Origin of the sequence: Janthinobacterium longum (assembly GCF_051380735.1) — a bacterium.
Classification (GTDB): domain Bacteria; phylum Pseudomonadota; class Gammaproteobacteria; order Burkholderiales; family Burkholderiaceae_D; genus Janthinobacterium.
On record NZ_JBNYXQ010000004.1, the window covers coordinates 111833 to 168207 of the forward strand.

The following is a 56375-nucleotide window of genomic DNA, read 5'->3' on the forward strand; positions in this document are numbered from 1 at the left end:
GACGGATCAAACCTCGGCGCATGACCTGGTCAACGGCTATCTGCCGCGCGGCTGGAGCGTGTCGGACTGGAAGGCGGCGCAGCAGGACCCGCAGCGCCATGCGCGCCTGGCGCTGGCGGCCGCCGATTCGTGCGCCGCACACGTGCAGGCGATGCTGGACTTTCACGCCATGGGCGTGCACACGGTCGACTATGGCAACAATATCCGCCAGGTGGCGTTCGACCAGGGCGTGCGGAATGCTTTCGATTTCCCCGGCTTCGTGCCGGCGTATATCCGCCCGCAGTTTTGCGAAGGGCGCGGGCCGTTTCGCTGGGTGGCGCTGTCGGGCGACCCGGAAGACATCTATAAAACCGACGCCAAGATCAAGGAGCTGTTCCCGCAGCACGCGCAGGTGCACCACTGGCTGGACATGGCGCGCGAGCGCATCGCCTTCCAGGGCCTGCCGGCGCGCATCTGCTGGCTGGGCCTGGGCGAGCGCCATCTCGCCGGCCTGGCTTTCAACGAGATGGTGCGCACGGGCGAACTGAAGGCGCCCATCGTGATCGGCCGCGACCATCTCGATACGGGCTCGGTGGCCAGCCCGAACCGCGAAACCGAAAGCATGAAGGACGGTACCGATGCGGTGTCCGACTGGCCATTGCTGAACGCCCTGCTCAATACGGCCGGTGGCGCCACCTGGGTCTCGCTGCACCATGGCGGCGGGGTCGGCATGGGGTATTCTCAGCATGCCGGCATGGTGATCGTGGCCGATGGCACACAGGCCGCTGCAAAACGCCTGGCGCGCGTGCTGGTCAACGACAGCGGTTCCGGCGTGATGCGCCATGCCGATGCCGGCTATGAAACGGCGGCCGCCTGCGCCAGGCGCAATGGCCTGAACCTGCCCATGATGGACTGAAAACATGACACAACTTCTGAAAAGCTGGACCTTGACCCCGGGCGCGATGACGCTGGCCGATTTGCGCTCCGTGTGGGCGGGACCGGCCACCTTGAAGCTTGCTCTTGATGCGTATCCAGTGATCGAAGCGTCGGCTGCGGCCGTGCGGGCGATAGTCGCCAGGGGCGATGCGGCGTATGGCATCAATACCGGCTTCGGCCTGCTGGCCAAGACCCGCATCCCCGATGAAAAACTCGAGCAATTGCAGCGCAACCTGATTCTGTCGCATTCGGTCGGCACCGGCGAATTATTGTCCGATGCAGTGGTGCGCTTGACCATGCTGATGAAGATCGGCAGCCTGGCGCGCGGCTATTCCGGCGTGCGCCCTTTGATTGTCGACACCCTGATCGCGCTGTACAACGCGGGCATCATGCCGGCGATTCCCGCCAAGGGTTCGGTGGGCGCTTCGGGCGACCTGGCGCCGCTGTCGCACATGACGCTGGCCATGCTCGGCGTGGGCGATGTGCGCATGCATGGCGTGTTGATGCCTGCGCCAGACGCGCTGGCGCAGGCCGGCATCGCGCCGGTGGTGCTGGCGGCGAAAGAGGGCCTGGCGCTGATCAACGGTACGCAAGTATCGACCGCGCTGGCGCTGCATGGCCTGTTCATGGCCGAGCGCCTGCTGGAAGCGGCGATGGTCACCGGCGCGCTGTCGCTCGATGCGGCCAAGGGCAGCGACGCGCCGTTCGACGCGCGCGTGCATGCCGTGCGCGGCCAGCCGGGGCAAATACTGGCGGCGCAGATGTACCGCCAACTGGTGGCATACAGCACCATCCGCGCCTCGCACCTGGAAGGCGACGAGCGCGTACAGGACCCGTACAGCCTGCGCTGCCAGCCACAGGTGATGGGCGCCTGCCTGGACCTGATCGTCAACGCGCGCCGCACCCTGCTGATCGAGGCCAATGCCGTCACCGACAATCCGCTGATCTTCCAGGATGGCCCGGGCACCCTGGCCGAAATCGTCTCGGGCGGCAATTTCCATGCCGAGCCGGTGGCCTTTGCGGCCGATACGCTGGCGCTGGCGATCGCCGAAATCGGCGCACTGGCCGAGCGCCGCATCGCGCTGCTGATTGACGCGACTTTGTCTGGCCTGCCGCCATTCCTGGTGCGCGAGCCGGGCATCAATTCGGGCTTCATGATCGCGCATGTGACCGCCGCCGCGCTGGCGTCGGAAAACAAGTCGCTGGCGCACCCGGCCAGCGTCGACAGCCTGCCTACCTCCGCCAACCAGGAGGACCATGTCAGCATGGCCACCTATGCCGGGCGGCGCCTGGACGACATGGCGCACAACACGACCGTCATCGTCGGCATTGAACTGCTGGCGGCTGCGCAAGGCATCGATTTCCACCGGCCCCTGAAAACTTCGCCGCAGCTGGAACACGTGCACCATCAGCTGCGCCAGAAGGTGCCGTTCTTCGACGCCGACCGTTATTTCGCACCCGATATCGAAGCGGCCCGGCAGATGGTGCTGGCCGGTGATTTGAGCCTGACCTGCAAGCAGCTGTTCGCGCCGCTGTACGAGTGAAAGGCGCCAGGAGACATCATGGATTATCAATTCCACGCCGGCAGCATCCCGCTGCTGGTCTCGATGCCGCACGTGGGCGTCGATATCCCCGACGATATCGCCATCCGCATGACGCCGCAGGCGCTGGTGAAGATGGACACCGACTGGCATCTGCACGAACTGCACGGCTACTTGCGGCAGATGGACGCGTCGGTGCTGTCGGCGCGCTGGTCGCGCTACGTGATCGATCTGAACCGGCCGCAGGAAGACACGAATCTGTATCCGGGCCAGGATACGACCGGCCTGCTGCCGATGGACACCTTTCACCGCGAGCCGCTGTATCTGGCCGGCCAGGCGCCTGACTTGCAGGCCCGGCAGCGGCGCGTTGAGCGCTACTGGGCGCCGTATCACCGCCAGTTGCAACAGGAACTCGATCGCCTGCTGCGGGTGCATGGTGCGGTGGTGCTCTGGGAGGCCCATTCGATCGCCTCGCGCGTGCCGCGCTTTTTCGACGGCAAGCTGCCCGACCTGAACTTCGGCACGGCCGACGGCGCCAGTTGCGATCCCGGCCTGACGTCCGCGGTGGTCGGCCTGGCACGCGCCGGGCAGCAATTTACGGTGGCCTTGAACGGCCGCTTCAAGGGCGGCCATATCACGCGCCACTACGGCCAGCCGGTGCGCCGCGTGCACGCGATCCAGCTCGAGATGTGCCAGTGCCTGTATATGGACGAAGCGGCGCCGTTTGCCTATCGCCCCGACCTGGCCGGACAGGTGCAGCCGCTGTTACGGAACATGATGGAAGCGGCCGTGGCGTGGGTGGCGCGGTGAGCCTGTTCGCCCGCCACGCGCTGCTGCCGCAAGGCTGGCGCCGCGATGTGCTGCTGGCCTGGGATGCCGTCGGCGAGCTGACGACCGTGCAGGATAACGCGGCGCCTCCCGATGGCGTGGAGCTGGCCGAGTATGTGGTGCCGGGCATGGTCAACCTGCATTCGCATGCGTTCCAGCGGGCCCTGGGCGGCATGACGGAAAAGGCCGGCGACGGTCCTGACAGCTTCTGGACCTGGCGCGAACTGATGTACCGCTTTGCGGGGCGCATCACGCCGGAACAGATCGAAGCCATCGCCGCCCAGCTGTTTGCCGAATGCCTGCGCCATGGTTATACGGCTGTGTGCGAATTTCATTATCTGCAGCGCGATGTGGCTGGCTGCCTGTATGCGCGGCCTGCCGAAACGGCCGAGCGCGTGATTGCGGCGGCCCGTGCCAGCGGTATCGGCATCACCATGCTGCCGGTGCTGTACAGCCATGCCGGTTTCGGTGCGCAGGCCTTGCAGCCGCAACAGGCGCGCTTTCGCACCGATGCCGATGATGTGCTGCGCATCGTCGAGGCGCTGGAAGTGCAGCGCGATGGGCAGGTGGAAGTGGGCTGTGCGCCGCACTCGCTGCGCGCCGCGTCCATCGTGCAGATCCGGGAAGTGCTCTCTGCCTTGCCGCCCGAGCGTCCGGTGCATATCCATATCGCCGAACAGCAGGCCGAAGTGGCGCAGTGTCTGGCCGCCACAAGCCTGCGCCCGGTGCAATATCTGTATGAGCACATTGCCGTCGACACGCGCTGGTGCCTGGTGCATGCGACCCATGTGGATGCAAACGAAATCGGGCAAATTGCGGCCAGCGGCGCCGTGGCCGGCCTGTGCCCGACGACGGAAGCGAACCTCGGCGATGGACTGTTTGCGCTGCCCGAATTGATTGCCGCCGGCGGGCGCTTCGGCATCGGCAGCGACAGCCATGTGTCGCAGTCGCCGGTGGAAGAATTGCGCTGGCTCGAATATGGCCAGCGCCTGCAGCGCCAGCAGCGCAATGTCGCGGCCACGCCTGCGCAGCGCCAAGTGGGCGACTTTCTGTGGCAGGCAGCCTTGCAGGGCGGGGCGCAGGCGGCCGGACGCAAGCCGGGCGCACTGGCGCCAGGCTGCCGCGCCGACCTGCTGGTGCTCGACGATGACCATCCCAACCTGTGTGGCGTGGCTGTGCACGATGTGCTGGGCAGCTTGCTGTTTTGCGGCAACGACAACCTGGTGCGCGACGTGATGTGTGGCGGCCTGTGGCAGGTGCGTGGCGGCCGCCATGTGGCGCAGGACGCAATCGCTGCCGCCTACAAGCGCACCCTGGCGCGCTTGCGGGCGCTCTGATGGCGACCTTGATCCCTTACGCCAGCCTGCTGGCCGCGCCGTGGAAAAATGGCGGTGGCAGCACGGCGCAAATCGCCATCTTCCCGCCTGGCGCAAACCTGGAGACCTTTGACTGGCGCATCAGCCTGGCGACCATCATCGCAGATGGGCCGTTTTCCAGTTTTCCCGGCATGGACCGCAGCCTGGTGCTGGTCGAGGGCGACAGCGTGCGGCTGACCCTGGACGGCATGCGCCAGGTGGTGCTCGATGCCGCCTCGCCGATGCTGTGGTTTCCCGGCGAAGCGCAGGTTCATGCGGCAGTGGAAGGCCCCACGCTGGACTTCAATGTGATGACGCGCCGCAGCTGCTGCCGCCACCAGCTGGTCACCATCGCGGCGCCATGCCGGCTGGCGCGCCGCAGCGCCACCACGCTGCTGTTTGTCGCCGGCGACGGCCCCGTGCTGGCGCGCGCTGGCCAGCAGGCATGGACCCTGAAACGCCATGACGCCTTGCTGCTCGATGCCGTCGACGCCTTGCAATGGCAGCTCGATGCGCCGCATGCGACGGCGGTGTTCCACCTCGATCTGTTTACCTGAAAGTCGCCACCATGCACGACTGGGATCTGCTTATCCACAATGTCCACCTGGCCACCATGGAGCACGGTTACGGCGAACTGCGCGACGCCGCCATCGCCGTCCGGCATGGCCGTATCGCCTGGTTCGGCCCCGGCGCAGATGTGCCCGCCAGCGCGATGACCATCGGTGCGGCGCTGATCGATGGAGATGGCTGCTGGCTGACGCCAGGCCTGATCGACTGCCATACGCATATCGTCCATGCCGGCAACCGCAGCGATGAATTCGAAGCGCGCCTCAATGGCGCCAGCTACGAAGACATCAGCCGCGCCGGTGGCGGCATCGCGTCCACCGTGCGCGCCACGCGCGCCGCCAGCGAGGCCGAATTGCTGCGGCAAAGCCTGCCACGCGTGCTGGCCCTGCTGGCCGAAGGCGTGACCACCGTGGAGATCAAGTCCGGCTATGGGCTGGAACTGGAAACCGAGGCGAAAATGTTGCGCGTGGCGCGCGCCATCGGTGAGCAACTGCCAGTCAGCGTATGCACCAGTTTTCTCGGCGCGCACGCGCTGCCGCCAGAGTACGCGGGCCGTCCTGACGACTATACCGACCTGGTGTGCAGCCAGATGCTGCCGGCGATTGCCGGCGCTGGCCTGGCCGATGCGGTCGACGCTTTTTGCGAACGCATCGGTTTTACACCTGCGCAAACGCAGCGGGTATTTGCCGCAGCGCAGGCGCTGGGCCTGCCTGTGAAACTGCACGCCGAGCAGTTGTCGGACCAGGGCGGGGCGGCGCTGGTGGCGAGCCTCGGCGGGTTGTCGGCCGACCACCTCGAGTTTTTGAGCGACGACGGCGTCGCCGCCATGGCGCGCCACGGCACGGTGGCCGTGCTGCTGCCCGGTGCCTACTATTTTTTGCGCGAAACACAGCCGCCGCCAGTTGCCGCCCTGCGCGCGGCGGGTGTGCCGATGGCGGTAGCTACCGACTGCAACCCCGGTACCTCGCCGATGACGTCCTTGCTGCTGGCGATGAACATGGCCTGCACCTTGTGGCGTTTGACGCCGCAGGAGGCGCTGGCCGGCGCCACCATCCATGCGGCGCGCGCGCTGGGCCTGCAGCATGACAGGGGCAGCCTGGCGGTGGGCAAGCGGGCCGATTTCGCGCTGTGGCGCATCGCCCGTCCGGCCGACCTGTTGTATGCAATCGGATTGAACCCCTGCGCGGGTGTAGTGCACGGCGGCGTGTGGCGCATGCCGGTGGTAAGCTTGCCCGATTGATCATTCGTCGGGGAGCGCCGCGTGCGCGTCATTCATTTATTGGCCTTTCTGGTTTTCTGCTGCATGTCGCCGGCCCATGCCATGGACAGCGGCACCCTGAAGGTGGGCTCGAAGCGGTTTACGGAATCCTATATTCTGGGCGAGATTGTGCGGCAAAGCGCCGCGCCGCAGGTCAAGGCCGAACACCGACAGGGCCTGGGCAACACGGCCATCGTGCTGGCCGCGCTGCAGGCCGGCAGCATCGACCTGTATGCCGAATACACGGGCACGATTGCCAGCGAAGTGCTGAAACATGCGCAGCCGATCACCCTGGAGCAGATGCGGCGCGAACTGGCGGCGCTGGGCTTGGGCGTGGCCGTGCCGCTGGGCTTCAATAACACCTATGCGCTGGCCATGCGCGGTGACGACAAGACCATTGCCAGCCTGCTGGACCTGGCCGCGCATCCGGCATTGAAATTCGGCCTGTCGCATGAATTCATCGGCCGGGTCGACGGCTGGCCCGGCCTGGCCGCACGTTATCGCTTGCCGCAGCGCCCACGCGGACTCGATCACGGCATCGCCTATGAAGCGCTGGCGCAAAAACAGGTCGACGTGATCGATATCTATTCGACCGACGCGAAAATTCGCCAGTACGGCCTGCGCGTGCTGGCCGACACCGAGCAATATTTTCCCCGCTACGACGCCATGCTGCTGTATCGCCTGGACCTGCCCAAGCGCTTTCCCGCCGCCTGGCAGGCTTTGCAAGGCCTGGAAGGGCGTATCAGCGAACAGGCCATGATCGCCATGAATGCAGCCGTGGAAATCGACGGCAGGAGCTTTGCCGTGGTGGCCCGCGAATGGCTGGTGTCCAGCGGCGGCAAGCCGTTGGCCGCCGGTGCGCGCGCCGGCTTGCTCGATAAAATCATCGGCGACGATTTGTGGCCCCTGACGCGCCAGCACCTGACGCTGGTGCTGCTGTCGGTGGCACTGGCCTGCCTGATCGGCGTGCCGCTGGGCGTGCTGGCGGCGTTTTATGCGCCGCTGCGGCAAACCGTGCTGGCGCTGGTGGGGGTATTGCAAACCGTGCCCTCGCTGGCGTTGCTGGCGATATTGATCCCCATACTGGGCATGATTGGCATGGTGCCAGCGCTGGTGGCGCTGTTCGTCTACGCGCTGCTGCCCATCGTGCGCAATACCTGCACCGGTATCCTGCAGATTGCGCCAGGGCTGCGCATGGCGGCGCTGGCGCTGGGGCTGAACCGCCGCGACCGCCTGCTGTATGTGGACTTGCCGCTGGCCTTGCCGGTGATACTGGCCGGCGTGAAAACGGCTGCCGTGATGAGCGTGGGCACGGCCACCATCGCGGCCTTTATCGGCGCCGGCGGCTATGGCGAGCGCATTACCATCGGCCTGGCTTTGAACGACAACGACATGCTGCTGGCCGGCGCGATTCCGGCCGCCGTGCTGGCGCTATTGATGCAGGGCATCTTTGAACTGGTGGAGCGCTGGGCGGTCCACCGCGAAGGCAAGCTGGGCGCTTGATATGGCGCCAACCCAGTGCGCCATGCTTGCGCGACACATTGATTGAGTCACGGAAATAGTAACGAAGTAGCCGAGAAATGTAAGAGCTGGTAATAAAATGTAAGCGTGGAACTGAACCTGCAGTGCGGCGTTTATATTCATCTCCGTTGATTGCATTCTCCCCCTCCCACTTGACAATGGGTTCTGCCCTGCGGTGCCGCTAGCCCGCAGGGTATTTTTTTCTTCTGAGTGGCGCCTGACCTAAGCTGCTGCGCGTCGGTATAGGCAGCTTGCGATGCTCACCGTACCAATGTACGGTTGCGCTTCTCGGCTACCTCTACCTTCCGTTCGCGACGGTTTGGTCAGGCGCTGTGACGTCGCAGGAAGATGCTATTGGTTTGCTTTGGGTGTTCCTGCCGATAATTGCGTCAGTGCATCCCCTGTCACGCGGCAGATGCGCCATTCGGGCATCACGTCGGCGCCCATGCCTTTGTAGAAGTTGATGGCGCTTTCGTTCCAGTCCAGCACCGACCATTCGAAGCGGCCGCAGTTGCGCTCGAGCGCCAGTTGCGCCAGCGCCACCAGCATCTGCCTGCCGTAGCCTTTGCCGCGCGCGGCCTGTTTGACGTACAGGTCTTCCAGGTACAGGCCCTTGCGGCACAGGAAGGTGGAAAAATTGTGGAAGAACAGGGCGAAGGTGACGACCTCGCCGTCTTGCGTGCCGACCAGCGCTTCGCAGGCAGGGTGCGCGCCGAACAGGCTGTCGTGCAGCATGTCGGGCGTGGCAATCATCAGGTGTTCGAGTTTTTCAAATACGGCCAGTTCGTGGATCATGCCGAAGATGGCGGCCACGTCGTGTTGGTGCGCGGGACGGATGGCCAGGGTGGACGAGTTGTTCATGGTGCCTTTGCTGTAGGTGCGATAGCTGCGGTGGAAAGCGTGGAGGCGATGCGGGTCTTGCGCGCGCCAGAGGTGAGGGCCCAGGCCACGCTGGCCAGGCACAGAACCATGCCCAGCCACTCGACGGCGGCCGGGCGGTAATGTTCGAACTGGATCGACAGCAGCACGGAAATGACCGGCGTGACGACGCCGATATACACAGTCTTTTGCGTGCCGATGCGGGCGATCAGGGTGAAATAGGCGCTGAACGCGATCACCGAGCCGAACAAGGCCAGGTAGACCAGGCCCAGCCAGTAGCTGGTGCGCGCGGGCAGGGTCCACGCCTGGCCCGTGGCCAGTGCCCACACTGCCACCATCAGGGTGCCCCACAACATGGTCCAGGCCATGGTCAGCATCACATTGCTGGAATGTTCGCGCACTTTCATCACCAGCGCATTGCCGGCCGTGCTGGCCACGGTGGCCACCAGCGCCAGCAGGAAACCGAGCAAAAAGTGGCCATTGCCGCCACCGAGGATCTCTTTCAATGCCGCATCGATCGACTGGTAGAACAGCAGCACGATGCCGCAGATGGCGACGGCCCCCGCAAAACAGGTGGAAACGGTAATCGGCGTGCCGAAGGCCAGGCGGTTGAGCAGCGGGGTCCAGAACACCATCAGCGCGAACAGCACGCTGACCAGTGCCGAGACCAGGTATTGCTCCGAGCTGTAGGTGCAGACATAGCTGAGCGCAAACGAGGCCAGGCCTTGCAGCATCATCCATTTTTGCGCGCGCCAGGGCAGGCGCAGGGTTTCGCCACGGATGGCGCACCAGGCAAACAGGGTGGCTGAGGCCAGGCCGAAGCGGTAGACCACGGAAACGGCGGGGGCGACGTCGCCCAGCTGTAAAGTGATGGCCCAGAAGGTGGAGCCCCAGATCAGGCAGGCGGTAATAAACAGGAGGGGAGATGGCATCGCGACAGTATACGGTGTCGCCTGTGGCTTGACCAGCGCAGCATCGGCGCCACAGCGTCCCTTGAGCCAGCGCAGGGGTGACAAGAAATGTTGAAATTATGAAAATATTTATATTATTATTAATTTAACATTCTCCGAATTCAACTCTTCAGGGAGCCCTCATGCCAGCCTCGCTGCACCTCAAAGTATGGACCGTAATTGTCTACGTGTTGGTGACGACCTTGATCGCCATCTGGCTGCATGAAGGCATGGCCCCGAGCGCCATGTTGATGGCGCCCGGCTCGTTCAATTAATGCGTCACCCGCGTGGTGCGGCCGTCCGACAGCAAACGCACGCGTTCACCGGGACGGAACTGCTCGTCCGCATCCTGGACGATGGCGCGCATATCGCCATTGTCCAGGCGCACGGTGATTTCAAAACCGGGCTTGTTCGATGCATTCGCTTCGATATTCTTGCCCGCAATACCGCCCGCTACCGCGCCAAGGATGCTTGCCGCGATGGCGCCCTTGCCGCCGCCCACGGCCGAGCCGGCCACGCCACCGAGTGCCGCGCCGGCCAGCACGCCGGTGCCGCTTTCGCCCTTGTCGATGGTGACCTGGCGCACGGATTCCACGGTGCCCATGCGCACCGACTGTTCATTCTGCGCCTGGCGCGCCTTGTACACATTGGCTGAATTCGGTTGTACGGCGCAACCTGCCAGGGTGGCCAGCAAAGCGACGGCAATAATCGATGTTTTCATGTTCAACTCCAGATAAAAAAATGGTGGTGCGCCGATCGCGTCGATGGCATCGGCTGCACATTAATGATAAGACAAGTTGCTGTTGATAAACAGCCTGCAATGGTAATAATCTGTTACCTCGATGCTAGTAAGCCAGCCGCAAGCGCCGGTACGCAAAGCCCAGCACGAACAGCGGACCGATCAGCAAAAAGCGCAAGTCGTCCAGGAATGAAGGCTTCTTGCCCTCGATATGGTGCCCGATGAACTGGCCGATCCAGGCCAGCACGAACAGCACCAGCGACAGCGGCAAGATCACGATAGCCTGCATCGCCGCCAGCGCAGTGAGCATCACGGCCAGCATCGCCAGCATGCCGAGCGCAAACGGCCGCGACAATGTTACATAGTACGCCAACGCAGCCGCGCTGGCCGCCAGCGCCACCACCGCATGCATGCTCCACAGCAAGCCCAGCAAGCTGAACACGATCAGTGGCACGCACACGATGTGCACCCATTCATTGACAGGATTGCGGTGGCTGTCGCCGTACTGCGCCAGCAGGGTATCGATGGTGCGCATGGAAGTGTCCGGGCAGTTTCTGTTATTAATGGTCCGGAAATTCTACACCCGTTTGCCGACGCCTTGAACGCGTAGAATAATGGCTTCCTTACTCCATCCAGGAATGCCGTTGACCGTGCCTATCGCAACTCCTGACACCCGCAAGCGCTGCTTCGACCCCGTCGTCAATGTCAACACGCGGCTGCTGATACTGGGCAGCCTGCCCGGCGAAAAGTCGCTGGCGCACAGCCAGTATTACGCGCATCCGCAGAACAAATTCTGGCTGCTGCTGGGGGACGTGCTGGGTATTGAGCTGAAAAGCCTGCCCTACGACGAGCGACTGGCCACTCTGCTGGCGCACGGGGTAGGGCTGTGGGACGTAGTGGCACAAGCGCATCGTTCCGGCAGCCTGGACAGCAATATCCGCGAGCGCGACGATAACGACCTTCCAGCAATGCTCAAGCACTTCCCGAACATCAGGGCGATTGCGTTCAATGGCGGAACTGCTGGGAAGCTTGGCATGAAAGTTTTAGGTGAATATGCTTCAAGTTATCAGATAGCTTATCTTCCATCAAGCAGTCCGGCCTATACAAAACCATATTCGGAAAAGCTGGAGCTTTGGCGAGTTGTACGCCAAATGCTTACCTGAGATAGAGGTAAAATTGTGTTGATTACAGAAGGAGCCACGATGGACACACCATTGGAAAAACTGGCATCCGCCGCCCTCAAGTTGACTGCCAGCGAGCGTGCCGCGTTTGCGCAGTTACTGTTGGAAAGCCTGGATGCCGACGAGAGTCTGGACGCCGCATGGCTGGACGAGGTCGAACGGCGCGAGGCCCAGACGGATAGCGGAGAGCGTCCTTTGTTGCCTCTTGCCGATGCGCTGATACAGGCGCGTGCGGCCCTGAAATGAAACTGCTGATCACGCCTGCAGCGGCAGAAGAGTTGCAGGACATCGCGGCCTGATATGCGGAGCAGGTAAATAGTGCACTGGGCAGTGCCTTTATTGACGAATTTGAACGTACGACCACCTTGTTGCTGGCAAATCGCGCCATCGGCGGCACATTTTCTCGCCGTTTCCAGCAGTTTTCTCTGCGCCGATTTCCCTACCGCATCATCTATCGCCTGGTGAGCGACGAGCTGCGAATCCTCGCGATTACCCACCACCGCCGTCACCCCGCTGCCTGGCGCACACACTCATCGCGCTGACCGCGCCGTTTACCCGGCACACTCCCACGGATCGTTGCACCGCATCGTTTTCCTCACGCCTGTTGTTTCCGCCCCCACTTTTTTTCTTCCACTTCACTTTTGCGCTTGCTTCTGCTGATATATTACATTTAATATTCTGATATATCAGAGTGCGCCAAGTTGGTGCCACCACAAAACACGCAAGCAAGGAGATGGTTACGATGACCGAGTTCATGAATCAGGATTTTCTACTCACCACCGAGACGGCCCGCAAGCTGTATCACGAGGTGGCGGCCGACCTGCCGATCATCGATTACCACTCGCACCTGCAACAAGGCGAAATCGCCGCGCGCAAGACCTTCCGCAATATCGCCGAGCTGTGGTTGTCGGGTGACCATTACAAATGGCGTTTGATGCGCACGGCGGGCGTGGCAGAGGAATTCATTACCGGCGAGCGCTCGGACCAGGAAAAATTCCGCGCGTTTTGCAAGGTGCTGCCGCTGGCGATCGGCAACCCGATCCACCACTGGAGCCATCTGGAACTGCGCCGCATCTTCAATATCGACCTCTTGATCAATGAAGCGAATGCCGACGCCATCTGGGAGCAGGCCAACGCCAAGCTGGCCGCCATGGACACCTGGTCGCTGCTGGAACAGGCCGGCGTGGAAATCGCCTGCACCACCGACGACCCGGCCGACGACCTGCTGCAGCACGCGGAAATCGCCAGCTCGGCACTGAAAACACGCGTGCTGCCGGCCTACCGTCCCGACAAGGCGATGCGCATCAACCAGCCGCGCTTTATCGACTACCTGAAACGCCTGGGCGACGTGGCGCAAGTGCCGGTGACCTCGTTTGCGTCGCTGATCGCCGCGCTGGCCGTGCGCGTGGAGTTCTTCCACTCGCGTGGTGCGCGCATCTCGGATCACGCCGTCGACGTCACCTTGCCGGTGGTCGGCGCAACCATCGAAGAACTCGAAGCGCTGTTCGCGAAGCGCCTGCAAGGCAGCCTGTTGACGGATGAAGAAAATGGCCTCTACCTGCGCGGTTTGCTGGAGGCAATCGGCCGCGTGTACGCCAACTATGGCTGGACCATGTGCCTGCATATCGGCGCCCAGCGCAACAACAACGACCGTATGCGCTCCAGGCTGGGGCCGGACACCGGCTACGACTCGATCTCGGACATGAGCACCAGCGCCGGCCTGGCATCCCTGCTGAACGCGCTGGACCTGGACGACCGCCTGCCGAAAACCATGCTGTTCTGCCTGAACCCGAACATGAATGAAGTGCTGTCGACCATGGTTGGCAACTTCCAGGACGGCAGCGTCGCCGGCAAGCTGCAGTTCGGTCCGGCCTGGTGGTTCAACGACCACAAGGAAGGCAATCTGCAGCAACTGGTCGGCTTCGGCAACCACAGCGTACTGGGTGTGTTTGTCGGCATGGTGACCGACTCGCGCAGCTTTGCGTCCTATCCGCGCCACGACTATTTCCGCCGCCTGGTATGCCGCCAGATTGGTGAATGGGTGCACGGTGGCGAATACCCGAACGACTTCGAGGCGTTGGCCACCATCGTGCGCGGCATCTGTTACGACAACGCACGCAAATACTTCCAGTTGTAATCCCTCAGCCGCCGCCAGGAATAGTCATGCAAAAAGTACTGTGTATTCACCCCGACGACGACATGCTGGTCGCCCTGTCCGACCTGGCCGCCGGCGAAGTCGTCAACTGGGAGGGTGAATCCATCCTGATCAGCAGCGCCGTCAAGACCAAGCACAAGCTGGCCCGCCGCGCGTTTGCGGCCGGCGAGATAATGCGCCTGTACGGCGTACCGGTCGGCAAGGCCACGGTCGATATCCGCCGCGGCGAAGCCGTCACAACTGAAAATCTGCACCATTACGCAGCCGAAGTGGAACTGGAACCGCAAGCGCCCTACAGCTGGACGCCGCCCGATGTGGCTCGCCTGGACGGCGCCACTTTCCCTGGCGTTGTGCGCGCCGATGGCCGCGTGGGCACGGCCAATTACTGGCTGGTGTTCCCGCTGGTGTTTTGCGAAAACCGCAATGTCGAGCACCTGCGCAATGCGCTCGAAGCACCGCTCGGCTACACCCGCAACGACCTGGCGTCGTTCACCTTGTCACTGCTGGGCGAAGACATGGAAGCGCCGAAACCGGTGGTGCGCCCGTTCCCGAACCTCGATGGCGTGCGCATCATTACGCACAACGGCGGCTGCGGCGGCACACGCGCCGATGCCCGCTCGCTGTGCCGGATTTTATCGGCCTACGCCGATCATCCGAATGTGGCCGGCATTACCGTTTTCAGCCTCGGTTGCCAGAACGCGCAGATCGCCATGTTCAAGGACGCGCTGGCCAAACAGAATCCCAACTTCGACAAGCCCTGCCTGATCTACGAACAGCAGCAGTGGGACAGCGAGGACGCGATGATGAAGGCCGTGCTGACCGACACCCTGGCGCAGCTGAAAGAAGCGAACAAGGTCGTGCGCCAGCCGGTGCCGCTGTCGCACCTGAAAATCGGCGTCAAGTGCGGCGGTTCGGACGGTTTTTCCGGCATTTCCGCCAACCCGGCCATGGGTCTGGTGTCGGACATGGTGGTGGCCGTCGGCGGCTCGTCCATCCTGGCCGAATTCCCCGAGCTGTGCGGGGTGGAAGCAAACCTGATCGAGCGCTGTGAAAACGACGACGACAAGCGCCGCTTCCTGGGCCTGATGCGCGACTTCGAAGCGCGCGCCGAAGCGGTGGGTACGCACTTCGCCGACAACCCCAGCCCCGGCAATATCCGCGACGGCCTGATTACCGACGCCATGAAATCGGCCGGTGCTGCCAAGAAGGGCGGCACCTCGCCCATCGTCTCGGTGCTCGACTACGGCGAACAAAGCCCGAAAGCCGGCTTGTCGCTGCTGTGCACACCGGGCGGCGACGTCGAATCGGTGACCGGCATCGTTGCCTCCGGCGCCAACGTGGTGCTGTTTTCCACCGGTCTCGGCACGCCGACCGGCAACCCGATCGTGCCAGTGCTGAAAATATCCAGCAATACCCGCGTCGCCAGAAAACTGTCGGACCTGATCGACTATGACTGCGGCCCCGTAATCGACGGCACGCCGCTGCTTGACGTGGCCAATGGCCTGTTCGACATGGTAGTGGCCACCGCCGGCGGCCAGTACACGGCCAAGGCCGATCGCCTGCAGCAGTACGACTTCATTTTCTGGAAACGCGACATTTCACTGTGAGCCACACTCTCATGCAAGCACCAGTACCAGCGTTGAAACGCAGCGCGCCCTATGCGCTGCCGATCAAATTCCTCCAGTTCGGCCAGGGCAACTTCATGCGCGGCTTTTTCGACTGGCAGATCGACCTGTTGAATGAACGCAGTGGCCTCAATGCCGGCGTGGTGGTGGTGCGCCCGCGCGGCGGCAGCGGCTCGCCCCTGCTTGACGTGCAGGACGGCCTGTTTACCACCGTGGTGCGCGGCCTCGATGAAAACGGCACGCCCGTCAGCGAGTACCGCACCATCGAATGCGTAGAGCGCGAGATCAATCCGGCCACCATGTATGGCGACTATCTGGCGCTGGCGCAATTGCCCGAGCTGCGCTTTATCGTCTCGAACACCACCGAGGCCGGCATTGCCACCAACGACACCGACGCCTTCGACGATGCACCGCCCTCGACGTTTCCTGCCAAGCTGGCGTGCCTGCTGTTTGACCGCTACACGTATTTCAACGCCAGTCTTGAGAAGGGCGTGGTGCTGCTGCCGTGCGAACTGATTGAACAGAACGGCCCGGCTCTGAAAGCGGCCGTGCTGCACTTCGCGCGCCTGTGGCAGCTGGACGCCGGCTTTGCCGCCTGGATCGATTCGGCCTGCGTATTCTGCTCGACCCTGGTCGACCGCATCGTCACCGGCTTTCCCGAAGGCGAAGCCGACGCGATCGCGGCGGACCTGGGTTACACCGACCAGTTTCTGGTAGCTGCCGAGTACTTCTACCTGTTCGTGATCGAAGGCCCGGCCTGGCTGGCCGACGAATTGAAACTGGCCGGTGCCAACCTGAATATCGAGCTGGTCGACGACATCACGCCGTACAAGCAGCGCAAGGTCGGCATCCTGAACGGCGGCCATACGGCGCTGGTGCCGGTGGCGCTGCTGGCAGGCCTGGAAACCGTGGGCGAGGCTGTCAACGACGCGCAGGTCGGCGGCTATCTGGCCGACACCCTGAACGAAGAAATCATTCCCGCCTTGCCGCTGCCGCAGGACGAGTTGCAGCAATTCGCGCGCGATGTGCTGCTGCGTTTTCGCAACCCGTATATCCAGCATCGCCTGGCCTCGATTGCCCTGAACAGCTGGAGCAAATTTGCTGCCCGCATCGCACCGCAACTGCTGCGCTTTGTTGCCCTGCACGAGCGCCTGCCGCAACGGCTGGTGCTGGCTCTGGCCGCCACCATGCGCCTGTATCGCGGCGACGTGATCGCGTTGGCTGACGATGCGGCCACCCTGGGCTGGTTCAAGTCTTCCTGGGCTGACGTCGACGGCGGCAAGCAAAGCCTGGCGCAACTGGTGCAGGGCTGGCTGTCCAACGAAAAAGTATGGGGCCGCGACATGAATGCGGTGCCGGGCCTGGCGCAGGCGGTCACAAACGCGCTGGCGCGCATCGGCGCCGATGGCATGCGCGGCGCCCTGCAGGCCTGTAAGGATTCAGCAGTACCGCAGTAAAAATAAAAATCGAGGCCGAAAGCACTTCCCCAGGAAGGCTGAACGGCCCGCAAAGTGGCGGCGCAGCTGCGCCGTCGTGGATGGCTAGAGGGAGACAAAATGAACAAAGTACGCGGCATGCGCTGGTGGATGGTGGGCCTGGTCACGGCTGGCCTGATCGTCAATTACCTGGCGCGCAATACCTTGTCGGTGGCGGCGCCAACGATGATGAGCGAACTCAATATCACCACCCAGCAGTATTCCTATATCGTGGTGGCGTGGCAGGTTTGCTACGCGCTGATGCAGCCGATCGCCGGCTATGTGATCGACGCGGTCGGCACCAAGCTCGGTTTTGCGATGTTTGCGCTGGCCTGGTCGGTGGCCTGCGCCTGCGCCGCCATGGCGACCGGCTGGCAAAGCATGGCGCTGTTTCGCGGCATGCTGGGCCTGACCGAAGCGGCTGGCATCCCCGCCGGTGTGAAGGCGACCACCGAATGGTTCCCCGCCAAGGAGCGTTCGATCGCCATCGGCTGGTTCAATATCGGTTCTTCGATCGGCGCCCTGTGCGCGCCGCCGCTGGTGGTGTGGACCATTTTGCATGGCAGCTGGCAGATGTCGTTTGTTATCGTCGGTGCCATCGGCATCGTCTGGACTGGCCTCTGGCTGGCGTTCTACAAGCACCCGCGCGACCAGAAGATGCTGTCCGACAAGGAGCGTGACTTTATCCTCGAAGGCCAGGAGCAGAGCGATGCCAACGGCGTCGAAGGGAATAGAAATTCGGCTCACAAGGTGCGCTGGCACCAGATCGTGCGCAGCCGTAATTTCTGGGCCATCGCGATTCCGCGCTTTTTGTCCGAACCAGCCTGGCAGACCTTCAACGCCTGGATTCCCCTCTACATGGCTACCGAGCGCCATATGAACATCAAGGAAATCGCCATGTTCGCCTGGCTGCCGTTCCTCGCTGCCGATATCGGCTGCGTACTGGGTGGGTATTTGAGCCCGTGGTTCCACAAATACTGGAAAGTGTCGCTGTTCACCTCGCGCAAGCTGGTGGTGATCGTCGGCGCTGTCTGCATGATCGGTCCGGCCTGCATCGGCCTGGTGGCCAGCCCGTATGCGGCGATTGCCCTGCTGTGCGTGGGCGGCTTTGCCCACCAGACGCTGTCCGGCGCGCTCTATTCGATCACCTCGGACGTCTTCGGCAAGAACGAAGTGGCCACCGCCACGGGTCTTGCCGGCATGTCCGGCTACCTGGGCGCCACCATCTTTACCCTGTTGTTTGGCGTGCTGGTGACCCTGGTTGGCTACAGCCCGCTGTTCATGCTGCTGGCCGTGTTCGACCTGGTGGCTGCCGCCGTGGTGTGCATACTGATACGCGAAAAAATCGCGCCATCGGTCCCGCTGGGCAAACCGGCATTCGGCTGACACCAGCCTTTCACTCCCTTCGACTTGCTCGCATCCGCCCCAAGGCGGAGGGATCACTGTTTTCAATGAAGTTAATAAAGCGCTACCCCAAGGCGCGACCAGAGGAGAAAGACATGCAACAACTGAACAATAAACTGACCCGCCGCGTCCTGGCGGCAGCCGTGCTGGCGGCCCTGTCCGGCAGTGCGCTGGCCGACGGCTTCCTGGAAGGCCGCAAGGTGGAAACACGCATCTACGGCTTCCTGAACGGCGAGATCGAATCGGTGAAAGCCGAAGGCGGCCCGACCCCGTACGGCAGCCGTGGCCGCGTTTCGGACGGCAATTCGCGCATCGGCTTTGCCGGTTCGATCGGCATCAAGGGCGACGTGCGCGGTCTGTGGCAGATCGAGGGCAGCCTGAACAACTTCGATGAAGGCGGCATCAACGGCCAGGGCAAATCGTCGACCATCGAGTCGCGCAACACCTTTGTCGGTATCGAGAGCAAGCGCTTCGGCCGCTTCATTATCGGTAACAACGACTCGGTTTACCGCAGCCTGGTGGGCTCGGGCGGCGCCCTGGGCGGCAACCTGGGCCTGTCGGTGCAGGGCCTGGACGTGTGGAACAACACCTCGGCCCAGCTGAGCGGCAATGCCGACAGCCTGTTCGGTCGCGGCGAAGCGCGCTACAAGAACTCGGCCCACTACCTGTCGCCGGAATGGAACGGCTTCCAGGCTGGCGCTTCCTACGGTTTCGACGAAGTGCGCGACACCGGCGACGACCGCGCGCGCTACTCGCTGGCCGCCAAGTACACCGTCGGCGCGTTCTCGATCGGCGCCGGCTACGACCGCCAGCAGAACACCGGCGTGGACGTGGAAAACCTGTCGAAAGGCTTCGGCTTCCGCAATACCTCGGTCAGCGGCGTCAACACCTCGTTCTACAAGGTGCTGGCAACCTACAAATTCCCGACCAAAACCTCGGTTGGCCTGGGTTTCGAGTCGGGCAGCTATGGCTACGCGCTGCAGTCGCTGCCGACCCCCGGCAATATCTACACGGCCCTGCAAACGGGCAGCATGAAGCAGCGCTCGGTGATGGCGTCCGTGAGCCAGGACGTGGGCTATGACGTGAACGTCATGCTGGCCGCCGGCAAGCTGGGCAAGCTCGACAACACCACCTTCGGCCGTGCCGACGACTTCGGCGCCACCCAGGTGTCGCTGGGCGCGACCTACAAGATCGACGAACAGTTCATGCCGTATGTGTACTTCACTCGCATCAACAACAAGTCGCAGCAGAACGTCAACCTGGGCCAGTCGCCGCTGCACAGCAACAAGGCCGGTACCGACGACGCTTTCCTGGCGCCAGGCAATTCGCCCCGCGCCTTCGGCATCGGCTTGATCGCACGTTTCTAAATTATAAAAATCCGGCGCGAGCCGGAATATCAGGAGATGCACACCATGAAATCAAGTATCAAACAAGGTAATCCAGGCTGGACGCAGGCATGCGTTGCCCTGCCGCTGGCCATCCTGCTGGCCGCTTGCGGCGGCGGTGGCGACACCAAGGGCGAGACCGCCACCAGCTACACCCCGGGCAGCGTATTCCAGGTCGGCACCACGTCCTTCGATCCGGACCTGCCGGCCGAACCGACCCTGCCAAAAGACACGCAGGTATGCGCCACCCTGGAAGCGTCGAGCAACCTGGTGCGCCGTCCGGATGGCTCGCTGCCGCCGGAAGCCGACCCGTCGAAACCCGGTGTCGGCGTGGCCGTCACTACCGCCACCGCCAACCCTGACCAGGCCCGCATCCAGGCCGCGCTCGACGCCTGCGGCGCAGCCGTCGACGCCGAAGTGGGCGCCAAGATCGCTGCCGCCGATGCTGCCGCCACTGCCGCGCAAAAAGCCGCCAACGTCAAGAACGTCAATATCGCCGGTGTTTCGGGCGAAGAACTGGCCAAGCCCGAATACCGCGGCACCAAGTTCGCAGTGCGCCTGGTAGTGAACAAATCCGGCGTGGGCGATGGCTTTATCAGCGGCCCGTTGACCCTGCCGTCCGGCGTGACCCTGTGGATCGACAAGGGCGTGACCCTGTACGCCTCGCGCGACGTGACCACCTATTCGCCGAACCCGGCCGGTCCATACTGCGGCAATACGGCCGTCAGTTCGACCAAGGCCGGCAGCTCGGGCAATTGCAGCGCACTGATCAACGGCACCAATATGGTCAACTCGGCCGTCATGGGCGATGGTTCCATCGACAGCCGCGCCTATGCCGAAATCGTCACCACCAACAAGCTTTATCCGTTGATGAAGGTCGACATGACCTGCTCGAACACCTACACGGCGTATGCCGCTGGCAAGCAGGCCGCTGATGGCGTGTCGTGCGATAACGGCGGCACCACGGTCGACTCGAAATCGTCGGCCCGCAACATGAGCTGGTGGGACCTTGCCTTCCTGGGCAATATGGTACAGAACGGCGTAACCGGCACGGGCTCGCAGTCGAACTTCCGCATGATGGTGTTCAACTACGCGAAAAACCTGACGCTGTACCGCATCTCGCTCAATAACAGCGCCAACTTCCACGTCGTGCCTAGCGGTGTCGATGGCCTGACCGTATGGGGCGTGAAAGTGCAGACCCCGACCCTGGCGGCGTTTGCCAATCCGGCCGGTAACGGCAACCCGCTGTACAACGGCGAAACCTACAACGCGGACAACGTCAAGAATACCGACGCATTCGATCCGGGTGCGGCCGGCAAGGCGATTTCTGGCAAGCTGAGCACCGGTTCTGTCACCACCTCCAGCGGCGCGATGTCGTTCGACGGCTACCTGAAGAACTTCGTGTTTGCCTACAATTTTGTCAGCACCGGCGACGATGACGTGGCCCTGAAAGGCAGCGCCAATCCTTCGCCAGCCGGTTCCGGCCTGTTTGCCATCGACGGCAAGCGCGACGTGCGTTCGGACCGCAAGCACGGCATGATCATCGCCCACAATCACATCTACTGGGGCCATGGCATTTCGGTGGGCAGCGAAACGAATGCGGGCGTGACCAACGTCGAAGTGTATGACAACTCGTTCACCCACTCGGAAGAAGCGCTGCGCATCAAGTCGGACTATGCGCGCGGCGGCGAAGTGAGCAATATTAACTATCGCAATATCTGCATCCGTGACGCCCTGAACGCGCTGTTGTTTACCACCTACTACAGCACCAAGGCGCTGCCCACGGCCGGCCCGCTGTACCCCAACTTCCACGATATCTCGCTGGACAATGTGCGCATCCTGGGTAACACTGCCATCAAGCTGCAAGGCTTCCAGGCAAATACGGGTGGCTTCAATAACCCGCAATTCCCGCTGGTGATGAACCTGAACAACGTGGTCACGGACTCGCCGAATGGCACGACCATGACCTCGTCCGATGCTAACCTGACGATCAAGGGCACCAACCTGCCGATTTTCGCCAACGCTGCCGAGCGCGTGACGGTCAATGGTACGGCCACGCAAGCGGTCGATGTCGACAAGGTGGTCGATTGCAGCCGCGCCTTCGTCGACTTCCCGGCGATCGGCCAGTCCAACCTGTTCGGTTCGACCTGGGACAAGAAGTAAGCGTTATTGGTAAGCCTTGAGCACCATGCCGCGCCGGCCATCTTCACGGATGCCGGCGCGGTGTCACGCTGGCATTCATGATGGATAGGAGTGAGATGGAGACGAACAAACCGGCCGAAACTGTCTTTGTGATCGGCGAATGCATGATCGAATTGCAGCGCGCGCAAACTGAGGCCACGGTGCAGGCGATGGATTACCGCTTCGGCGGCGATACCCTCAACGCGGCCGTGTACCTGGCGCGCCTGGTTGACGCCAGCTGCCACCGCATCGCCTATGTGACGGCGCTCGGTAGCGACGGCTTGTCCGACGACATGGCGGCAAGCTGGCAAGCCGAAGGCATCGATACCAGTAGCGTGCAGCGCCTGGCCGACAAGCTGCCCGGCATGTATCTGATCGAGACCGATGCGGACGGCGAGCGGCGCTTTCACTACTGGCGCAGCGATTCGGCGGCGCGCCACTGGCTGCGCGGCCCGCAAGCGCCAGCCATCCTGGCACAGCTGGCAAAAGCGCCGTATGTGTACTTGTCCGGCATCAGCCTGGCTATTTTGTCGCCAGCCGACCGCGAGTTGCTGCTGGCGACCCTGGCGCAGTGCAAAGCCAACGGCGGCCAGATCGTGTTCGACAATAACTACCGACCCCGCCTTTGGGGGGAGGCGCAAGTGGCCGTGGCGGTTTATCATCGCGTGCTGCAGCTGTGCTCGATGGCCCTGCTGACGCTCGATGACGAAGAGGCGCTGCATGGCCCAGCTTCCATCGACCAGGTGATCGCGCGCACCAGCGCGCTGGGCGTGGCCGAGATCGTGCTCAAGCGCGGCGGCCAGCCCTGCGTCGTCTGGCGCGATGGCGAAGTCCAGGAGGTGGCGGCGCCACCGGTAGCCAGGGTGATCGACACCACGGCCGCCGGCGACTCGTTCGGCGCGGCCTATTTCGCGGCGCGCCTGGCGGGCAAGTCTCCGGTGGACGCCGCACGGGCAGGCCATCGCCTGGCCGGCTGCGTGATCGGCCATCGGGGCGCAATTATCGCGCGCGCGCTGATGCCGTCGTAACAAGAGTGGACAGGGTATGATCGCTTGCCCTGTCGTTGATTCGTTTAACCTGGCCCAGCCTATGAATTTTTCGTCCTCCCTTCCTCCCGCCGATGGCGAAACGGGCATCAGCGCCGCGCGCCGCGTGTATGGCTTGCTGCGCCAGCGCATCGTCGAGATGACCATGCTGCCCGGCACCCGCATCGTCGAAAAGGAACTGGCCGAAGAGCTGGGCACCAGCCGCACGCCGGTGCATGAAGCGGTGCAGAGGCTGGCCGAGGAAGGCCTGATCGAGGTGCTGCCCAGGGTCGGCACCTTTGTCGCGCGCATTCCGCTCGACTCGCTCGAAGAAGCCATGCTGGTGCGCTGTGCGCTGGAAACTGCGATCATCGAAAAAGCCACCGAACGGGCCACGCCGGAAGGCATCGCCCGCCTGCGCGCCATCCTCGCCACGCAAGCCGAATGCATCGCCAATAACGATATCCGCGGCTTTCACCGCACCGACGAAGGCTTCCATGCGGCGCTGGCCGAACTGTCCGGCTATCCGGGCGTGTGGCCGATGATACTGCAGGCGAAAACGCAGATGGACCGCTACCGCCAGCTAACCCTGCCTCTGGCCGGGCGCATGGTGGACGTCATGTCGGAGCATAGCGACGTGATCGAAGCGCTGGCCTCGGGCGACCCGAAACACGCCGTCGCCGCCATGCGCAGCCACCTCGATCACGTACTGCCGGTGCTGGAAATAACCCGCAAACTGCGGCCTGAATACTTCATGCCGCACCTCGCTGCCAAACCCGTGCGCTAGCCACTTTTCTGCCAGCCAGTCCTGATCGGCCGCCTCACGCGCGCGGCCAGGGACAGTCACGTCCATGGCAGATGCGCTGCGCCTTTTTGAAGGAACATCATGAAAGTCTCACACCGATTGACCCTGCTGGTCGGCGCCGCCTTGCTGGCCATGGCCATGCTGGGTGCCTACAGCCTGCGCACCCTGCACCAGACGATGATGCATGACCGCGAAGCGCAGATCGTCAATATGCTCAAGATGGGCGAACACCTGCTTGCCTGGTACCACGCCCAGGAAACCGACGGACGCCTGACGCGCGAGCAGGCACAGGCCGCCGCCAAGGCTGCGCTGACCCAGCTCAACAATGAAGGGAAGAGTTATTACTGGGCGCGCCTGCCCGACGGCCTGAATCTGGTGCACCCGAATCCGAAGAATATCGGCGTGATTGCCCAGGGCGAGACCATGGATGGCCGGCCCGACGCGCAAGCTTATGTCGAGGCACTGGCAAAAAATGAGGTGGGGCTGGTGTCGGTCAAAAGCCGACGCGACGGCCAGCTGGTGGCCAAGCTCAATGGCGTCATCGCTTTCAAGCCCTGGGGCTGGTGGCTGGGTACCGGCTTTTTTGGCGACGATATCGAGCGCGCCTTCTGGCAGGCGGCGCTGCAGTTCCTGTGGTTTTTTCTTGCCACCCTCGCCTTGATGTCGGCGCTGGGTTGGCAGGTGATTCGTCGCGTGCTCGGTGCGCTCGGCGGCGAGCCCGCCTACGCCGTCGACGTCACGCGCCGCATCGCCGGGCGCGACCTGTCGGCATCCATCACCTTGCGCGCTGGCGACCATGGCAGCCTGCTGCACAGTATCGCGCGCATGCAGCAGGACCTTGCCGCTACCGTGCGCCAGGTGCAGGGCAATGCGGCGGCGATTGCCGCCGCTTCGCAGGAAATCGCCCAGGGTAATCTCGATCTGTCGGCGCGCACCGAAGCGCAGGCCAGCGCCCTGGAACAGACAGCCGCTTCGATGGAGGAGCTGACCGGCACCGTCGGCCAGAACGCCGGCAACGCGCGCCAGGCCAGCAGCCTGGCGGCCGATGCATCGCACCTGGCGCAGCAGGGTGGCGCGGTGGTGGCACGCATGGTCGAGACCATGGGCGCCATCGGCCAGTCTTCCAACAGGATCGCCGACATCACGGGCGTGATCGACGCGATCGCCTTCCAGACCAATATATTGGCCCTGAACGCGGCGGTAGAAGCGGCACGTGCCGGCGAACAGGGACGCGGCTTTGCCGTGGTGGCCGGCGAAGTGCGCAACCTGGCGCAAAGGTCCGGTGCGGCCGCAAAGGAAATCAAGGACCTGATCGGCGTCTCCAGCGCGCAGGTAGCGCAAGGCGGGGCGCTGGCCGGCGAGGCCGGCGACGCCATGCGCCATGTAGTCGAGGGTATCGCGAAAGTGAGCGCTTATATGCACGACATCAGCAGTGCCACGCAGGAGCAGAACACGGGGATCGCGCAAGTGAATCAGGCGATCATCAGCATGGACGACGTGACCCAGCAAAATGCGGCGCTGGTCGAGCAGGCGGCTGCTGCCGCGCAGGCGATGCAGGAGCAGGCGCGGCAGTTGTCGGAGCTGGTGAGGCTGTTCAGGCTGGAGGAGCAGAGCGGCATGCCTGAGGGCGCCTTCTCTGTGCCATCATGAAAATCAATAGCTCAGTTCCATGCCGAGCCTGCTGACTATGAAGAAGGTGACGAGCCCCAGGCCAACAAGCAATAATACGAAGATGGCAACCGCCTTGCCGCTGGCACGCAGCACGGCGCGATTCTGCTTCGCCTTGTCCTGGTCCTTCTTGCCTTGGTCGTAATGCCACTTGATGGCGTAGAACATGCCCGTGCCGAGCACGAGAGCCTTGAAGGTAACAAGGACGATAGGGATCCATTCCATGATTTTGAGTATTTCCAGGTGATTACTTGACAATCCATGCCGAGAGTGGGGAAACGTCAGCGGCTGCCACGCAAGCGTGGCGCTGCTGCACGCTCTGAAGCATACTACTTTAAAACAATTTCCATACATTGAGACAGAATGTCCCAGTTGAAAACCATACAAGATGCGCTTTTGACACGCTGGTTGCCGCGACTGGAGCGCAACAAAGGGCCACGGTTTTTGCAGATTGCCGATGCCCTGCAGGCAGCGGTGGCAGACGGAACATTGACCCCGGGTGAGCGCCTGCCACCGCAGCGCCAGCTGGCGGCACAGCTGGACGTCGACCTGACGACGATCACGCGCGCCTACGACGAAGCCAGGCGCCGCAATTTGCTGGAAGGCCGCGGCGCGCGGGGCACGTATGTGGCGGCGCCGAAAGTCGAATTGAACGCCATCCTCGACCTGTCGATGAATACCCCGCCACCGCCCGATGGCGTGGACTTCGACGACCTGTTGAAGCAAGGTCTGGCTCAAGTGCTGATGAGGGCAGATAGCGAGTTGCTGATGACTTACCACCTGGGCGGGGGCAGCGACTACGACCGCAAGGCTGGCACCAGGTGGCTGGCGCCGATGTTTGGCCCCATGGATGCCGGGCACATCGTCGTCTGTCCCGGCGCGCAGGCGGCGATCGCCGCCCTGATCCTGACGTTCACCAAGCCCGGCGATGTGATCCTGGCAGAGCCCAGCAGTTATCCCGGCTTGCTGGCCGCAGCGAGCCAGTTCGGCCGGCGTGTGGTGGCGGTGGAAGCGGACCAGCACGGCATGGTGCCCGAGAGCCTGGAAGAGGCCTGCCGCCAGCACAGGCCCGCTCTGGTCTACCTCAATCCCACCTTGCAGAACCCGACCACCATCACTATGCCGGAACGCCGCCGCAAGGAGCTCGCCAGCATCGCGCAGCGCTGCAAGGTACGCATCCTCGAGGACGATCCCTACTGGCTGCTTGCCGATGCCGCGCCCCCGCCGATTGCCACGTTTGCCCCGCAACAGGTGGTCTACATCTCGACCCTGTCGAAATGCCTGACACCCGGCTTGCGTGTCGCCTTCGTGCTGCTGCGCGACCCGCTTGAGCGCGAACGTTTCCTCGTTGCGCTCAGATCCTTTGCGCTGATGGCAGCGCCGCTGACAGCCGCACTGGCCACGCAGTGGATACTCGACGGTTCGGCTGACAGCTTGATGGCAGGCATACGCAGCGAGGCGCGCCTGCGCCACCGGATGGCGCGCGATATCCTGGCGGGGCGCTACAGCGGCGCGGGAGACGGCCTGCATGTATGGCTGGCGTTGCCGGCATATTGGAACTCCACACAGCTGGCGCATGCGGCCGGCACCGAGGGCATCGCCGTCACGCCGGCCGAGGCATTCGCCACCGGCAGCGTAGCCGAGCATGCCATCCGTATCTCCTTGGGCAGCATCAAGGACCGTGCACGCCTGCGAGCGGGGCTGCAGCGGCTGTCTCAGCTGCTGGCGCGGCGGCCAGAGTCGTTCAGAAGCTGACGCACGCCATCGCCGCCGATAAAGGCGTCTTATGCTGGGGAGTAAGCCTGCACTTCCACCGGTTGCCCCTGGCCATCGAACCTCAACGCCACCGACAAATTGCTGACGCCGACAATCGCCAGCGCATCGCACACATCGTTGACTTCGTCCTGCAGGTCGGCCGCCAGGTCCAGGGGTTTGTCAGCGCTGTGCAAGACTTCGCCGCTGGCGGCGTAAATGTTCACGCGCAACAGCAGTTCGCCATGTTCGTCGGCCGGGCCGACCACTGCCGACACATCGCTGGCGTCGAGATTGTTTGTCGCCAGCGCATGGTTGATGCCCGACATCATCTGCAGCATCGCGTATTCCGCCATGCCTTGTTCCTTGCCGCCGTGAAACAGATCCTGGTACAGGAAACTGACTTCCAGCGCGCTGCCGGCCGGCGCCAGGCAGCGTTGTACCAGCGGGGCAACCTTGGCCGTCCATTGCTGGTAGCGCTCCATGCGCGCGTCGAACCAGGCGTCCAGCGCCGCTTCGTCCTTCGGTTCCACATAGAAAGGGTCGTCGGCGCGCTTGAGTGCAAAGCCTAGCAGGAAGCGCAGTTCGACGGCCGTCTCGTCGCTGCCGAACTCGGTGGCGCTCCAGCCGGCGATGCTGCGCTCGAGGCCGGCGGCGATAACGATTTTCTTGTCCGTCATCGAGGTATAGGCGTCGCGTACCATTTCATGCAGGTGGCTGTAGGTGATGTTGTCGATTTCGTCGAGGTCGTAGGCGTGGCTCATCAGCACCACCTTGGCTTTGGCGCTTTCCAGTTCCGACTCCTGGAAGCTTTTTACCAGTGCTTCGAACGCTTGCTGGTCCTGGAAACCGTCCGCTTCCTTCAGGCCGCCCTTGCTTTGCACCAGCAGCGGCACCACGAAGGCGTTGATTTCCATCGCCGGTGCGTTCTCGCGGCGTATCACCACCACCGACGAGGCTTCTTCGATCTGGCTGCGCAGATACTGCCAGGCGCCGATGTCCTCGTACCTGGCGCGCTCGATGGCGTCGTACAGCACTTCGTCTTTCTTCTGGTTCAGGCTCTTGCGTATCATGCGGCCGAACTCGACGGCCTGCTCGGCCAGCACCGTGCCTTGCGACTCGCTGTCTTCCTGTTCCGCCAGGTTCAGCGCCATCGTGCTCAGCATGCGCGCGACGGCTTCATCCTTGTCTTCGGGCGAGTTGGACGATTTGCGGGGGGCAGGACGCTTGTTTTTAGGCATGGTGTTGGTATGAATAGTCAAAAGAAAATGGAAAAGGGCGCCTGAGGCATCAGCCTGGCGCCCATCGCGATGATACAGGTCGCAGTCGCTTAGTGATCAGTGTCGAACATTTCGTGCAATTCGTCGAGCAGGTCGGCCGTTTCCTCGGGCGACAGGCCCAGGTGCTGGCAGGCCAGTTCGCCGCCCTTGTCCCACTCCAGCGAGTTGCTGTTGCCATGGTAGCGCTGTATGCCTTTTTCGGCCAGCAGCGACAGCGCGATCAGCGAGCGGATGGCGTCATCGGTGGACGGATCACCCAGTACGCTGTAGTCGTGGTGGTGCAGGATGGCCCAGGACACGTCCGACGACAGGCCCCAGTTGCGTGCCAGCAGGCAGCCGATGGCCGCGTGGTTGGTCTGGTGGCGCGCATCTTCGATTGCCGTAAATTTGTTGTGTGCATCGTTGGCGGCGGCCGCGTAGGTATCCACATAATCGGGAAAGCGGTTCATCAGCAGCGGCACGCCGATATCGCAGAACAGGCCGAAGGTGTGGGCGATATCGGGCGGGGCGACGCGCAGCTTGCGCGAAGTAAATACTACGGCGCGCGCGCGCTTGGCCGAGACGTCCCAGAAATGATTCAGTTCCACGCCTTCGGCTTCCAGCGCCTGGCGCGCCAGCAAACCCGTCATCAGGGCGCTGCACTGGTTGATGCCAAGAAAGTTGATGCCTTGCTCGACCGACTTGGCCTTGCGCGCCGCGCCATAGAATGGCGAGTTGGCCAGCTTTAACAGGGCGCCCGACATGCCGACATCGTCGCCGATAATGCGCGCGATCCTGCGTGGCGAAGGATCGGGCTCGGCCAGTTCGCGCTGCAGGTCGACCAGCAGGCTGGGGCGTGGTGGAATGCGGATGGATTTCATCAGCGCCTCGACCGGGTCACTGTCTGCCACCGCTGCAGCCTTGATCGGCGCTGCCACTTTCAATGCTGCTCTTGTCATGTCATCACTATCGCTGGTTGCTCCGTCGTCGACGATTATCGCTGTTTATCAGAATCAATAGTTCAGAACTGTTCTTATTTAGGGCAAAAATCGGCAATTCTTTCAGCAGGCAGTCTTTTGTTGCGCATTTCAAGGCCTTGCAAAGCCGTATTTTGATGGTGTTATCTGCAAGTTTTATATGTGGTTAAGAAACGTGCGCCGTGTGCTGCAGGCTACAATTGCGGCATGAAGAGTATTCTCGCAGAGATCGATTTCAGCCAGGATTCCAGCGTGGTGGCGCGCCAGTTGATCGGCGTGACGGTGCTGGTCGATGGCGTCGGCGGGCGCATCGTGGAGACCGAAGCATATGACCGCCTGGACCCGGCCTCGCATACGTTTGGTGGCCAGACGCCGCGCAATGCGTCGATGTTCGGCCCGCCCGCGCACGCTTATGTCTACCGTTCCTACGGCATCCACTGGTGCCTTAATTTCGTGTGCCGGGAAGTGGAGCATGGCGCGGGCGTATTGATACGCGCCATTGAACCGCTGTTCGGGTTGGACGTGATGCGCGTGCGGCGCGGGGTCGAGGATGAACGGCTGCTGTGCTCCGGGCCGGGCAAGGTGTGCCAGGCGCTTGCTGTCACGCATGCGCACAACGGCTTGCCGCTCGACGCGCCACCGTTCGTGCTGCTGGCCAGGGAAGAGGAAGTGGCGGTGCTGGCCGGCCCCCGCATCGGCATTTCAAAGGCCATGGACGTGCCCTGGCGCTTTGTGGAAGCGGGCTCAAGATTCCTGAGCAAGCCGATGCGAATCGGCTGACGAGGCACACGCATCAGCATCAGGTCGGTTGCGTATCGGCTGCAGTGCTTTGTCTCCGGCCGCGATGCGGACGGTTTGCTGGCGCTGTTGCAGCTGTCGGGCCATCCGGTAAAATGATGGCTTGCACAGCGGCAATGATCAACTCCAAGGAAGAATATGAAACTCGTTCGTTATGGTCGTCCCGGCAAGGAAAAACCGGGCCTGATCGATGAAGAAGGCAAACTGCGCGACCTGTCCGGCGTGGTTGCCGATATCGATGGCGCGCAACTGTCCGACAAGGCGCTGCGCAAGCTGGCCAGGCTGGACCAAAAAACGCTGCCCCTGGTGCGCGGCAATCCGCGCTTCGGCGTGCCGGTGGCCAAGGTCGGCAAGTTGATCGGCATCGGCCTGAACTACGCCGACCACGCGGCCGAGTCGGGCATGCCGATTCCGGCCGAACCGATCGTCTTCATGAAAGCAATTACCTGCCTGAACGGCCCCGACGACAATGTGGTGTTGCCCAAGGGGTCGAAAAAAACCGACTGGGAAGTGGAACTGGGCGTGATCATCGGCACGCGCGCGCAATACGTCAGCGAAGAAGACGCGCTCAAGCACGTGGCCGGCTATTGTGTCGTCAACGATATCTCCGAGCGCTCCTACCAGCTGGAACGGGGCGGCACCTGGGACAAGGGCAAGGGTTGCGACACGTTTGGCCCGGTCGGCCCATGGCTGGTCACGCGCGACGAAGTGATCGACGAGCAGGACCTGGACCTGTATCTGGAAGTGAACGGCAAGCGCATGCAAACCGGCAACACGAAAACCATGATTTTTTCAGTCGCGAAAATCGTCAGCTACCTCTCGCAATTCATGACTCTGGAACCGGGCGACGTGATCGCCACCGGCACGCCGCCTGGCGTGGGCCAGGGCCGCAAGCCGCAGCGTTTCCTGAAAAAAGGCGATACCATGCGCCTGGGCATCGCCGGCCTGGGCGAGCAGCAGCAGGATGTGCTCGCCTGGACTGCCTGATGCCAGGTGTTGATGCAGACCGTCTGCCGCCGCTGCCTGTCGATCAGCTCGACGCGCGGCAGCGCGCCGCCGCGCAAGCGATTATCGACGGTCCGCGCGGGGCGCTGTACGGCCCCTTCGTGCCGCTGATCCGTAGCCCGGAACTGATGGAAACGGCGCAGCGCATGGGTGAATACCTGCGCTACCGCAGCGCCATCGGCACGCGCCTGTCCGAACTGGCCATCCTGGTCACAGCGCGCCAGTGGGACCAGCAGGTCGAGTGGGCGATCCACGTACCGCTGGCGGCGCAAAACGGCATTGCGCTGGCGGCCATCGATGCGATAGCCGCGCGGCGCACGCCGGAAAACCTGCTTGACGACGAGCGGGCCGTGCATGATTTCTGCATTGAGTTGCAACAACACAAGCGCGTCAGCGATGCCACCTATGCGCGCGCGCTGGCGCTGTTCGGCGAGCACGGCGTGGTCGATTTGATGGGCATCAATGGCTACTATACCTTTCTGGCCATGGTGATGAACGGCGCGCAGACGGCCGTGCCGACCTTGGGCGTGGCGCCGCTGCCATAACAGGTTTCAGGCGCCCGGCCTGGATGATGGACAAACTGTAATTTTTGCGCATGTTGCGCAATATATACTTTATTTCCCACCATCTCTTGTTTGAGTGACCATGAAAACTCGACTTTTCCAGTCCCTGATGGGCCACGCCTTGCTGGCGCTGGCCCTTTCTTTTTCACCATTGATGACGGCGCGCTCGATGGCCGCCGAGACCGCTTCTGTGGCGAATGCCACGGCGCTGGAAAACGCCGTCGTCAAGGTCTTTGCCACCCTGCGCCGGCCTGATCCTTACAAGCCATGGAGCAAGGCGGCGCCGCAGGAGGTGTCGGGTTCCGGCGTGGTAATCGAGGGCCACCGCATCCTCACCAACGCGCATATGGTCGGTTACGCCAGCCAGGTTCAGATCCAGGCCAATGGTTCCGGCGACAAATTGTCCGCCACCGTGCTGGCCATTTCCGAAGGCATGGACCTGGCCTTGCTGAAGGTTGACGACGACAGTTTCTTCGATACCCACAAACCCATGCCACGCGCCAATGTCCTGCCCGATGTGCGCGACGCTGTGCTGGCCTATGGTTATCCGCTCGGCGGCACTTCCCTGTCGATCACCAAGGGCATCGTCTCGCGCATCGAATTCGTGCATTACCATTACCCCGTGTCGGGCCTGCGCATCCAGATCGATGCGGCCATCAACCCGGGCAACAGCGGCGGCGCCGTGATTGCCGGCGACAAGATGATCGGCCTGGCCTTTGCCACTGTCACCAATGCGCAGAACATGGGGTACATTATTCCCAACGAAGAGATCGAGCTGTTCCTGCGCGACCAGGCCAGTGGTGCACCCAAGGGCAAGCCGGCCCTGTTCGACGTGACGCAGACGATGGAAAATCCGGCCCTGCGCAGCATGCTGAAACTGGGCAAAGGTGTGGAAGGCGCCATCGTGATGACGCCGGCCAGCAAGGACGCGCAATATCCGCTCAAGGAATTTGATGTCATTACCAAAATTGGTGATTACCCGATCGACAACCAGGGCATGGTCAAGCTGACTGCCAACAGCCGCGTACGCTTCCAGTACCGGGTTCAGCAGTTGGCGAAAAACGGCATGTTGCCCCTGACTATCGTACGCAATGGTGCGTCGATGAATCTCAGCGTGCCCGTGTCGTCCTCGCACCCGATGCTGGTGCACAGCCTGGAAGGCGCCTACCCATCGTATTTCATCTTCGGCCCGATGGTGTTTTCAACAGTGACGACCGAATTCATGGCCGGCCCCAACACCAATGCAGCGATGCTTGTGGGCATGAGCTTTGCCGGCAATCCGCTCGTCACGCGGCGCGGCGATACGCCGGACGCCAAGCGCGAGGAACTGGTGGTGGTCGCCGCGCCATTCTTCCCACACAAGCTGATGAATGGCTACGGCAACCGTTTCTTTTCGGTCGTGTACTCGGTCAATGGCATTCCCGTACGCAGCCTGGCGCATATGGTAACTCTGCTGCGCGACTTGCCCGATGAGATGGTCACCTTCCGCTTCGAGCAGCGCGATGCGGAACTGGTGGTGGTGCCGCGCAAGGAGATGCTCGCTGCCACAGAATCGGTGCTGAGCGACAACGGCATCCGTTCCGAAGCCTCGCCCGACATGCTCAAGGTCTGGAATGACAAAACGACGGCCAACAATTAAGTCGCCGTCGTTCTGAGGTGAAGCAGCAGACGCGGTGCACACCGCGCCTTTTTTTTAGGCCAGCACTTTTTTCAGCCAGGCGCCGATCGCGTCGATTTCTTCCTGGCACAGCGAATGCTGCATGCGGTAGGCATGCCATTCCACCTGGTAGCCCATGCCGGTCAGCAAGTCGCGCGACTGTTCGGCGCGCGCGACCGGCACCACCGGGTCGGCCGTGCCGTGCGCCATGAAAATCGGCGTGGCCAGGCTGGCCGGCGTGCGCTCGGCGGCCGTCATGTCGGCCAGCGGCAGGTAGCCTGACAAGCACATCAGGCCGGCCAGGGTTTCCGGGTGGCGCAAGCCCGTTTGCAGGGTCATCGCGCAGCCTTGCGAGAAGCCGGCCAGGATAATGCGGCTGGCAGGAATGCCGCGCGCTTTTTCGCGCGCGATCAGCGCTTCGATCTGTGCCTGCGAGGCGCGCAGGCCAGTTTCGTCTTCGCGGCGCACCAAGTCGCTGCTGCGGATGTCGTACCAGGAGCGCATCACATAGCCGTTGTTGATGGTGACGGGCATGGTGCCGGCGTTCGGGAAGATAAAGCGGATGGCGGGGCAGCCGCGCAGGTCCAGTTCCTTGACCAGTGGCACGAAGTCATTATTGTCGGCGCCCAGGCCATGCATCCAGATAATCGAGACGGTGGTGTCGGGGGCGCTGTCGAGTTCGATGGTTTCCAGCAAAGTGCTCATGGGTTTTCCTCTTGTATGGTGTGCGCCGGACGCAGCGCCGATTTGGGACGGAATGCTTTGCAAACGAGCGGATCGGTTTCCATGTAGGGGCCACCGATCAGGTCGATGCAATACGGCACGGCGGCAAAAATGCCATTCACCAGCTGCCTGCCATCGGCGTCTTTCAGCCCTTCCAGGGTTTCCTTGATGGCTTTCGGCTGGCCCGGCAGATTCATGATCAGGCAGGCGTGCTCGGGCGTTTCGCGTATCACCGCCACCTGGCGCGACAGGATGGCCGTCGGCACGAATTGCAGGCTGATCTGGCGCATTTGCTCGCCAAAGCCCGGCATCTCTTTCGTGCCCACGGAAAGCGTCGCGTCCGGCGTCACATCGCGCCGCGCCGGCCCGGTGCCGCCGGTGGTCAGGATCAGGTGGCAATGGTTCAGGTCAACCATGTCGATCAGGGTGTTTTCAATCTGCGAGCGCTCGTCGGGGATCAGGCGCTTTTCCAGCCGGAACGGCGTGCGTATGGCTTGCGCCAGCCAGCTTTCCAGCGCGGGCAGCCCTTGGTCTTCATACACGCCGCCGCTGGCGCGGTCCGAGATCGACACGAGGCCGATAATCAATTCGTCTTCAAGAGTGGTCATGGCTTATTCCTGTCGTAAAAAAACCGGGCGTACCCGGTTTTTGCCAACCCCAGTTTTCGACTGGGGTTTATTCTTCGTCTGCCTCAGCGCCGTCTTCATCCGCATCATCATCCTTGCCGCCATTGTGTTTCTTGGCAACCTGTTTCAGGATCTGGAAGATTTCGCGATAGGCTTTTGGCGGCTTGTTCTCGGCCTGTTCCTTGCGGGCATTGCGGATCAGGGTGCGCAGGTGCTGCACGTCGAGTTCCGGGTTTTCCGACAACAGCACGGTCAGCGCCTTGTCGTCCGTCAGCAGCTTGTCGCGGCGGCGTTCCATTGCGTGCATGGCGGCGGTGTCGGCTTTCGACAAACCTTTCCAGCTGTCGATGGTGCGCTGGATGGCGGCCACTTCTTCTTCGTCGAGCGTGCGCATTTTCTTGCCGACGTATTGCAGCTGGCGGCGGCGGCCTTCGTGATCCTTGATCAGTTGGCATTCGAGAATGGCGTCGCGCACGTCTTCCGGCATCGGAACGCGCTTGACGCGGTCGCGTGCTTCATTGACTAATTCTTCGCCCAGCTTTTGCAGGACGGTCATCTGGCGCTTGAGTTCCGACTTCGAAGGACGTTCATATTCCTGTTCGAATTCGGACGATTGGAAGCCGCAAGCTCCCCGGTTTGGATTTGGCATGATAAGGCGGGATTGGCCGCGTAGGCCGCACCTGTAAACTGTAAACGACTGCTATCATAACCTTTTTAGGGCCTTTCCGAAGAAAACAGCACATGAACGAGTCCGTATTTACCCATACTCAAGAGCAACTGCAGCAACTTGCCCGTGATGTGTTGTCTTTTGCGCGCGCAGCGGGCGGCAGCGACGCAGCGGTCGAAGTGAGTGAAGGCGGCGGCCTGTCTGTTTCTGTGCGAAAAGGCAAGATCGAAACCATCGAACAGAACCGTGACAAGGGCATGGGCGTGACGGTATTTGTCGGCAAAAAACGCGGCAATGCCAGTACCTCCGATTTTTCACCGGAAGCCCTGCGCGCCACTGTTGACGCGGCCTGCAATATCGCCCGCTTTACGGCCGAGGACGACTGCGCCGGCCTGGCCGACGCCGACATGCTGGAAATGTCGCCGCGTGATTTGCAACTGTTTTACCCGTGGTTGATTTCCACCGAGGAAGCGATGGTGCTGGCACAACGCGCCGAAGCGGCCGCGTTTGCCGTCGACCCGCGCATCAGCAATAGCGAAGGCGCCAGCGTGCACGTGCAGCAATCGCACTTTGTGTCGGCCAACTCGCGCGGCTTTATCGGCGGCTATCCGTTTTCGCGCCACACCTTGTCTGTGGCGCCGATCGCCGGCAAGGGCGCGAAAATGCAGCGCGACGACTGGTATTGCTCGGTGCGCGATGCCGCCACGATGCCTACACCCGAAGCCATCGGCCGCTACGCCGCCGAACGCGCACTGTCGCGCTTGAACGCCCGCAAGCTCGGCACGCGCACCTGCCCGGTGCTGTTCGAGGCGCCGCTGGCGGCCGGCCTCCTGGGTACCTATGTGCAAGCGACCTCGGGCGGCGCGCTGTACCGCCAGTCGACTTTCCTCAACGATTCCCTCGGCACCCAGGTATTGCCCGATCACGTGCAGATTTTTGAAGACCCGCATGTGATCGGCGGCGTTGGTTCGGCGCCGTTCGACGAAGAGGGCGTGCGAACCACCAGCCGCGATGTTGTACGCGATGGCGTGGTGCAAGGTTATTTCCTGTCCACCTATACCGCGCGCAAGCTGGGCATGCAGACCACCGGCAATGCGGGCGGCTCGCATAATCTGTACATGCGTTCCAGCCTGACCGCGCCCGGCGACGATTTTGTCGCCATGTTGAAAAAACTCGGCACCGGCCTGCTGGTGACAGAACTGATGGGGCAGGGCACCAATTACGTCACGGGCGACTATTCGCGCGGCGCCTCCGGCTTCTGGGTCGAAAACGGCGTGATCCAGTACCCGGTGGAAGAGATCACGATTGCCGGCAACATGAAAGATATGCTGCGCCATATCGTCGCCATCGGCGCCGACGTGTTGCGTCGCGGTACCAAGGAAACCGGCTCGATCCTGATCGAGAGCATGGTGGTGGCCGGCGCCTGAGCGCTGTCCTGATCATGCCAGGGGCGCCGTTGGCGCCTTTTTTTACGTGCTGGCAGGTCATACGGCGGACATATTCGCTTCGTATGATATGGCTGCTTTATTAATGGCGAGTTAGATGCTTTTAATGTAAGTAAGCCGAACTTCGTGATATTTAATGCAAGATAAAAGTCTGCATGGTCGCGTCGTTGTCTCATCCAACCTGCATAGTGAACCTTCCCGATGACCTCTTCCCGTACCCGCATCGCCCGTGCCGTGGCCCTGATGTGCGCCATGAGCGCCGTGTTTGCCAGCCAGGCGCACGCCCATGGCGATGCGTCGGCCGACGCCGCTGCCAATGAGGCCGCCGATGCGCCCCAGGCCGTGATCGTCACCGGCACGCGCGGCAGCAACCGCACCCAGTTCGATACCATGGCGCCAGTCGATGTGTTCAACCGCGAAGATATCGGCGCCGTCGAATCGTCGGACCTGAACGACGTGCTGGCGCAACTGGTGCCATCGTATGTGGTGCAGCGCTTGCCGATGGCTGATGGACAAGTGTTCGTGCGGCCGGCTACCTTGCGCGGCCTGTCGCCGGACCAGACCCTGGTGCTGGTCAATGGCAAGCGTTTCCACCGCAGCGCGCTGCTCGGCGCGCGCGGCGCGCAGGCGCCCGACCTGGCGCAGATTCCCGTGTCGGCCATCAAGCGCATCGAAGTGCTGCGCGACGGCGCCTCGGCCCAGTACGGTTCTGACGCGATCGCCGGCGTGATCAACATCATTCTCGATGACACGGTCGGTACCGAACTGTCGGTGCACCATTCGCAATATTCCGAAGGCGACGGCAAAGCCAATGAGGTCAACCTGAAGACGGGTTTTGCGTTTGGCGAGACAGGCAAGGCCAGCATTTTTGGCGCGCTTGCCGAGTCTGATCCCACCTCGCGCACGCGCCAGCGAGCCGACGCCATCGCTTTCCAGCAAGCGCATCCGGAACTGAAGGTGCCGAACCCGGTGCAGCGCTGGGGCCAGCCTGAACTCAAGAGCCAGCGCCTGGGTTTCAATGCCAGCATGGCCTTGTCCGACAATATTGAACTGTACGGTTTTGGCCTGTACAGCCACAGCGACGGCACGTCGGACTTCAACTGGCGCAATCCCGATACCAGCACCGGCGCCTATAAAACCAGTACATTGTTCCCCGGCTGGGACTTGCGCAGCGTGTACCCGCTCGGTTTCAGCCCCAGCTACTCGAATGAGCAGGACGACATGCAGTTTGTTGCCGGGATGCGCGGGCGTATCAGCGAGCAACTCGGCTGGGATGTTAGCGCCTCGTATGGCCGCAACCGCATCGACTACGAGCTGGCCAACTCCATCAATGCCTCGATGGGGCCAATCAGTCCGACGACGTTCTATCTGGGCCGCTTGTCGCAGACGGAAAAAATCCTCAACGCCAACTTCAACCATGAATTGCCCGTGGCAGGGTTACCGCAGCCGGTCAATATCGCCTTTGGTGCGGAAGCGCGCAACGAGACCTATGGTGTCAAGGCCGGCGACACGGCATCGTGGACGGTGGGGCCGGGCGCGGCGGTGGGCCTGGATGCCAACGCCAACGGCGCACCGGGCTTCAGCGACCGCCAGGCGGGCAGCTGGGGCCAGGACAGCTACGCAGCCTACCTCGACGTCGAGGTGCCGGTGAGCCGTGCGCTGAGCCTGGGCGGCGCGGCCCGCTACGAACATTTTTCCGAGTTCGGCAGCACCGTCAACGGCAAGCTGTCGGCGCGCTACGCCTTGAGCGACAGCCTGGCCCTGCGCGGCTCGTATTCGACCGGTTTCCGCGCGCCGACGCCGGGCCAGTCGAATACCAACAGCACCAACCAGGGCCTCGATACCAAGACCCTGCTGCTGTTTACCAGTGGCCGCCTGGCCAACAACGACCCGCTGGCGGTGCTCTTGGGCGCCCAGCCCCTGAAGCCGGAAAAGTCGAAAAACCTGTCGCTGGGCTTTACCTGGAAGACACCGGCGGGCTTTTCCGGTTCCGTCGACGTGTACGACATCAAGGTCAGCGACCGCTTCAGCACGTCCGCATCGTTTGCCGTGCCAAATGGCGTGGCCAATCCGCTGCGCTATACCTCGGTCAGCTATTTCACCAACGACTTCGACACCACCACGCGCGGCATCGATATCGTCGGCAGCCACCTGAGCCGTATCGCCGACGGCAAGCTGAACCTGACCCTGGCCTACAACTACAACACCACCAAAGTCGATGGCGGCAACTCCAGCCTGGCAACCAATCCGGCGCAGCGGCAAGTCTTCGAAGAACGCCTGCCGCGCCAGAAAGCCACTATCAGCGGCAACTATGAACGGGGCAACTGGAGCGCTCTGGCGCGCGTACGCTACTACGGCGCATGGACTGACAGCACTGGCAATGCCACGGGCGATATCTTCCAGCGCTTTGGCGCCATGCAATTTCTTGACCTGGCAACCAGCTACAAGATCACGGCCACGCAATCGATACGCGCCGGCATCGATAATGTGCTCGACAAATATCCCGACGAAGCGACCTTCCAGGCCAGCCGTGGCCTGATCTATTCGCGCAATGCGCCGTATGATACGGATGGCCGCAATCTGTATGTCGAATACAACGTCAAATTTTAAGGGGCAGCAGCTTGAAAATGAATCCACAACGCCGTACCCTGCTGTGCGCCAGTTCGCTGGCCGCCGCGTTGCCGCTGCTGTCGGGCGGTGCCGCCAGGGCCGCATCCGCCATGCCGCTCCTGCCGGCCATTCCAGCCGGCACCTCGCCCGAGGCGCTGGCCGGCAACCAGGCCTACTGGCAGGCGGTGGCCGCGCAGTATGACGTTACCGATGAGGTCGTGCAGCTCGACAACGGCTTCTGGGGTTCGATGAACCGGCCCGTGCTGGCGCATTACCAGCAGCAAGTGGCGATGGTCAACCGCGACAACGCCTGGTATGCGCGCATGCGCTTTCCGGCCGACTTCGAGGCGGCCCGCGCGGCCGCGGCCATCGCGCTGGGCGTGGCTGTCGATGAGATCGTGCTGACGCGCGGCGCCACCGAAGCGCTGCAAATCCTGATCGCCGGCTACAACCGCCTGCGCCCGGGCGACACGGTGCTGTACGCCGATATCGATTACGACAATATGATCACCGTCACGCGCTGGCTGGAACAGCGGCGCGGCGTCAAGGTCGTGTCGATTGCCATGCCTGAGCCATTTACGCACGATGGCGTGATCGCCGCCTACGCGCACGCAATGGAGCGCCATCCCAAGCTGAAAATGATGCTGCTCACGCATGTGAATCACCGCAACGGCATGGTCTTGCCGGTGGCCGAAATCAGCCGCATGGCGCGCGCGCGCGGCATCGATGTGATCGTCGATACGGCGCACGGTTTCGGCCAGCTGGACATGACGATACCCGACCTGCAGGCAGACTTTGTCGGTATCAATCTGCATAAATGGATAGGCGCACCGGTCGGCGTGGGCGCGCTGTATATCAAGCGGGGCAGGGTGGCCGATATCGATCCGTACCTGGGAGAACAGCTGGGCGACGATATCCGTACGCGCGTGCATACGGGCACGGTGAATTTTGCCGCCTACCTGAGCTTGCCGATGGCGCTGGACCTGCATGCGCAGATCGGCGTGGCCAACAAGCAGGCACGGCTGCGGCTGCTGCGCAACCGCTGGGTGGAAGCGGCGCGCGGCATCGAAGGGGTGGAAGTATTGGCCTCGGAAGATCCGCGCCTGAGCAGCGCCATTGCTTCGTTCCGCCTCAAGGGGAAAACCAGCGTGGCCGACAATTTTGCCTTGTCGAAAAAGCTGGTGCAGCAGCACGGCGTGTTTGCCGTGCCGCGCGATGGCCTGGCGTCCGGTGCATGCTTGCGCGTCACGCCAGCCATCTTTACGCCCGAGTCGCACCTGGACAAGCTGGTGGCAGCCTTGCGCCAGGTGGTCAAAGGCTAGCGCTTGCCTAGGCGCGCAGGCTCGACAGTATCGGTTGCAATACTGCCGCACCGAGGGCCGCGCTGCGCGCGCCGCTCCAGCCGGTTTGCTGGTCGGGGTCGTTGGCATTGTCCTTGAACGGCAATTCCAGCGTCAGCGACAGGCAGCCAAACGCGTGCGTGATATGGGGTGAACCCATGGTCAGCACTTCGGGCGTGAACGGGCCGTCTTCGTAGCCGTGCTCGTCCTGGAAGTCGGGGCTGGCCACCTTGAAGGCGGCGATAAAGCGGTCCTGCTCGGCTTTTTGTGCTGGCGTGAAGTTTTCCAGTGCATCGCTGCCGGCCACGAATACATACGGCAAGCCTTCGTCGCCATGCACGTCGAGGAACAGGTCGCAGCCGATTTCATGCATTTTCTGTTTTACCAGGAATACTTCCGGGCTGCGCTCCATGGTTGGCGTCATCCATTCGCGGTTCAGGTTGGCGCCGGCCGCATTGGTGCGCAGGTTGCCGTGCACGGAACCGTCCGGATTCATGTTCGGCACCACGTAGAACACGGCGTCCTGCAGGCACTGGCGGGCAAACGGGTTGGCCTGGTCCAGCAGCGCTTCGAGCATGCCTTCGACAAACCATTCGGCCATCGTTTCACCGGGGTGCTGGCGCGCGATGACCCAGACTTTTTTCTCGGCATCGGCGTCGCCGACCACCAGCAGATTCATGTCGCGCCCTTCCACCGTGCTGCCCAGGTCGACCAGGCGCACCAGCGGCGACGCTTGTGCACTGTCGATCAGCGCCAGGTGGCGGTCCCATGGATACGGCTCGAAATAGGCGTAATACACGCTTTCTTCTTCCGGCGTGTGCGATATCGTCATCACGGCGCCGTCAAAGCTGGTCGGCACGCGGAACCAGCTTTCGCGGTCGTAGCTGGCCACGGCCTGGTAATCTTTCCAGCCGTCCGGGTAGGCAGATTTTCCCGCGTTCATGAAGCGGATCGTGCATGCCTCGCCTTGCGCGCCTTGCAGGCGGAAGTAAAACCATTGGGTGATGTCGGCGTGCGAGTCCTTGCGGATGTTCAGCTCGATCGATTGCGCATCGTCGGCGCGCAGCACCTCGATTGCACCGGCGTCGAACTGCTGGCTGATTTTAATCGTCATGAATGTTCCTGGTAAAAACAAGTGAGGGTTTGCATTGTGTGCAATGGCGCGATGATACCCGTTTTAGCGCAGGCCACCGAAGCGTTCGTAGAACCATGGTTCCACGTCCGCCGCCTGCTCGTCCTCGCGCCGCAGGGTGGCCAGGATATGCTGTTCGGCCGCCGCATAGGTGCGCCGGTACAGCGCGCGCGCCAGCGCATAGGCTTGCGTGCCAGGCCACGGCTCGGGCAGCAGTTCGACCGGCAATTGCGGGTCGTGCAGTTGCACCCGGCGATACGCGTGCGTCAGCAGCGAGCGGATCACAAAGGCCTGTTCGGGCGCGATGCCGGGCTGGTCCTGCAGCAGGGACAGCAGCGGCTGGAAGCTGGCGATGAATTTTTCGTAGCCGGCCATCACTTCCGACAAGTCCCAGCATTCGGCCACCATCTCGCGCAAGGGCCGCGTGCTCACGCCCGGCAACTCCGTACTGTGGCAGACATACAGCTTGCCCTGCACCTCGTTGCGCACCAGGATATCTTCCAGCGCATCGCCATTGCTGGCCGGGTGGCCGAAAATGCCGGGCGCGATCAGGCCATAGCCGGCCCACAGCAGCTCCTTGCGCAGTGCGCCCCGTTCGCTGGCGTTGATATTGCCGGCCGCGCCGATCACCAGCGTCCAGCTGCCATCCCAGTGCTTGACCAGCGGCGCGTAGATGCGGCGGTAAGCGCGCTCGAAGCGGGCCAGCGCTTCCGGACGGATCGCATAGGCACTGCGGCGACCATCCCTTTGCGAACTGAGCCAGCCTTCCTGCGCCAGCCGGAACACGCTGGTGCGCAGCAAGCGGTCGTTGACGCCAAACGGCGCCAGCAGCTCGATCAGGCTGCCCAGCCAGATGGCGCCGCCGCGCGGCACGATGGCGTCGCCAAAGATCGTCATCACCAGCGACTTCGAGCGCGGCGGGTCAGTGGCGAGGAAGTCGGCTATCCATGCAGTGCAAGCGGTGTTGTTCATGTGTTCCTGGTCGGGGCGTAACGGGTATTTCAACGATATTTCAACGAATGCAGCAGTTTAATTGACACTGCGATCGCCCTGCGCGGAAGTGCGCATTATTTTTTGCATCATACCCTTGTCAAACGAACATAAGATACGGAATTCTAAAATGATTCAAATCAAGTGTATGCAAATCTATTTATGTATCGTATTATGCGTTTATCGCTTTGCGCATCAGCGCAAGCCCCCATTGGGAGACAGATCATGTACGCACAAATGGTTGAAACCGGCCTCAAGAACGTTCGTTCGATTGACGACATGGGCGCGGAAGAGCAGGCCTTCCAGGCACGCATCGACGAAGGCATCAAGATCGAAGCCAAGGACTGGATGCCGGACGCTTACCGCAAGACCCTGATCCGCCAGATTTCGCAGCACGCCCACTCGGAAATCGTCGGTCAATTGCCAGAGGGTAATTGGGTGACGCGCGCGCCGACCCTGAAACGCAAATCCATCCTGCTGGCGAAAATCCAGGACGAAGCGGGCCACGGCCTGTACCTGTACAGCGCGGCCGAAACGCTGGGCGTGTCGCGCGACGAGCTGCTGGCGGCCCTGCATTCGGGCAAAGCGAAATATTCCAGCATCTTCAACTATCCGACCCTGTCGTGGGCCGACATGGGCGCCATCGGCTGGCTGGTCGATGGCTCGGCCATCATCAACCAGATCCCGCTGTGCCGCTGCTCATATGGCCCATATGCCCGCGCCATGATTCGCGTGTGCAAGGAAGAATCGTTCCATGCGCGCCAGGGCTACGACATCATGATGTCGCTGTGCAAGGGCACGCCGGAACAGAAAGCCATGGCGCAGGACGCGTTGAACCGCTGGTGGTGGCCTTCGCTGATGATGTTCGGTCCGTCCGACGCGGCCTCCGTCAACAGCGCCCAGTCGGCGCAGTGGCGCATCAAGCTGTTCTCGAACGACGAACTGCGCCAGCGCATGGTCGACCAGACCGTGCCGCAGATCGAATACCTGGGTTTGACCGTGCCCGATCCCGACCTGAAATTCAATGCCGAGACGGGCCACTATGAATTCGGCGAGATCGACTGGTCCGAATTCAACAACGTATTGAAGGGCAATGGCCCGTGCAACCGCGAACGCCTGCAAACGCGCGTGAAGGCGTATGAAGATGGCGAGTGGTTCCGCGATGCGCTGGTGGCTTACGCCGACAAGCAAGCCGCAGTCAAAGCGGCAGCCTGAATATAAATACGATAAAAAGGGGATAGCAAGATGAGCAAAGAATGGCCTTTGTGGGAAGTTTTCATCCGCAGCCAGCACGGCCTGGCGCACAAGCATGTGGGCAGCCTGCACGCCTCCGACGCCGCCATGGCCGTCAACCATGCGCGCGACGTCTACACGCGCCGCAATGAAGGCGTCAGCATCTGGGTGGTGCGCGCCGCCGATATCGTCGCCAGCAGCCCCGGCGACAAGGGCGCCCTGTTCGAACCGTCGAACAGCAAGGTCTACCGCCACCCCACCTTCTTCCCGATGCCGGAAGAAGTCAAGAACCTGTAAGGGGAGCGATCGCAATGGATGAAAAGGTCAATTACCTTTTGCGCCTGGGCGACAACGCCCTGATTCTCAGCCAGCAGCTGTCGCAGCTGTGCGGCAAGGGTCCGGCGCTGGAAGAAGACATGGCGCTGACCAATGTCGCGCTGGACCTGCTGGGCCAGACGCGCCTGTGGTTCAGCTATGCGGGCGAACTGGAAGGCGCGGGTCGAGACGAGGACGATATCGCTTACCTGCGCGACGCCCACGATTTCCGTAACTGCCTGCTGGTCGAACAGCCGAACGGCAATTACGCCGACACCATGATGCGCCAGTTCTTCTTCGACACCTGGCATTACTTCCAGCTGCTGGAACTGACCAAAGCCAGCGATGCGCGCATCGTCGAAGTGGCGCAAAAGTCGATCAAGGAAGTGACATATCACCTGCGCCGCAGCGGTGACCTGATCGTGCGCATGGGCGACGGTACACCGGAAAGCCACAAGAAAACCCAGGCTGCCGCCGATGCGCTGTGGATGTACACGGGTGAGATGTTCAATTACGACGCGGTCGACACAGCCATGGTGGCGGCCGGCATCGCGCCGCCGTCCGAGCTGCTGCGTGCCGCCTTCCTGGAACACGTGGCCGAGATCTTTGCCGAAGCCACGTTGACCATGCCGGCGCCCGACGCCTGGATGCAAAAGGGCGGCAAGCAGGGCACGCACACGGAACACCTGGGCTTTATCCTGGCCGAGATGCAGTTCCTGCAGCGCGCCTATCCCGGGGCGCAGTGGTAATGATCGCGGCCACCGGCACGCTCGATGCGTCGCAGGTCTGGGCCTGGCTGGGCGAGGTGCCGGATCCGGAAATTCCCGTCATTTCGGTGGTGGACCTGGGCATTGTGCGCGCCGTTGACGTGACGGCTGATGCTTGCGTGGTGACGATTACTCCCACGTACTCGGGCTGCCCGGCGATGCAGGTCATCGCCGATGCCGTCACCGACGCCTTGCGCGAGCATGGCGTGCAAAACGTCACCCTGGTGACCCAGCTGTCGCCGGCCTGGACTACCGACTGGATGAGCGACCAGGGCAAGGCCAAGCTGAAAGGCTATGGCATCGCCCCGCCGCAGCAGCAGGTGATCGATATCAGCGGCTTGCGCGGTGGCGTAAAACGTTTGCCCGTGCCGAAGCTGGAAGTGATCTGCCCCAACTGCGGATCAAACCATACGCAGCTGACCAGCCAGTTCGGCTCCACCCCCTGCAAGGCACTGTACAAGTGCATCGACTGCCGCGAACCGTTTGATTACTTCAAGTGCCATTAGCATGAAGTGTGTAGAAACTGGAGATGAAGCATGAGTAAATTTTATCCGCTGTCGGTGTCCAACGTGCGCAATGAAACACGCGACACCATCGCCGTCACCTTCGATGTGCCGGCGCAGTTGCAGCAGCAGTTCCGCTTCCAGCAGGGCCAGCACCTGACCTTGCGCGCCAATATCAATGCCGAAGACGTGCGCCGTTCGTATTCCATCTGCTCGGCAGTGCAGGACGGCACCCTGCGCGTGGCCATCAAGCGCACGCCCGGCGGCGCCTTCTCCACCTGGGCCAACGATACATTGAAGGCCGGCGCCACCATCGAGGTGATGCCGCCCATGGGGCACTTCAACGTGCCGCTCGACTGCGCCAATCGCAAGCACTACCTGGCGTTTGCGTCGGGCAGCGGCATCACGCCGATACTCTCCATTATCAAGACCACCCTGCTGACGGAGCCTTTGAGCCGCTTCACGCTGTTCTACGGTAACCGCGCCTCGTCGTCCGTGATCTTCAAGGAAGAACTGACCGACCTGAAGGATGTGTACCTGGAGCGTTTGAACCTCGTCTACGTGATGAGCCGCGAGCAGCAGGATATCGAACTGTTCAACGGCCGCATCACGCAGGAAAAATGCGAGCAGTTCCTGCAGCACTGGATCCGTGTGGAAGACTACGACAACGCCTTTATCTGCGGCCCGGAAGACATGATGCTCGGTGTGTCCGCCGCCCTGCAGGCGGCAGGCATGCCCAAACAGAATATCAAGATCGAACTGTTCGCCGCCAGCATCCCGAAAAACACCCACAAGCCGCGCGCCCAGCTCGACGCGGGCGCCGTCAAGGAAACCGAAGTGACCGTGATTTTGGACGGCAACCACACCACGTTCACGATGGACAAGGACAAGGAATCGATACTCGACGCCGGCCTGCGGCAGGGGATCGACATGCGTTACTCCTGCAAGGGCGGCGTGTGCTCCACCTGCCGCTGCAAGGTCATGGACGGCAAGGTCGAGATGGACGTCAACTACGCGCTGGAAGACTACGAAGTGGCGCGCGGCTTCGTGCTGAGCTGCCAGAGTTTTCCTTTGACCGACAAGGTGGTCGTCGATTTCGACCAGGCAGAGTAAAGCAGAGGTCAGACCCGACGGGTCTGACCCCAGATTTCCGCTGCGGGCCAATAAATAAAAAATAGCGAGACGCCATGAGCTACCAGAATATTCTCTTTACCATCGAGCAGGGCATTGCCACGCTGACCCTGAACCGCCCCGACAAGCTCAACAGCTTTACCCAGGCCATGCACGAGGAAGTGCGCGACGCCATCGGCAAGGTCAACGCCGACAGCAGCGTGCGCGTGTTCGTGCTGACGGGCGCCGGCCGTGGTTTCTGCGCCGGCCAGGACTTGTCCGACCGCGCCGTCGAACCGGGTTCGCAAGGCGTGGACCTGGGCGAGTCGGTGGAAAAAAACTATGCGCCGCTGGTGCTGGCACTGAAGGCTATGCCGATGCCGGTGATCTGCGCCGTGAACGGCGTGGCCGCCGGCGCGGGAGCCAACCTGGCGCTGGCCTGCGATATCGTTATCGCCGGCAAATCGGCCAGCTTTGTTGAAGTGTTCTGCAAGCTGGGCCTGATCCCGGACACGGGCGGCACCTTCTTTTTGCCGCGCCTGATCGGTTCCGCGCGCGCCATGGGCCTGGCCATGCTGGGCGAAAAACTGACGGCCGAAAAAGCCGAGGACTGGGGCCTGATCTGGAAATGCGTGGACGACGCCGAACTGGCCGCCGAAACCCGCAAACTGGCCGTGCATTTCTCCACCGCGCCGACCAAGGGCCTGGCGTTCACCAAGCAGGCGCTGGCCGAAAGCGGCGCCAATACCCTGGCGCAGCAGCTGGCGCTGGAAGCGCGCATGATGAGCCAACTCGGCAACAGCGACGACTACCGCGAAGGCGTATCGGCCTTTATGGAAAAACGCACGCCACAATTCAAGGGACACTAAGATGACAGCACTGGACAACAACCGCATCGTTGCCGTGATCGGCAGTGGCGCCATGGGCGCCGGTATCGCACAGGTGGCGGCAGCTGCCGGCTACCGCGTCAAGCTATACGACACGCGCCCCGAGGCCGTCAGCAAGGCTTTGCAGGACATCGGCAAAATATATGCGAAGCTGGCCGAAAAGGGCCGCATGACGGCGCAAGAAGCCCAGGACGCCAGCGCGCGCCTGCAGGCCGCCGCCAGCCTGGACGACGTCGCAGATGCAGCGCTGGTGGTCGAAGCCATCGTTGAAAACCTCGACGTCAAGCGCGCCTTGTTTGCCGACCTGGAAGGTTTGGTGGGTGATGACTGCATCCTGGCCACCAATACCTCGTCGATTTCCGTCACCGCGATTGCGGCCAAATTGCGCCGCCCGGAACGCCTGGTCGGCATGCACTTTTTTAACCCGGTGCCGCTGATGGCCCTGGTCGAAGTGGTGGCAGGCCTGGCCACCAGCGAGCAGGTCGCCGCCACCGTCTTTGACACCGCCATCGCCTGGGGCAAGATGCCGGTGCATGCAAAGTCGACGCCGGGCTTTATCGTCAACCGCGTGGCCCGTCCGTTCTACGCGGAAGGCTGGCGCCTGCTGAACGAACAGGCCGGCGCCGCCGCCACCATCGACGCGGTGCTGCGCGAAGCGGGCGGTTTCCGCATGGGGCCTTTCGAACTGATGGACCTGATCGGCCACGACGTGAACTTCTCCGTCACGCAGTCGGTATTCGGTGCCTATTTCAACGATCCGCGCTTTGCGCCGTCGGTGCTGCAGCAGGAAATGGTCAACGCGGGCTTTTTGGGCCGCAAGTCCGGCCGTGGCTTTTACCAGTATGGCGAAGGCGCCAGCGTGCCTGCGGCGCAGCAGGAAAGCCCACAGCCACGCCCCGAGGTGGTGGCCTTGTCCAGCGCTGTCGGCGGCGATGGCCGTGGGCATACGGGTGTTATCCACGCGCTGGTGCAGCGCCTGGAAGCGGCCGGCATCAATGTCACCAGCCGCGTCACGCTTGAAGGCCAGGTCAGCGATACGGCGCCGGCACTGCATTGCAATGGCGCCGCGATCTACCTGACGGATGGCCGCAGCGCCACCGGGCGCGCGCAGGACAACAACCATGCCGACACCGTGCTGTTTGATCTGGCGCTCGACTATGCGACAGCCACGCGCGTGGCGCTGGCGCGCGCCGACCAGTGCAGCGACGAAGCGTACACCGCCGTAGTCGGCCTGTTCCAGGCGGCCGGCTTTACCGTCACGCGCCTGGACGACGTGCCTGGCCTGGCCGTGATGCGCACCGTCGCCATGCTGGCCAACGAAGCGGCCGACGCCGTCAACCAGGGCGTGTGCACTGCCGCCGCCGTCGATATCGCCATGCAGAAGGGCGTCAACTATCCACGCGGGCCATTGGCCTGGGCCGATGCGGTTGGTGTCGCGCATGTCGTGACCGTCCTGAACAACCTTGCGCAAGGTTATGGCGAAGACCGCTACCGCGTCTCGCCGCTGCTGCGCCGCAAACTCGCCAATGGAGCCAGCTTTCATGCCGAATGAAGATCATCAAATGAGTGCCCAGGCATTGGCCGAAGCGGCCGCTGCCTCGATGCTGTCGCGCGACAGCGCCACGCAAGCGCTGGGAATCGCCTTGGATGAAGTGGGCCCTGGCCATGCGCGCATGAGCATGACCGTGCGCGCCGACATGCTCAACGGCCACCAGACCTGCCACGGCGGCTTTATCTTCGCCCTGGCCGACAGCGCCTTTGCGTTTGCCTGCAACAGCTACAACCTCAACACCGTGGGGGCAGGCTGCACCATCGATTACCTGGCGCCGGGCCGCGAAGGCGACGTGCTGACGGCCGACGCCGTCGAGCAGGCGCTGGCGGGAAAAAGCGGCGTCTACGACGTCCGGGTCAGCAACCAGCAAGGCCGGGCAATTGCGCTGTTTCGCGGCAAGTCGATCCGCGTGGCCGGTGAAGTGATACCAGAGCAGCATTGAACTGCCGGCACCGATCACAGAGTCATAAAACAATATCAGGAGACAATCATGGTTCAACGTACACCTTCCCCGAATGAGCTCGAACCGATCGAGCGCGCCAGCAAGGACGAGTTGCAAGCCTTGCAGCTTGAACGCATGCAGTGGACGCTCAGGCACGCCTATGACAACGTGCCCCATTACCGCGCCGCCTTTGATGCTGCGGGTGTGCACCCGGATGACCTGAAATCCCTGTCGGACCTCGCCAAATTTCCGTTCACCGATAAAAAGGTCTTGCGCGACAATTACCCGTTCGGCCTGTTTGCCGTACCGCGCGAGCAGGTGGTGCGCATCCACGCCTCGAGCGGCACCACCGGCAAGGCCACGGTGGTCGGCTACACGCAGAACGATATCGATACCTGGGCCAATGTGGTGGCGCGCTCGATCCGCGCCGGTGGTGGCCGCGCCGGCGACATGGTGCATATCTCGTATGGCTACGGCCTGTTTACGGGCGGCCTGGGCGCCCATTATGGCGCCGAGCGCCTCGGTTGCACGGTGATCCCGATGTCGGGCGGCCAGACGGAGAAACAGGTACAGCTGATCCAGGACTTCAAGCCGTCCATCATTATGGTCACGCCGTCATACATGCTCAACATCATCGAGGAATTCACGCGCCAGGGCCTGGACCCGGCTGACTCCTCGCTGAAGGTCGGCATCTTCGGCGCCGAGCCGTGGACCGACGCCATGCGCGCGGAAATCGAAGCGCGCGCCGGCATCGATGCGGTCGATATCTACGGCCTGTCGGAAGTGATGGGCCCTGGTGTGGCCTCCGAATGCATCGAGAGCAAGGACGGCCCGGTCATATGGGAAGACCATTTCTACCCCGAGATCATCGACCCAGATACTGGCGAAGTGCTGCCGGACGGCGAAGAGGGCGAACTGGTGTTTACCTCGCTCTCAAAAGAGGCGCTGCCCATCATCCGCTACCGCACGCGCGACCTGACCCGCCTGCTGCCGCCGACCTCGCGTTCGATGCGCCGCATCGGCAAGATCACGGGCCGCTCGGACGACATGCTGATTATCCGTGGCGTGAACGTGTTCCCGACGCAGATCGAAGAGCTGATTCTGAAGATGCCGAAGCTGGCGCCGCAGTACCAGTTGGTGGTCACGCGCGACGGCCACATGGACAAGCTGGAAGTGGTTGCCGAGCTGCGCATCGACGTGCATTCGACCATCTCTGCCAGCGAGACCGATGGCCTGGCGCGCGAGCTGGAACAGCGCATCAAGACGCATGTGGGCGTCTCCACCCGAGTGCGCCTGGTGGCCGCCGCCGGCATCGAACGCACGCTGACGGGCAAGGCCCGCCGCGTGGTTGACCAGCGCCCGAAGATTTTCTCCTGATAGCCAGAACAAGGAACCGAACATGAACGATGCTTTTATCTGTGATGCCGTACGCACCCCGTTTGGCCGCTACGGCGGCGCCCTGGCCAGCGTGCGCGCCGATGACCTGGGTGCGCTGCCGATCGCTGCGCTGATCGCGCGCAATCCGTCGGTCGACTGGTCTGCCATCGACGACGTATTTTATGGCTGCGCCAACCAGGCCGGCGAAGACAACCGCAATGTGGGGCGCATGGCCGCGCTGCTGGCCGGCCTGCCGGTCGATGTGCCGGCCAATACCATCAACCGCCTGTGCGGCTCCAGCCTCGACGCCGTGGGCCTGGCGGCCCGCTCGATCAAGGCCGGCGAAGCGCACCTGATCATCGCCGGCGGCGTGGAAAGCATGACGCGTGCGCCGTTCGTGATGGGCAAGGCCGACAGCGCGTTCTCGCGCGCGGCCAAAATCGAAGACACCACCCTGGGCTGGCGTTTCGTGAACAGCAAGATGAAAGCGCAATACGGCATCGACACCATGCCGGAAACGGCGGAAAACGTGGCGCTGGAGTTCGGCATCAGCCGCGCCGACCAGGATGCACTGGCCCTGCGCAGCCAGCAGCGCTGGGCGGCGGCGCATGCTGCCGGTGTGTTCGAGCGCGAGATCGTGCCGGTGGCCGTGCCGCAGAAAAAAGGCGATCCCAGGATGGTCACCAGCGACGAGCATCCGCGCCCCGATACCTCGCTCGAGATGCTGGCGAAACTCAAAGGGGTGGTCAGGCCTGACGGCACCGTTACGGCGGGCAATGCCTCGGGCCTGAACGACGGTGCCTGCGCGATTTTGCTGGCCTCCGGCGCCGCCGTCGACAAATATCAATTGAAGGCCCGCGCCAAAGTGCTGGGCATGGCGACCGCCGGCCTGGCGCCGCGCATTATGGGTTTCGGTCCATCGCCGGCCACGCGCAAGGTGCTGGCGCAGACTGGCTTGACCATCGAACAGATGGACGTGATCGAACTGAACGAAGCATTTGCCGCGCAGGCCTTGGCCGTCACGCGCGACCTGGGCCTGGACGACGACGCTGCGCACGTGAACCCAAATGGCGGCGCGATCGCCATCGGCCATCCGCTGGGCGCATCCGGTGCGCGCCTGGTAATGGCCGCCCTGAACCAGCTGGAGCGCACCGGTGGCCGCTATGCGCTGTGCACCATGTGCATCGGCGTGGGGCAGGGCATTGCTGTGGTAATCGAACGCATATAAAAAGCACGAAAAAAGGCGCAGGCACGACAAAAAAAGCGCCGACCAACATTGACCGTAGTGCCAACCTGGTGGAGACCACAATGATAGCCAATATTTTCAAGAAAACCCTGATCGCCGGCGTACTGGCCATGTCTGCCGTTGGCGCTTATGCGGCCGACAATATCAAGATCGGCTCCGTGCTGTCCGTCACGGGCCCGGCCGCCTTCCTGGGCGACCCGGAACTGAAAACCCTGCAGCTGTATATCGAGAAAATCAACGCGGCCGGCGGCGTATTGGGCCGCAAACTGGAACTGGTGCACTACGACGACGGCAGCGATGCGGCCAAGGCCAACGGCTTTACCAAGCGCCTGATCGAGTCCGACAAGGTCGACGTGCTGATCGGCGGCACCACCACCGGCGCGACCATGGCGATGGCGCCGCTGGTCGAGCGCGCCAGCTTGCCGTTTATCTCGCTGGCAGGCGCCGTGGTGGTGATCGACCCGGTGAAAAAATGGGTCTTCAAGACGCCGCATACCGACCGCATGGCAGCCGAGAAGGTATTCGAGGACATGAAGAAGCGCGGCATCACCAAGGTGGGCCTGCTGTCCGAAACCAGCGGCTTTGGTGCTTCGGGGCGCAAGGAGTCGCAGATCGTCGCCGCCAAATACGGCATCACGCTGGTGTCCGATGAAACCTACGGTCCGAAAGACACCGACATCACGGCCCAGCTCACGCGCATCAAGAACACTGCCGGCGTGCAGGCCGTGTTCGTGTTCGGCCTTGGCCAGGGCCCTGCCGTGGTTACCAAGAACTACGGCCAGCTGGGCATGACGGCGCTGCCGCTGTACCAGTCGCACGGCGTGGCGTCGGACGAGTATCTGAAGTTGTCGGGCAAGGCCGCCGAAGGCGTGCGCCTGCCGACGCCGGCCCTGCTGATCGGCGCCATGCTGCCGGACGCCGATGCACAAAAGGCCATCGTGGTCGGCTACGACAAGACCTACAAGGACCGCTACAAGATCGATCCGTCGACCTTTGGCGGCTATGCGCTGGACGCGCTGAACCTGTCGGTCGACGCTATCAAGCGCGCCGGCGGCACCGACCGCGAAAAAGTGCGCGCGGCGCTGGAGTCGACCAAGGGCTTCGTCGGCACCACCGGCGTATTCAATATGTCGGCCAAGGACCATATGGGCCTGGACCTGTCGGCTTTCCGCATGGTCGAAGTGAAGAACGGCGAATGGCAATTGTCGAAATAATGTAAGCCAGAAGTATCCACGCGGGCCGCTCTCGAGGGCGGTGCGCGCGCAGCCGAACATATTGGAGACACCATGGAAGTCGCACAATTTCTACAATTTCTGTATTCCGGGATGACGGTCGGTTCCGCCTACGCGCTGGCGGCGCTGGGCTTTACCATCATCTACAACACCAGCGGCGTGATCAATTTCGCGCAGGGTGAATTCATTATGCTGGGCGGCATGCTGGCCGCCGTGATGTCTGCCGCCGGCGTGCCACTGCCGCTGGCCATTTTCCTGGCCGTTGTCGCCACCGGCCTGGTCGGCCTCTTGATGGAAAAAACCGTGATCGAGCCGGCGCAGAACGCGCAGGTCATCACGCTGCTGATCATCACCATCGGCGCTTCCCTGGTGCTGCGCGGCCTGGTGCAGATCTGGCTGGGCAAGGACACGCATTCGCTGCCGGCGTTTTCCGGCGACGCGGCGATTCAATTCCTCGGCGCCAGCCTTTTGCCGCAAAGCCTGTGGGTGCTGGGCGTCACCGTCATCATCGTGCTGGTGCTGGGCTGGTTCTTTGGTCGCACCCTGATGGGCAAGGCCATGCTGGCCACTTCGCACAACAAACTGGCCGCGCAACTGGTCGGCATCAACACGCGCCGCGTGCTGCTGTTCTCGTTCGGCCTGTCGGCACTGCTGGGCGCCGCTGGCGGCATCCTGGTGGCGCCCATCACTTATACGTCTTACGACGCCGGCATCATGCTGGGCCTGAAAGGCTTTGTGGCGGCCGTGTTGGGCGGCCTCGGTGGCGGTGCAGGCGCGATTGCCGGTGGCCTGATCCTCGGCATTGCCGAAGCCATGACGGCCGGCTATATCTCGTCGGCTTATAAAGACGCCGTGCCGTTCGTGCTGATCCTGCTGATCCTGTTCTTTTTGCCGCAAGGCCTGTTCGGCGCTAAAAATTCGGAGCGTGTATGAGCAACTTCTTTACACGTTCACGCCATGGCGCCCTGCTGGTGCTGGCCTTGGTGCTGGCCATTTTGCCGCTGTTCCTCACCAATGCGTTTTACTATGACGTGGCGATCCGCATTGCCTTGAACGCCATCGTTGTCATCGGCCTGAACCTGCTGATGGGCTACACGGGCCAGATCAGCCTGGGCCACGCGGGTTTCTATGGCCTGGGAGCGTATGCCTCGGCCGTGCTGACGACCCACTACAACTGGCCACCGGTCGCCGCCCTGGGTGCCGGTGCGCTTGCCACCGGCCTGCTGGCGCTGCTGCTGGCCCGTCCGGTATTGAAGCTCAAGGGCCATACGCTGGCCATGGCCACGCTGGGACTGGGCATCATTATTTCCATCGTGATTAACAACGAGACCCAATGGACCGGTGGCCCGGACGGCATCGGCGTCTCCGCCTTCAGCGTGGCCGGTCTGGAAATCGCCGGCGAAAAATCATGGTATCTGGTCTGCGCCGTATTGCTGCTGCTGGTGACATGGCTGGCGCTGAACCTGATCGATTCGCCCGTTGGCCGCGCGCTGCAGGCGATCCATGGTTCGGAAGTGGCAGCGCGCGTGGCCGGTGTCGATACCACCCGCTTCAAGGTGCGCGTGTTCGTGCTGTCGGCTGTGATCGCCAGCATGGCCGGCAGCATCAGTGCCCATTACATCGGCTTTATCACGCCCAACCTGGCCGGCTTTTTCCACTCGATCGAGCTGGTGACGATGGTGGTGGTGGGCGGCATGGCGTCGGTGTTCGGCTCCATCATCGGCGCGGCGTTGCTGACGATTTTGCCGCAATTGCTTTCCGGTTTTGAAGGCTGGGAAACGGTGGTGTTCGGCGTGATACTGATGGCTACCATGATCTTTATGCCGAAGGGCTTGGTACCTAGTTTGGCCAGCCGTTCGCGCAAAAGAGCCGGGTTGCCTAGCGCGCCACCCAAACCACCGGCACAGGAGGCTTGAGATGCTGACGATTAACAACCTGAGCAAGAGCTTCGGCGGCGTGCACGCGGTGCAGGATGTCAGCTTTACCGTCAGGGAAGGCCATATCCACTCCGTGATCGGCCCGAACGGCGCCGGCAAGACCACCTTGTTCAACCTGATCACCGGTGTCTACACGCCGACCAGGGGCGAGATTTTGCTCAACGGCGAGAACGTGGCTGCCATGTCGCCCGATGCGCTGGCGCGGCGCGGCATGAGCCGCACTTTCCAGAATCTGCAGGTATGCATGAACATGACGGCGATCGACAATGTGATGGTCGGCGCGCACCTGCGCCTGAACCAGAACCTGTTCGCTTCCATGCTGCGTTTGCCGTCCGTGCGCCGCGCGGACGCCGCCTGCCGCGACGAGGCAGCGCAACTGATGGAATTCGTTGGTGTCGGCCGCCACCTGGACGATGAAGCAGGCCAGATGTCCTACGGTGCCTTGAAGCGCCTGGAGATTGCGCGCGCACTGGCGGCCAAGCCGAAAGTGCTGCTGCTCGATGAACCGGCCGCTGGTTTGAACCATACCGAAACGGGCGAGATCGAAACTTTGATCCGCAAGGTGGCGCAATCGGGCGTGACGGTGGTGCTGGTCGAACACGACATGAAACTGGTGATGAATCTGTCGGACCATATCCTGGTGCTTGATTATGGCAAGAAGCTGGCCGAAGGGACCGCCGCCGAAGTGCGCGCGAATCCCGACGTGGTGGCGGCGTATCTGGGAGTGGCGGCATGAGCGATCAATTGCAAACACCGCTGGTGCTCGATATCAA

Annotated in this window: 55 protein-coding genes (2 of these 55 running past the window's edge); 43 read left to right on the forward strand and 12 right to left on the reverse strand. The window is 62.5% G+C overall.

Translation table 11 applies throughout. From position 1 onward, the window contains the following. The 7 genes from hutU to ACQ4WM_RS13300 form a co-directional block, all read left to right on the forward strand. Positions 1 to 895, forward strand: partial view of a urocanate hydratase gene (hutU, locus tag ACQ4WM_RS13270; RefSeq protein ID WP_436547363.1) — the 3' portion only. 797 nt of this gene lie to the left of the window's left edge; only the last 895 of its 1692 coding nucleotides appear in the window; its start codon lies beyond the left edge, outside the window; it ends in the stop codon at positions 893 to 895. Positions 896 to 899: 4 nt separating this feature from the next. Beyond that, entirely contained in the window at positions 900 to 2459 is a 1560-nt protein-coding gene (gene hutH, locus ACQ4WM_RS13275) for a histidine ammonia-lyase (RefSeq protein ID WP_436547140.1), read from the forward strand. An 18-nt stretch (positions 2460 to 2477) separates the two neighbouring features. Further along, entirely contained in the window at positions 2478 to 3266 is a 789-nt protein-coding gene (gene hutG, locus ACQ4WM_RS13280) for an N-formylglutamate deformylase (RefSeq protein WP_436547141.1), read from the forward strand. Further along, positions 3263 to 4621, forward strand: a complete 1359-nt coding sequence (locus ACQ4WM_RS13285; protein WP_436547142.1) for a formimidoylglutamate deiminase — start codon at positions 3263 to 3265, stop codon at positions 4619 to 4621. The genes hutG and ACQ4WM_RS13285 overlap by 4 nt, the downstream gene beginning before the upstream one ends. Next, a complete protein-coding gene (locus tag ACQ4WM_RS13290; RefSeq protein WP_436547143.1) occupies positions 4621 to 5196 on the forward strand; it encodes a HutD/Ves family protein in 576 nt (191 codons plus the stop codon). Before ACQ4WM_RS13285 ends, ACQ4WM_RS13290 begins: the two co-directional genes overlap by 1 nt. 11 nt (positions 5197 to 5207) lie before the next feature. Then, on the forward strand, positions 5208 to 6446 hold the full coding sequence (gene hutI / locus ACQ4WM_RS13295; protein ID WP_436547144.1) for an imidazolonepropionase: 1239 nt from the start codon (positions 5208 to 5210) through the stop codon (positions 6444 to 6446). 63 nt (positions 6447 to 6509) lie between these two features. Further along, complete coding sequence (locus tag ACQ4WM_RS13300) at positions 6510 to 7967, forward strand: glycine betaine ABC transporter substrate-binding protein (protein WP_436547145.1); 1458 nt, start codon at positions 6510 to 6512, stop codon at positions 7965 to 7967. 369 nt (positions 7968 to 8336) lie between these two features. On the opposite strand, the gene ACQ4WM_RS13305 is transcribed toward ACQ4WM_RS13300, so the two are convergent. Both ACQ4WM_RS13305 and ACQ4WM_RS13310 read right to left on the reverse strand, forming a co-directional pair. Continuing rightward, on the reverse strand, positions 8337 to 8846 hold the full coding sequence (locus tag ACQ4WM_RS13305; RefSeq protein WP_436547146.1) for a GNAT family N-acetyltransferase: 510 nt from the start codon (positions 8844 to 8846) through the stop codon (positions 8337 to 8339). Further along, positions 8843 to 9796, reverse strand: a complete 954-nt coding sequence (locus ACQ4WM_RS13310; RefSeq protein ID WP_436547147.1) for a DMT family transporter — start codon at positions 9794 to 9796, stop codon at positions 8843 to 8845. Before ACQ4WM_RS13310 ends, ACQ4WM_RS13305 begins: the two co-directional genes overlap by 4 nt. Positions 9797 to 9957: 161 nt before the next feature. On the opposite strand from ACQ4WM_RS13310, the gene ACQ4WM_RS13315 reads away from it, so the two are divergent. Continuing rightward, entirely contained in the window at positions 9958 to 10089 is a 132-nt protein-coding gene (locus ACQ4WM_RS13315) for a hypothetical protein (RefSeq protein WP_436547148.1), read from the forward strand. Here ACQ4WM_RS13315 and ACQ4WM_RS13320 read toward each other — a convergent pair. Then, a complete protein-coding gene (locus ACQ4WM_RS13320; protein WP_436547149.1) occupies positions 10086 to 10535 on the reverse strand; it encodes an outer membrane lipoprotein in 450 nt (149 codons plus the stop codon). The two genes, ACQ4WM_RS13315 and ACQ4WM_RS13320, sit on opposite strands and share 4 nt — an antisense overlap. A 124-nt stretch (positions 10536 to 10659) precedes the next feature. After that, complete coding sequence (locus ACQ4WM_RS13325; protein WP_436547150.1) at positions 10660 to 11088, reverse strand: Mpo1 family 2-hydroxy fatty acid dioxygenase; 429 nt, start codon at positions 11086 to 11088, stop codon at positions 10660 to 10662. A 103-nt stretch (positions 11089 to 11191) separates the two neighbouring features. Here ACQ4WM_RS13325 and ACQ4WM_RS13330 point away from each other — a divergent pair, with 103 nt between their 5' ends. The 12 genes from ACQ4WM_RS13330 (at position 11192) to ACQ4WM_RS13385 (ending at position 25439) form a co-directional block, all read left to right on the forward strand. Further along, complete coding sequence (locus ACQ4WM_RS13330; protein WP_436547364.1) at positions 11192 to 11716, forward strand: DNA-deoxyinosine glycosylase; 525 nt, start codon at positions 11192 to 11194, stop codon at positions 11714 to 11716. Between the two features lie 39 nt (positions 11717 to 11755). Next, positions 11756 to 11980, forward strand: a complete 225-nt coding sequence (locus ACQ4WM_RS13335; protein ID WP_436547151.1) for an addiction module protein — start codon at positions 11756 to 11758, stop codon at positions 11978 to 11980. A gap of 77 nt (positions 11981 to 12057) precedes the next feature. After that, positions 12058 to 12276 (forward strand): type II toxin-antitoxin system RelE/ParE family toxin, encoded by a 219-nt coding sequence (locus ACQ4WM_RS13340; RefSeq protein ID WP_436547365.1) that lies wholly within the window; start codon positions 12058 to 12060, stop codon positions 12274 to 12276. A 200-nt stretch (positions 12277 to 12476) separates the two neighbouring features. Beyond that, a complete protein-coding gene (uxaC, locus tag ACQ4WM_RS13345; protein WP_436547152.1) occupies positions 12477 to 13871 on the forward strand; it encodes a glucuronate isomerase in 1395 nt (464 codons plus the stop codon). A gap of 26 nt (positions 13872 to 13897) precedes the next feature. Then, positions 13898 to 15496 carry a UxaA family hydrolase gene (locus tag ACQ4WM_RS13350; RefSeq protein WP_436547153.1) on the forward strand — a complete coding sequence of 533 codons (1599 nt, stop codon included), beginning with the start codon at positions 13898 to 13900 and terminating at the stop codon, positions 15494 to 15496. Positions 15497 to 15507: 11 nt separating this feature from the next. After that, positions 15508 to 16971 carry a tagaturonate reductase gene (locus tag ACQ4WM_RS13355; RefSeq protein ID WP_436547154.1) on the forward strand — a complete coding sequence of 488 codons (1464 nt, stop codon included), beginning with the start codon at positions 15508 to 15510 and terminating at the stop codon, positions 16969 to 16971. Between the two features lie 99 nt (positions 16972 to 17070). After that, entirely contained in the window at positions 17071 to 18375 is a 1305-nt protein-coding gene (locus ACQ4WM_RS13360; RefSeq protein WP_436547155.1) for an MFS transporter, read from the forward strand. A 113-nt stretch (positions 18376 to 18488) separates the two neighbouring features. Beyond that, on the forward strand, positions 18489 to 19760 hold the full coding sequence (locus ACQ4WM_RS13365) for a porin (RefSeq protein ID WP_436547156.1): 1272 nt from the start codon (positions 18489 to 18491) through the stop codon (positions 19758 to 19760). Between the two features lie 45 nt (positions 19761 to 19805). Continuing rightward, positions 19806 to 21941: a glycoside hydrolase family 28 protein gene (locus ACQ4WM_RS13370; RefSeq protein ID WP_436547157.1), complete on the forward strand. Its 2136-nt coding sequence runs from the start codon at positions 19806 to 19808 to the stop codon at positions 21939 to 21941. A gap of 95 nt (positions 21942 to 22036) precedes the next feature. Next, positions 22037 to 22987 (forward strand): 2-dehydro-3-deoxygluconokinase, encoded by a 951-nt coding sequence (gene kdgK, locus ACQ4WM_RS13375; protein WP_436547158.1) that lies wholly within the window; start codon positions 22037 to 22039, stop codon positions 22985 to 22987. A 61-nt stretch (positions 22988 to 23048) separates the two neighbouring features. Then, positions 23049 to 23771, forward strand: a complete 723-nt coding sequence (locus ACQ4WM_RS13380) for a GntR family transcriptional regulator (protein ID WP_436547159.1) — start codon at positions 23049 to 23051, stop codon at positions 23769 to 23771. Between the two features lie 99 nt (positions 23772 to 23870). Beyond that, positions 23871 to 25439, forward strand: a complete 1569-nt coding sequence (locus ACQ4WM_RS13385; protein ID WP_436547160.1) for a methyl-accepting chemotaxis protein — start codon at positions 23871 to 23873, stop codon at positions 25437 to 25439. A 3-nt stretch (positions 25440 to 25442) separates the two neighbouring features. Here ACQ4WM_RS13385 and ACQ4WM_RS13390 read toward each other — a convergent pair whose 3' ends face one another. Next, positions 25443 to 25682: a hypothetical protein gene (locus tag ACQ4WM_RS13390; protein ID WP_436547161.1), complete on the reverse strand. Its 240-nt coding sequence runs from the start codon at positions 25680 to 25682 to the stop codon at positions 25443 to 25445. Positions 25683 to 25820: 138 nt separating this feature from the next. Between ACQ4WM_RS13390 and ACQ4WM_RS13395 the strand changes: the two genes are divergently transcribed. Further along, positions 25821 to 27212, forward strand: coding sequence for an aminotransferase-like domain-containing protein (locus ACQ4WM_RS13395; protein ID WP_436547162.1), 1392 nt, complete (start codon positions 25821 to 25823; stop codon positions 27210 to 27212). 29 nt (positions 27213 to 27241) lie between these two features. On the opposite strand, the gene ACQ4WM_RS13400 is transcribed toward ACQ4WM_RS13395, so the two are convergent. Beyond that, positions 27242 to 28450, reverse strand: coding sequence for a hypothetical protein (locus tag ACQ4WM_RS13400; RefSeq protein WP_436547163.1), 1209 nt, complete (start codon positions 28448 to 28450; stop codon positions 27242 to 27244). An 89-nt stretch (positions 28451 to 28539) separates the two neighbouring features. Further along, a complete protein-coding gene (locus ACQ4WM_RS13405) occupies positions 28540 to 29427 on the reverse strand; it encodes an HDOD domain-containing protein (protein WP_436547164.1) in 888 nt (295 codons plus the stop codon). Positions 29428 to 29652: 225 nt separating this feature from the next. On the opposite strand from ACQ4WM_RS13405, the gene ACQ4WM_RS13410 reads away from it, so the two are divergent. From ACQ4WM_RS13410 to ACQ4WM_RS13425, 4 genes are all read left to right on the forward strand, one after another. Further along, positions 29653 to 30225 (forward strand): DNA-3-methyladenine glycosylase, encoded by a 573-nt coding sequence (locus ACQ4WM_RS13410; RefSeq protein WP_436547165.1) that lies wholly within the window; start codon positions 29653 to 29655, stop codon positions 30223 to 30225. 156 nt (positions 30226 to 30381) lie between these two features. Beyond that, on the forward strand, positions 30382 to 31230 hold the full coding sequence (locus tag ACQ4WM_RS13415) for a fumarylacetoacetate hydrolase family protein (protein ID WP_436547166.1): 849 nt from the start codon (positions 30382 to 30384) through the stop codon (positions 31228 to 31230). After that, positions 31230 to 31793, forward strand: a complete 564-nt coding sequence (locus ACQ4WM_RS13420) for a carboxymuconolactone decarboxylase family protein (RefSeq protein ID WP_436547167.1) — start codon at positions 31230 to 31232, stop codon at positions 31791 to 31793. Before ACQ4WM_RS13415 ends, ACQ4WM_RS13420 begins: the two co-directional genes overlap by 1 nt. Before the next feature lie 100 nt (positions 31794 to 31893). Next, the gene (locus tag ACQ4WM_RS13425; RefSeq protein ID WP_436547168.1) at positions 31894 to 33450 is read left to right on the forward strand and encodes a S1C family serine protease; all 1557 of its coding nucleotides are present in this window, start codon (positions 31894 to 31896) and stop codon (positions 33448 to 33450) included. A 54-nt stretch (positions 33451 to 33504) separates the two neighbouring features. Here ACQ4WM_RS13425 and ACQ4WM_RS13430 read toward each other — a convergent pair whose 3' ends face one another. The 3 genes from ACQ4WM_RS13430 to yjgA form a co-directional block, all read right to left on the reverse strand. Then, positions 33505 to 34173 carry an alpha/beta hydrolase gene (locus ACQ4WM_RS13430; protein ID WP_436547169.1) on the reverse strand — a complete coding sequence of 223 codons (669 nt, stop codon included), beginning with the start codon at positions 34171 to 34173 and terminating at the stop codon, positions 33505 to 33507. Further along, positions 34170 to 34799 carry a molybdopterin adenylyltransferase gene (gene mog / locus ACQ4WM_RS13435; protein ID WP_436547170.1) on the reverse strand — a complete coding sequence of 210 codons (630 nt, stop codon included), beginning with the start codon at positions 34797 to 34799 and terminating at the stop codon, positions 34170 to 34172. Before mog ends, ACQ4WM_RS13430 begins: the two co-directional genes overlap by 4 nt. 67 nt (positions 34800 to 34866) lie before the next feature. Continuing rightward, entirely contained in the window at positions 34867 to 35466 is a 600-nt protein-coding gene (yjgA, locus tag ACQ4WM_RS13440; protein ID WP_436547171.1) for a ribosome biogenesis factor YjgA, read from the reverse strand. A 92-nt stretch (positions 35467 to 35558) separates the two neighbouring features. On the opposite strand from yjgA, the gene pmbA reads away from it, so the two are divergent. From pmbA to ACQ4WM_RS13455, 3 genes are all read left to right on the forward strand, one after another. Then, positions 35559 to 36911 carry a metalloprotease PmbA gene (gene pmbA, locus ACQ4WM_RS13445; RefSeq protein WP_436547172.1) on the forward strand — a complete coding sequence of 451 codons (1353 nt, stop codon included), beginning with the start codon at positions 35559 to 35561 and terminating at the stop codon, positions 36909 to 36911. A gap of 219 nt (positions 36912 to 37130) precedes the next feature. Further along, positions 37131 to 39539, forward strand: a complete 2409-nt coding sequence (locus ACQ4WM_RS13450) for a TonB-dependent receptor plug domain-containing protein (protein ID WP_436547173.1) — start codon at positions 37131 to 37133, stop codon at positions 39537 to 39539. A 17-nt stretch (positions 39540 to 39556) separates the two neighbouring features. Further along, on the forward strand, positions 39557 to 40861 hold the full coding sequence (locus tag ACQ4WM_RS13455) for an aminotransferase class V-fold PLP-dependent enzyme (RefSeq protein ID WP_436547174.1): 1305 nt from the start codon (positions 39557 to 39559) through the stop codon (positions 40859 to 40861). Between the two features lie 7 nt (positions 40862 to 40868). Here the strand turns inward: ACQ4WM_RS13455 and ACQ4WM_RS13460 are convergent, their stop codons facing one another. Continuing rightward, positions 40869 to 41993 carry a M14 family metallopeptidase gene (locus ACQ4WM_RS13460; RefSeq protein ID WP_436547175.1) on the reverse strand — a complete coding sequence of 375 codons (1125 nt, stop codon included), beginning with the start codon at positions 41991 to 41993 and terminating at the stop codon, positions 40869 to 40871. A 63-nt stretch (positions 41994 to 42056) separates the two neighbouring features. Further along, a complete protein-coding gene (gene paaX / locus ACQ4WM_RS13465) occupies positions 42057 to 42983 on the reverse strand; it encodes a phenylacetic acid degradation operon negative regulatory protein PaaX (RefSeq protein WP_436547176.1) in 927 nt (308 codons plus the stop codon). A 243-nt stretch (positions 42984 to 43226) separates the two neighbouring features. Here paaX and paaA point away from each other — a divergent pair, with 243 nt between their 5' ends. The 15 genes from paaA to ACQ4WM_RS13540 form a co-directional block, all read left to right on the forward strand. Beyond that, the gene (gene paaA / locus ACQ4WM_RS13470; protein ID WP_436547177.1) at positions 43227 to 44216 is read left to right on the forward strand and encodes a 1,2-phenylacetyl-CoA epoxidase subunit PaaA; all 990 of its coding nucleotides are present in this window, start codon (positions 43227 to 43229) and stop codon (positions 44214 to 44216) included. A 30-nt stretch (positions 44217 to 44246) separates the two neighbouring features. Continuing rightward, the gene (gene paaB / locus ACQ4WM_RS13475; RefSeq protein WP_070224239.1) at positions 44247 to 44531 is read left to right on the forward strand and encodes a 1,2-phenylacetyl-CoA epoxidase subunit PaaB; all 285 of its coding nucleotides are present in this window, start codon (positions 44247 to 44249) and stop codon (positions 44529 to 44531) included. A 14-nt stretch (positions 44532 to 44545) separates the two neighbouring features. Continuing rightward, positions 44546 to 45298: a 1,2-phenylacetyl-CoA epoxidase subunit PaaC gene (gene paaC, locus ACQ4WM_RS13480; protein WP_436547178.1), complete on the forward strand. Its 753-nt coding sequence runs from the start codon at positions 44546 to 44548 to the stop codon at positions 45296 to 45298. Beyond that, positions 45298 to 45822 (forward strand): 1,2-phenylacetyl-CoA epoxidase subunit PaaD, encoded by a 525-nt coding sequence (gene paaD, locus ACQ4WM_RS13485; RefSeq protein ID WP_436547179.1) that lies wholly within the window; start codon positions 45298 to 45300, stop codon positions 45820 to 45822. Before paaC ends, paaD begins: the two co-directional genes overlap by 1 nt. Before the next feature lie 30 nt (positions 45823 to 45852). Next, on the forward strand, positions 45853 to 46932 hold the full coding sequence (gene paaE / locus ACQ4WM_RS13490; RefSeq protein WP_436547180.1) for a 1,2-phenylacetyl-CoA epoxidase subunit PaaE: 1080 nt from the start codon (positions 45853 to 45855) through the stop codon (positions 46930 to 46932). Between the two features lie 74 nt (positions 46933 to 47006). After that, entirely contained in the window at positions 47007 to 47798 is a 792-nt protein-coding gene (gene paaG / locus ACQ4WM_RS13495; RefSeq protein ID WP_436547181.1) for a 2-(1,2-epoxy-1,2-dihydrophenyl)acetyl-CoA isomerase PaaG, read from the forward strand. 1 nt (position 47799) lies between these two features. Then, the gene (gene paaH, locus ACQ4WM_RS13500) at positions 47800 to 49368 is read left to right on the forward strand and encodes a 3-hydroxyacyl-CoA dehydrogenase PaaH (protein WP_436547182.1); all 1569 of its coding nucleotides are present in this window, start codon (positions 47800 to 47802) and stop codon (positions 49366 to 49368) included. Then, on the forward strand, positions 49358 to 49810 hold the full coding sequence (paaI, locus tag ACQ4WM_RS13505; RefSeq protein ID WP_436547183.1) for a hydroxyphenylacetyl-CoA thioesterase PaaI: 453 nt from the start codon (positions 49358 to 49360) through the stop codon (positions 49808 to 49810). The genes paaH and paaI overlap by 11 nt, the downstream gene beginning before the upstream one ends. 48 nt (positions 49811 to 49858) lie before the next feature. Then, positions 49859 to 51187, forward strand: coding sequence for a phenylacetate--CoA ligase PaaK (gene paaK, locus ACQ4WM_RS13510; RefSeq protein ID WP_436547184.1), 1329 nt, complete (start codon positions 49859 to 49861; stop codon positions 51185 to 51187). A 22-nt stretch (positions 51188 to 51209) separates the two neighbouring features. Then, a complete protein-coding gene (gene pcaF, locus ACQ4WM_RS13515) occupies positions 51210 to 52415 on the forward strand; it encodes a 3-oxoadipyl-CoA thiolase (RefSeq protein WP_436547185.1) in 1206 nt (401 codons plus the stop codon). Between the two features lie 80 nt (positions 52416 to 52495). Further along, complete coding sequence (locus tag ACQ4WM_RS13520) at positions 52496 to 53647, forward strand: ABC transporter substrate-binding protein (RefSeq protein WP_436547186.1); 1152 nt, start codon at positions 52496 to 52498, stop codon at positions 53645 to 53647. 72 nt (positions 53648 to 53719) lie between these two features. Then, positions 53720 to 54598 carry a branched-chain amino acid ABC transporter permease gene (locus ACQ4WM_RS13525; RefSeq protein WP_436547187.1) on the forward strand — a complete coding sequence of 293 codons (879 nt, stop codon included), beginning with the start codon at positions 53720 to 53722 and terminating at the stop codon, positions 54596 to 54598. Then, a complete protein-coding gene (locus ACQ4WM_RS13530) occupies positions 54595 to 55581 on the forward strand; it encodes a branched-chain amino acid ABC transporter permease (RefSeq protein WP_436547188.1) in 987 nt (328 codons plus the stop codon). Before ACQ4WM_RS13525 ends, ACQ4WM_RS13530 begins: the two co-directional genes overlap by 4 nt. Before the next feature lies 1 nt (position 55582). Next, positions 55583 to 56338 carry an ABC transporter ATP-binding protein gene (locus ACQ4WM_RS13535; RefSeq protein ID WP_436547189.1) on the forward strand — a complete coding sequence of 252 codons (756 nt, stop codon included), beginning with the start codon at positions 55583 to 55585 and terminating at the stop codon, positions 56336 to 56338. Next, positions 56335 to 56375, forward strand: the 5' end (the start) of a protein-coding gene (locus ACQ4WM_RS13540; RefSeq protein ID WP_436547190.1) for an ABC transporter ATP-binding protein. It continues 688 nt past the right edge of the window; only the first 41 of its 729 coding nucleotides appear in the window; its start codon is at positions 56335 to 56337; its stop codon lies off the right edge, out of view. Before ACQ4WM_RS13535 ends, ACQ4WM_RS13540 begins: the two co-directional genes overlap by 4 nt.

Bases quoted from the DNA above. Each gene is read 5' to 3' on its own strand.
- ACQ4WM_RS13380 (WP_436547159.1), top strand. From the start codon at position 23,049: ATGAATTTTTCGTCCTCCCTTCCTCCCGCCGATGGCGAAACGGGCATC.
- hutG (WP_436547141.1), top strand. From the start codon at position 2,478: ATGGATTATCAATTCCACGCCGGCAGCATCCCGCTGCTGGTCTCGATG.
- ACQ4WM_RS13300 (WP_436547145.1), top strand. From the start codon at position 6,510: ATGTCGCCGGCCCATGCCATGGACAGCGGCACCCTGAAGGTGGGCTCG.
- ACQ4WM_RS13290 (WP_436547143.1), top strand. From the start codon at position 4,621: ATGGCGACCTTGATCCCTTACGCCAGCCTGCTGGCCGCGCCGTGGAAA.
- ACQ4WM_RS13350 (WP_436547153.1), top strand. From the start codon at position 13,898: ATGCAAAAAGTACTGTGTATTCACCCCGACGACGACATGCTGGTCGCC.
- pmbA (WP_436547172.1), top strand. From the start codon at position 35,559: ATGAACGAGTCCGTATTTACCCATACTCAAGAGCAACTGCAGCAACTT.
- ACQ4WM_RS13420 (WP_436547167.1), top strand. From the start codon at position 31,230: ATGCCAGGTGTTGATGCAGACCGTCTGCCGCCGCTGCCTGTCGATCAG.
- ACQ4WM_RS13460 (WP_436547175.1), bottom strand. From the start codon at position 41,993: ATGACGATTAAAATCAGCCAGCAGTTCGACGCCGGTGCAATCGAGGTG.
- ACQ4WM_RS13425 (WP_436547168.1), top strand. From the start codon at position 31,894: ATGAAAACTCGACTTTTCCAGTCCCTGATGGGCCACGCCTTGCTGGCG.
- paaE (WP_436547180.1), top strand. From the start codon at position 45,853: ATGAGTAAATTTTATCCGCTGTCGGTGTCCAACGTGCGCAATGAAACA.
- paaB (WP_070224239.1), top strand. From the start codon at position 44,247: ATGAGCAAAGAATGGCCTTTGTGGGAAGTTTTCATCCGCAGCCAGCAC.
- ACQ4WM_RS13530 (WP_436547188.1), top strand. From the start codon at position 54,595: ATGAGCAACTTCTTTACACGTTCACGCCATGGCGCCCTGCTGGTGCTG.
- uxaC (WP_436547152.1), top strand. From the start codon at position 12,477: ATGACCGAGTTCATGAATCAGGATTTTCTACTCACCACCGAGACGGCC.
- ACQ4WM_RS13520 (WP_436547186.1), top strand. From the start codon at position 52,496: ATGATAGCCAATATTTTCAAGAAAACCCTGATCGCCGGCGTACTGGCC.
- ACQ4WM_RS13370 (WP_436547157.1), top strand. From the start codon at position 19,806: ATGAAATCAAGTATCAAACAAGGTAATCCAGGCTGGACGCAGGCATGC.
- ACQ4WM_RS13415 (WP_436547166.1), top strand. From the start codon at position 30,382: ATGAAACTCGTTCGTTATGGTCGTCCCGGCAAGGAAAAACCGGGCCTG.
- ACQ4WM_RS13365 (WP_436547156.1), top strand. From the start codon at position 18,489: ATGCAACAACTGAACAATAAACTGACCCGCCGCGTCCTGGCGGCAGCC.
- ACQ4WM_RS13525 (WP_436547187.1), top strand. From the start codon at position 53,720: ATGGAAGTCGCACAATTTCTACAATTTCTGTATTCCGGGATGACGGTC.
- pcaF (WP_436547185.1), top strand. From the start codon at position 51,210: ATGAACGATGCTTTTATCTGTGATGCCGTACGCACCCCGTTTGGCCGC.
- paaH (WP_436547182.1), top strand. From the start codon at position 47,800: ATGACAGCACTGGACAACAACCGCATCGTTGCCGTGATCGGCAGTGGC.
- ACQ4WM_RS13450 (WP_436547173.1), top strand. From the start codon at position 37,131: ATGACCTCTTCCCGTACCCGCATCGCCCGTGCCGTGGCCCTGATGTGC.
- paaG (WP_436547181.1), top strand. From the start codon at position 47,007: ATGAGCTACCAGAATATTCTCTTTACCATCGAGCAGGGCATTGCCACG.
- ACQ4WM_RS13385 (WP_436547160.1), top strand. From the start codon at position 23,871: ATGAAAGTCTCACACCGATTGACCCTGCTGGTCGGCGCCGCCTTGCTG.
- ACQ4WM_RS13325 (WP_436547150.1), bottom strand. From the start codon at position 11,088: ATGCGCACCATCGATACCCTGCTGGCGCAGTACGGCGACAGCCACCGC.
- ACQ4WM_RS13330 (WP_436547364.1), top strand. From the start codon at position 11,192: ATGCCGTTGACCGTGCCTATCGCAACTCCTGACACCCGCAAGCGCTGC.
- ACQ4WM_RS13535 (WP_436547189.1), top strand. From the start codon at position 55,583: ATGCTGACGATTAACAACCTGAGCAAGAGCTTCGGCGGCGTGCACGCG.
- paaK (WP_436547184.1), top strand. From the start codon at position 49,859: ATGGTTCAACGTACACCTTCCCCGAATGAGCTCGAACCGATCGAGCGC.
- ACQ4WM_RS13405 (WP_436547164.1), bottom strand. From the start codon at position 29,427: ATGACAAGAGCAGCATTGAAAGTGGCAGCGCCGATCAAGGCTGCAGCG.
- ACQ4WM_RS13315 (WP_436547148.1), top strand. From the start codon at position 9,958: ATGCCAGCCTCGCTGCACCTCAAAGTATGGACCGTAATTGTCTACGTG.
- yjgA (WP_436547171.1), bottom strand. From the start codon at position 35,466: ATGCCAAATCCAAACCGGGGAGCTTGCGGCTTCCAATCGTCCGAATTC.
- ACQ4WM_RS13335 (WP_436547151.1), top strand. From the start codon at position 11,756: ATGGACACACCATTGGAAAAACTGGCATCCGCCGCCCTCAAGTTGACT.
- hutI (WP_436547144.1), top strand. From the start codon at position 5,208: ATGCACGACTGGGATCTGCTTATCCACAATGTCCACCTGGCCACCATG.
- mog (WP_436547170.1), bottom strand. From the start codon at position 34,799: ATGACCACTCTTGAAGACGAATTGATTATCGGCCTCGTGTCGATCTCG.
- ACQ4WM_RS13395 (WP_436547162.1), top strand. From the start codon at position 25,821: ATGTCCCAGTTGAAAACCATACAAGATGCGCTTTTGACACGCTGGTTG.
- hutH (WP_436547140.1), top strand. From the start codon at position 900: ATGACACAACTTCTGAAAAGCTGGACCTTGACCCCGGGCGCGATGACG.
- ACQ4WM_RS13355 (WP_436547154.1), top strand. From the start codon at position 15,508: ATGCAAGCACCAGTACCAGCGTTGAAACGCAGCGCGCCCTATGCGCTG.
- ACQ4WM_RS13430 (WP_436547169.1), bottom strand. From the start codon at position 34,173: ATGAGCACTTTGCTGGAAACCATCGAACTCGACAGCGCCCCCGACACC.
- ACQ4WM_RS13320 (WP_436547149.1), bottom strand. From the start codon at position 10,535: ATGAAAACATCGATTATTGCCGTCGCTTTGCTGGCCACCCTGGCAGGT.
- paaA (WP_436547177.1), top strand. From the start codon at position 43,227: ATGTACGCACAAATGGTTGAAACCGGCCTCAAGAACGTTCGTTCGATT.
- paaD (WP_436547179.1), top strand. From the start codon at position 45,298: ATGATCGCGGCCACCGGCACGCTCGATGCGTCGCAGGTCTGGGCCTGG.
- paaX (WP_436547176.1), bottom strand. From the start codon at position 42,983: ATGAACAACACCGCTTGCACTGCATGGATAGCCGACTTCCTCGCCACT.
- ACQ4WM_RS13390 (WP_436547161.1), bottom strand. From the start codon at position 25,682: ATGGAATGGATCCCTATCGTCCTTGTTACCTTCAAGGCTCTCGTGCTC.
- ACQ4WM_RS13360 (WP_436547155.1), top strand. From the start codon at position 17,071: ATGAACAAAGTACGCGGCATGCGCTGGTGGATGGTGGGCCTGGTCACG.
- ACQ4WM_RS13310 (WP_436547147.1), bottom strand. From the start codon at position 9,796: ATGCCATCTCCCCTCCTGTTTATTACCGCCTGCCTGATCTGGGGCTCC.
- kdgK (WP_436547158.1), top strand. From the start codon at position 22,037: ATGGAGACGAACAAACCGGCCGAAACTGTCTTTGTGATCGGCGAATGC.
- ACQ4WM_RS13455 (WP_436547174.1), top strand. From the start codon at position 39,557: ATGAATCCACAACGCCGTACCCTGCTGTGCGCCAGTTCGCTGGCCGCC.
- paaI (WP_436547183.1), top strand. From the start codon at position 49,358: ATGCCGAATGAAGATCATCAAATGAGTGCCCAGGCATTGGCCGAAGCG.
- ACQ4WM_RS13400 (WP_436547163.1), bottom strand. From the start codon at position 28,450: ATGCCTAAAAACAAGCGTCCTGCCCCCCGCAAATCGTCCAACTCGCCC.
- paaC (WP_436547178.1), top strand. From the start codon at position 44,546: ATGGATGAAAAGGTCAATTACCTTTTGCGCCTGGGCGACAACGCCCTG.
- ACQ4WM_RS13305 (WP_436547146.1), bottom strand. From the start codon at position 8,846: ATGAACAACTCGTCCACCCTGGCCATCCGTCCCGCGCACCAACACGAC.
- ACQ4WM_RS13410 (WP_436547165.1), top strand. From the start codon at position 29,653: ATGAAGAGTATTCTCGCAGAGATCGATTTCAGCCAGGATTCCAGCGTG.